Genomic DNA, 54225 nt, shown 5'->3' with positions numbered 1-54225 from the left:
GCCAAGCTCGTCCAAATCCCAGCGCCGGTCGAACACGTTGGCCGCTCACTGTCGCCAGATGAGGCGAAGAAGCTCATAGAGGCCGCGAAATCGGATCGGCTGTACGCCCTCTTCGTTGCGGCCGTCTATCTAGGATTGCGTCGCGGGGAACTGCTCGGCCTGCGATGGGAGCACGTCGACCTAGAGGCCGAGACACTCCAGATTGTGCAGACCCTGCAGCGGGTCGACGGTCGGATCCAGGTCTTGCCGCCCAAGACGCGGTACTCGCGTCGCACCGTCCCGCTGCCACCCCAAGTCGTCGACGCCCTCCGTGCCCACAAGGCTGCCCAGGGCAAGGAGCGGTTGGCGAATGGCGCGGCGTGGCAAGACACCGGCATTGTGTTTGCCTCCAGGATCGGCACACCCATGGAACCCGACAACCTGCGCCGGAACTGGTACCGCGTCCGCCAGGTCCTCGACGAGCCCTTGCCTCGATTCCACGACCTGCGGCACACCTGCGTGACCCTGCTCCTGACCGAGGGGGTACCCCCGCACATCGTTCAGCAGATCGTCGGGCACAGCGCCATCGACGTGACGATGACGATCTACGCACATACCTCGCTGGAGGAGAAGCGGAAGGCGCTCAGGCTGCTCGGGGAGCGGTTGTCATGACGCGCGTCCGGGCGCGTTGCTGTCAATTACTGCTGTCAACGTGCTCAGGAGACCAGAAACCGTAGATCTAGCAACGCTGTGACCTGCGGTTTTGTTGGTGGCCAGGGGCGGGGTCGAACCGCCGACCTTCCGATTTTCAGTCGGACGCTCGTACCAACTGAGCTACCTGGCCGTGGGTGCACGTGCGTGGTGACCATGCACCCAGAACATGCGATCGCGGCGGTCTCGTGCCGAAGCCCGGGGGACCGTCGCGACTGCAGGATCATAGCCGATCCGTGCTGCCCGCTCACAACCGGCTGCAATCGCGGAATAGCCGCGTGTGCAACCAAGTTGCGTCCCCCATGAAGGCAATCACCTTCGCCGAGTACGGCGACCCCGACATCCTCCAGCTCTCCGACCTCCCCGACCCCAAGGTGGGCCCGGGCGAGGTGCTGATCCGCGTGCGCAGCGCGGCCGTGAACCCCGTCGACTGGAAGGTCCTCAAGGGCTACCTCGACGGCCTCATGGTCGTGGAGTTCCCCGCGATCCCCGGCTGGGACGTGGCCGGAGTCGTCGAGGCGGTCGGTCCCGACACCCCCGAGTGGGCCGTCGGCGACGAGGTGATCGCCTACGCCCGCAAGGACTGGGTGCAGGGCGGCACCTTCGCCGAGCTCGTCACCGCGCCGGTGCGCACCGTCGCGCGCAAGCCCAAGTCGCTCGACTGGCACCAGGCGGCCGGCCTCCCGCTCGCCGGCCTCACGGCATACCAGCTGCTGGCTCGGCTGGGGATCAAGGACGGCGAGACCGTCCTCGTGCACGCCGCCGCGGGTGGCGTCGGCATCTTCGCCGTCCAGATCGCCCGCGCCCTCGGCGCGCGCGTGATCGGCACCGCCTCCGAGGGCAACCACGAGTTCCTGCGCGGGCTGGGTGCCGAGCCCGTGACGTATGGCGCCGGGCTGGCCGAGCGCGTCCGTGGGCTCTCGCCCGACGGCGTGGACGTCGTGGCCGACTTCGTGGGCGGCGTCCTGGACGTGACGCAGGCGGTCCTCGCCGACGGTGGCCGACACGGGTCGATCGCCGACGGGACGGTCGCTGACGCCGGTGGCATCGCCGCCTGGGTGCGACCGAACGCGGAGGACCTGACGGCGCTGGGTGAGCTGGCCGACTCCGGCCGGCTGACCGTCCCGGTGGCCGAGGTGTTCGCGCTCGCGGACGCGGCCAAGGCGTTCGAGCTCAGCCAGACCGGACACGTCCGCGGCAAGATCGCCATCGAGGTCAGCGTCTGACGGACCCTGGCAGGATGCGAAGAGGCCCGCACTCGCGTGCGGGCCTCTTGGCTTTTCGAGCGACCCCGACCGGGCTCGAACCGGCGACCTCCGCCGTGACAGGGCGGCGCGCTAACCAACTGCGCTACGGGGCCTAGATGGTGCTTTTACTGCGTATCCCCAACGGGATTCGAACCCGTGCTACCGCCGTGAAAGGGCGGGGTCCTAGGCCGCTAGACGATGGGGACCAGTTCAACGGCCCCCCGCCGTTAGCGCCAGGCGCGGATCCGTCGAGGACTCGCGAAAGCATACGGGCAGACTGCCCGGATATCCAAAACGGCTCCGACGGCCCCAGCCGGACCGGGTCAGGACGGCTCCGACAACCCATCCCCAAGGGGTATGCCGGGCGCCTCTTCAGGCGCGTGCATCCCGCAGCGCCGCGCGCACGAGGTCGATGGCGGCGGCCTCGCTGAGGCCGGCTCGGGCGGCGCGGATGGCGTACTCGGCGGCGATGCGGTGCAGCGCCACGTCCAGGGGCTGGGAGCCCGCCGCGACGACCGTGCCGGCGCGACTTCGAGTGGTGACCAGCCCCTCGGCCTCGAGCTCCTTGTAGGCCCGGGCCACGGTGTTGACTGCAAGGCCCAGGTCGGCGGCCAGCCCGCGCACGGTCGGGAGCCGGTCGCCCTCTGCGAGGGTGCCGCCGGCGATCAGCCCGGCCAGCTGTGCCCTGACCTGCTCGAACGGTGGCTCGTGCGACGACAGGTCGACGTAGACCGGCAGGGGGCTCACCCGCCGCTCGCAGCCCTGGGCGGCGCCGCCCACTCCAGCAGGCGGTCGACGTCCCAGGTCGTGACGATCCGGTCGGGGTCGATCCCGAGCTGTTCGGCGCGCTCGCAGCCGTACGCCTTCATCTCCAGCTGCCCCGGGGCGTGGGCGTCGGAGTCGATCGCGAACAAGCAGCCGACCTCCATCGCCAGCCGGATCAGCTCGTCCGGGGGGTCGCGTCGCTCGGGACGACTGTTGATCTCGACAGCGGTGCCGTGCTCTGCACACGCCTCGAACACGGCGCGCGCGTCGAACTCCGACTGCGCTCGCGTACCCCGTGAACCCTCGACGAGTCGGCCGGTGCAGTGGCCCAGCACGTTGACGCGGGGGTTGGAGACCGCCGCCACCATCCGCGTGGTCATCGGCGCCCTGTTCATCTTGAGCTTGGAGTGGACGCTCGCGGTGACGAGGTCGAGCCTGGCGAGCATCGCCTCGGTCTGGTCCAGCGACCCGTCGTCGAGGATGTCGACCTCGATCCCCTTGAGCAGCCGGAACTGCCCACCCAGCGACGCGTTGATCGCGTCGACGATCGACAGCTGCTTGGTCAGTCGCTCGGCCGTGAGGCCGTTGGCCACGCGCAGCTGGGGGGAGTGGTCGGTGAGGACCAGCCACTCGTGGCCGAGCTCGACAGCGGTCAGCACCATCTCCTCGATGGGGCTGCCCCCGTCGGACCAGTTGGAGTGAGAGTGGCAGTCGCCCCTGAGCTGGGCGAGCAGGTCCGTGCCGCCCTTCGCGAGCGGCTTCGCCTTGCCCTGCAACGACTCCAGGTATGCCGGGAGCTCGCCATCCAGGGCTTCGCTCACCACCGTTGCGGTGGACTTCCCGATCCCGGCGAGATCCTGCAGGGTCCCGGCCTCGTGGCGGCTGTGGAGCTCGTCGTCGGGCGTCTCGCGGACCGTGACGACGGCCTTGCGGAACGCCTCGACCCGGTAGGAGCCTGCACGTTCCCGCTCGAGGAGGAAGGCGATGCGCCGCAGGGCCTCGTCGGGCTCGACGGGGGCGGTGAGCGGTTCGACGGAGGCGACCACGGTGCTACCCCTTGAACTGCTGCCGGATCATGAAGTCCCAGACCCGGTCGCCTCCGAGGGTCCTGGTGGCGATGAGGGCACGGGCGGCGGGCGTCACGACGTAGCGCGACCTGGGGTGGCGCGACTCGATGGCCCTGACGATGACCTTCGCGACGGCCTCAGGGCCGGTGGCGACCATGGGGTTGCCGTAGCCGCCGGTGGTGTTGCTGGCGCTGGAGGCCAGCAACGCGGCATACGGTGAATGTTCTTGTGTCGCAGCGGCATCGGAGGTGAGGGCGGTCTCCTCGAAGCCGGTACGGATGAGCCCGGGTTCGATGAGGCTGACGCCGATGCCGAAGCCGCGTACCTCGTTGCGCAGGGCGTCGGTGATGGCCTCCACGGCGTACTTGGTCGCGTGGTAGTAGCCGCCGACGGGGAAGGTGAAGCGGCCGCCCATCGAGCCGATGTTGACGACGCGGCCGCTGTGGGCCTCACGCATGGCCGGAAGGACGAGCTGGGTGAGCCGGGCGAGGCCGAACACGTTGGTCTCGAACATCGTCCGCACCTTGTCGAGGTCGGTCTCCTCGACGGTGCCGTACTCGCCGTAGCCGGCGTTGTTGACCAGGGCGCCGACGGTGCCGTGCTCGGCCTCGATCGTCTTGACCGCGCTGGACATCGACTCCTCGGAGGTGACGTCGAGGGCGAGGACCCGCGCACCGGCGGCTTCGAGTTCGGTGAGGGTCTCGGTGCGACGGGCGGTGGCATAGACCGTGTGGCCGCGTGCCACGAGCGTCTCGGCTGCGGCCCGGCCGATGCCGGACGAGCAGCCGGTGACGAGGACCGGTCCGGTGGGTGCGGCGCTCACTGCCCCTCGCCCGGGCCCTTGGACCCGGCGGGCCCGGCGGGCCCCGTGGGTCCGGTGGGTCCGTCGCTGTTGCGGCGGGCGAGCCAGCGCTCGACGCCTGCGTAGGCCAGCCACCCCGCTGCCAGCGCGGTGCCGAACACGACCCACGTGTTGAGGTCGGGGAACACGGCCTCGAGGCCCTCGCGGACCACGACGATCGCACAGACGGCGACGACGATGGGGGCGAAGGCCGCGACGCCGCCGGGTCGCTGCCCGGGGCGCTGCCCGGTGGTGGGACTCATGCGGCCAGTCTGCCCCATGACCTGCTGGGAAAGGGTCACACGTCCCGGGCGCTGCGAGATGCGTTGCCGCGCGGGCGGATCCGCACCGCAGGGATGGCGGGGGCTGGCAGATGCTTGACCTCACCGGCATACCCGTCCACCTCGCCGAACCGCGCCGAGTGGGCCATCCACTCCTCGCGGGCGGTGACGATCTCCTCGTGGCTGCGGCCCACGAAGTTCCACCACATGACGATCTCCTCCTCGAACGGCGGCCCGCCGAGGAGGAGCGCGCGAGCGGGGTCGTCCGTGGTGTTGGTGAGGATGAGTGCCGTGGTCGTCGTGGGGAGGTAGGCCATGGCGCTGCGGGGGGTGCCGGTGCCGTTGACGGTGAGTCCGGCGCTGTCGGCCAGCACCCCGTGCTCGTATGCCGCGTCGAGAGCGAGCTCGACACTCGCCCCCGCGTCGACGGTGACCTCGGCGCCCAGCAGGGGGGTGAACGTGTCGACCGGTGAGGTCTGGCCGGCGAGGGTGCCGAGGAAGACGCTCAGGGTGGCGCCGTCGAGCCGGACGGGGGTTGGCTCGTGGTGCTGGAAAGCCTTGGGGGCGTTGCGATGTGCCTCGGGTAGGGCGACCCACAGCTGGGCTCCGTGGAGGACGGTGGTGCCGGGGGTGGACACCTCGGAGTGGGCGATGCCGAGCCCGCCGGTCATCAGGTTGACCGCGCCGGGACGGATGACGGCGTGCGAGCCGAGGCTGTCGCGGTGCTCGATCTCGCCGGTGAACAGCCAGCTGACGGTCTGCAGCCCGCAGTGGGGGTGGGGCGGGACGTCCATGCCACCCGAGCCGGCGACGTCGTCCGGGCCGTAGTGGTCGGCGAAGCACCAGGCGCCGACGAGGGAGCGCTGACGCTGGGGGAGGGTGCGCCGCACGGTCATGGCTCGAGGCCCACCGAGCGGTACGTCGCGGGGTTCGAGGATCTCCACGCMGTCCGCTCGTGGAGTCGTGGAGCAGACCGTCTCCTGTGGCTGCGTCTCGACATTGCTCACGAACCCAGTCTGCACCGAACGCAGGAAGGGAGGGTGTGTGGTCCGGAGTCAGGAGCTCTCGGAGTTGGGGCGTTGCCCGTTGACGGTGGCGAACAGGCTGGTCATGGCTGTCATCGCTTCGGGCTTGGCCTTGTAGTACACCCACACGCCACGCTTCTCCCGGTCGAGCAGACCCGCCTCGTGCAGCACCTTGAGGTGGTGACTGATCGTCGGCTGCGACAGGTCGAACGAGTCGTTGAGGTCACAGACGCAGGCTTCACCGCCCTCGTGGGACAGCACCATGGACATCAGGCGCAGCCGCACCGGGTCGGCGATGGCCTTGAGCAGCCCGGAGACCTGTTCGGCCTGGGCGGTCGTCATGGGCTCGCGGGCCAGCGGGGCACAGCAGGCCAGCGCGCTGTCGGGCTGGATCAGCGGCAACTCGATCACAGAATTAGACACGCATCTATATTGACAGACGACGATGTTCGATGGCAAGGTGGCGGCACATAGACATTCATCTATCCATTGGAAGGAGAACCGCCATGCACCCTTACCTGTCCGACCTGATGGCCGAAGCGCACCGGCAGGACCTGCTCCGGGAGGCAGACCGGCACCGGCTCGTCAGGCAGGCTCGTGGGGCTCGTCCCCGCGGCAGACTGGCTCAGTGGCAGGCCGCGGTGGCGCAGGTCGGCGAGAAGGTTCGCCTGCTCGCCAACCCCGCGCCCGCCGCGAACGTCGTCTGCGCCCCGCAGCCGGTCTGCTGCCCCGCCTGATACGCAAAGCCGAGAGGCGCTCAGGAGCCAGTTGGCTTTCGCGAGGCCCCCGTCGGACGCGCATCGGCGGGAATATTCGGCCGGCATTCGGGATCGTTGGGGTTGTGTTCGCGGGATCCTCGTCGCACGATGCAAGGGCGACCGCCCATGTGCGCCCCAGCCATGGGCAGGGTCCACGGGGTGGTGGGGTCGAGGGCGCGCCGCGCAGGCTGATTCCACGACCCTAGGAGTGCCATGCGCATCACACGGATCGCCGCGTTGACCGCAGCGATCACCATCGCAGTACTGACGCCGGGGCTGGCACAGGCGGCCCCGATCACGCCCGGTGGATCCACCGAGGTCACCGTCGGCAGCAATGACAACCTGTTCTCCCAGAACAAGCAGAACGAGCCGGGCATTGCCGTCAACCCCGTCAACCCGTCGATCCTGGCGGCCGGCGCGAACGACAACATCGACCTGGAGGCATGCAACGCAGGTGACGACCGCACCTGTCCCTTCACCCCGGGTGTGGGGGTCTCCGGCATCCAGTTCTCCACCGACTCGGGGCGCACCTGGACCCAGCCGACCTACACCGGCTATTCGGCACGGGTCGCGCCGAGCTGTCTCGGGGCACCCGACACCGCTGCAGGCACGCCGCCACCCGGCGACACGGGGTGTGTCCCCTCGGCGAATGGCCCGATCGGGACCTTGCCCGGCTACGTCGAGCTGGGCCTTGTCTCCAATGGCGACCCCGAGCTGGTCTTCGGCCCGAGGCCCTCGTCGAACGGCTCCTTCTCGTGGGCCAACGGTCAGCGCCTCTACTACGCCAACATCGCCACGCCGTTCCCGGGCGCAGCGCCCTTCGGTGGGGACGCCGCCATCGCCGTTTCGCGGACCGACAACATCGCGGGCGCAATCGCCGGTCAGAACTCGGCCTGGATGGCCCCGGTCATCGTGACGAAGCAGAACAACGCCCTCTTCAGCGACAAGGAGCAGATCTGGGCCGACAACGCCGAGTCGAGTCCCCACTTCGGCAACGTGTACGTCTGCAACGTCGGCTTCCGGGGCACCGCAGGCTCGGAGCCCGTTCTCTTCGCCCGGTCGACCGACGGTGGAGCGACGTGGCGTACCCGGCAACTGACAGCGGCGACAAACAACGGACAGACCGGAGGCCGACAGGGCTGCGGCGTCCGGACGGACAGCCACGGGGTGGTGTTCGTGGTGTGGGCCGGTACCGACATCAACACCCGGGGCGACGTCTTCTTCCAGGCACGCTCCTTCGACGGTGGCGTCAACTTCGAACGCCCACGCGTCGTGGCTCGGGTCGCCGGTCTTGGACAGTTCGACCCCGTGCAGGGTCGGTTCACCATCGACGGGATCGCCGGAGCTCGGACCAGCAACTTCCCGAGCGTCGACATCGCGAACGGGTCTCCGTCCGGGCAGGACGCCACGGACCAGATCGTGCTCAACTGGGCTGACAGTCGTGCTGGACTGAACCAGGAGAAGGCGTTCGTGAGCACCTCGACGAATGGTGGCGAGTCCTACAGCACACCGCAGGCAGTCAGCGACGCAGGGGATCGGGCCAACTTCCCGGCCATCGCGATCTCCCCTGACGGCACTGATGTGTGGCTGGTCTACAACGCGTGGCTCGACCCGTGGCGCAGCGACACGACTTCCGCGCGACGTGTGCTCGGGGTGGTCAGGCACGCTGAGGTCAGCGCCAGCACCGGCGTGATCTCCGGCTGGACCACGCTGCTCCGCGGGCCGATCGGCGATGGTCGCGCCTCCAGCGCCAACGGACTGACCTCGGAGTTCCTGGGCGACTACAACTACGTCGTGGCCACGCGGGACTTCGCCGCGGGTGTCTGGAATGACATGCGGGACGGCGCTGTCTGCCCGGCGATGAATGCCTACCGGCAAGCCTTCTTCGAGGACGTGACCGGTGGCGCGACTGCACCGATCGTCGGCGACGAGAAGGAAGACCAGGAACAGGCAGCCGAGCTCCCCGCCAGCCACTCGACCGACTTGCGGCCCGGCCCGAACAACCAGTGCCCGCCGCACTTCGGCAACTCCAGCATCTATGGAGGCAGCTTCAGCGACGACAGCTGACCACCCCGATCCGGTGCCTTGCGTGGTGCCGTTCGCGATTACTTCGGGCGGCACCACGTACGAGGACGGTGGGCCCCGTGGGACTCGAACCCACAACCTACGGATTAAAAGTCCGCAGCTCTAACCATTGAGCTAGAGGCCCTGGCTGCCTGTTGGCGAGCCGCAGGTCAGCGTAGCCAACGCCGAGCGAGTGTCCCCACTCTGTTCAACCCTCTGGGGACGACGATCAACGGCTCTGGCGTTCAACGGCTCTCGGCCAGACAGGTCTCGTGGGAGATGGACCGCGGACAGCCGCGCCAGTCCGAGCCGATCACCCCGCCGAGCGCGACCATCGCCACGAGGCTGATCACGACGGCATACCCGGCGGTGCGCAGGCTCCGCAGGAGCGCTGCACGCACGAGCAGCGCGGCGAGCAGGCAGCCAGCGGCCAGCAGGATCGACAGGCGGGTTCCCGCTGGGTCCGTCGACCGCCCGAAGCCTCCGCCCGAGCACCCGGAGATCCCGCACATCCCGAGCCACGCCATGAACCCGAAGAACGCGAAACCCGCCACCCCTGCGGCAATCACGAGTGCCGACACGACGGTGCCGGCCACACGACCAGCTCGGGGGCTCGGCAGCTCGGGGGGCACCCGCCCACTGTGTCCTATCCGGCCCAGGCATCGGGGGATCCTGACACGAACCCCACCCGTGCATCGTGCGCAGCCCGGAACCCCCTCGCCCCGCGAGCCGTTGGCCCGACATGAGCACCCTCACCTGTCCCAAGTGTGGTTCCGACATGCGCAGCTACGAGCGCAACCGGGTCCACGTCGACCAGTGCACGGGTTGTGGCGGCCTGTTCCTCGACCGCGGGGAGCTCGAGGCCCTCGTCGCCGCGGAGAACGCGTGGCACCAGCCACCCGCGGCCGCAGCACCGACCCCGCAGCCGCCCGTCCCGCAGCCCCCGCAGCAGCAGGGTGCGTGGCAGCAGCAGCCGGCCCAGGGCTACCAGGCGCCCTACCGCTCGACGTCGAAGGCGCCCTACGGCGGGCAGCACGGCTACGGCCAGCACCGCAAGAAGTCGTTCCTCAGCGAGCTCTTCGACTGAGCGCGGCACGCTCCTGCACCCTCGCCGCCGGAACCGCAGTCAGGTGGCACCCGGTCGTTCGCGCGGCCACGGTCAGGCGCACCTGAGACACTGGGCGCGATGAAAAACGAGCCCAGCGGCCGACCCGGTCCGCGCCGCCCCGCCTTCTTCGGCCCCACGGCGATGGAGGCGCAGGGCGGCACGGTCCCCGATCCCGCGCAGGTCACCGAGATCGCCCACGAGACGGCGGCGGTCCTGGTGGGCACCGGTCGCGCCAACGACGACCCCGCCCTCACGGCGCGCCTGGTCGCCCTTGTCGACGAGCTCGGGCTGGTCACCGTCGCCGAGCTCTGGGCTGACCGCCCCGCGCGGAGCCTGCCGGGTGCCCTCTGGCGGCTCTACGCGTTGCGCGAGTGGGTGCAGCGCAGCCCCGGTGAGGCCAGTGCCGACTACGCCGCCGGGATCCGCTTCACCGACGTCAACCATGCCGTGGCCGGCGTCGCCGAGCCGCCCGGCCCCGCCGAGCTCCGCGAGCTCAGCGACGCGATCCTGCGCGGAGTCTTCGCGGGCGACTTCGCCGTTGCGCTGCAACGGGCTGCGGCGTTCTGTCGCGTCGTGGCCGCGGGCCGCGCCGACCGCGCCGACACGACCGACGCCCAGGACCGCGAGGCCGCCGCGCAGCAGACCCGCCGGGCCGCGTCGATGCTCTCGACAGCCGAGGATCTCGAGGCCGGGGCCCGCCTGTGGCGTGCCGGCGAACTCACCTGAACGGCCCCTTGCGTCGCGGTAAACACGCCGCAGGTGGAACAACTCCCGAGGGTCCGGGGTTACAGTCGGACGTGCGTCGGGCCGCGGTAGCCCCGGGTCCCAACTGAAGCCGCTACGAGCGGCCGCGCGCCGTGAGGCGCTCCCGGCCCGACGCACAAATGTTCACCTCCCGGCCACCTCTGCCGGCCGCTCCACAAGCCTTGGTATGCCGCGTGCGCGCCCCGTCGCTCAGCTGTCCTGGGGCCGCGGTCCGGCACCCGGGCAGACGCCCTGGTGGACCCGTGAGTCCTCGCGCGAGACGCGACGCGAACGGCGACCCGGGCCGCTCCAGCCGCACACGCGGCATACGGCATGGCTGAACGAACCCCGGTCCTCGACATCGCGAGGTTCGACCGGAGGGGCACCGCCGACATCGGGGGACATGGCACCCATCATCAGGCATAGCCGGATGGGACTAGTCGTGATGGTGTCCGGTATGGCCCATCTGGGTGGTTCCGGGGCATCGCGGGTCAAGAGATAGCAAACTAGGTGCGCCGTTCGGCCTTGCCTCGGTTAGCGTTTCATCCATGACCAAGGAACCGCGCGCCGGTGCTGACCTGACCGACGACGCGCTTCAGGACGAGATCGAGCTGGTGGGCGACCTGGTCGTCGCCGCGACTGCCAGCGACGAGCCACTCACCGAGGACGAGATCGACAAGGCCCTCGGGATCGAGCGCGGGCACCCGACGTCGTCCGAGGACACGCCGAGCGCCGCGCACCGGGTCTGGAAGCGGCAGAACGCCTGATCGCTGGCGCGGCACCCGCTGCCTGCCCGCGATCGGATGCGCCCAGTTGCGCTTTCTCGTGCCCTTGCCCGTAGCATCGTCCACGGCCATCCCCCCTTGCGTGACCGGAGAGAACCGTGGGCTTTCGCCTCACCCCCCAGGAGAACAGTTTTTACGATCTGTTCGCCAAGTCCGCTTCCTACCTCGTGCTCGGCTCGCGTGAGCTGACGACGCTGCTCGGAGTTCCACACGCCGAGCGCGAAGCCGTCGCGACGAAGATGCGGGAGATCGAGCACGCCGCTGACGAGGCGACCCACGAGATCATCCGCAAGGTGAACAGCTCGTTCATCACGCCGTTCGACCGTGAGGACATCCACGGTCTCGCGTCCACGCTGGACGACTGCATGGACATGATGGACGCTGCCGTAGACCTGATCGTCCTCTACCGCATCGGCGACCTCCYGGCCGGCGTCTCCGACCAGGTCGAGGTCCTCTCCCGGATGTCGGAGCTGACGGCCGACGCGATGCCGCGTTTGCGCTCGATGAAGGACCTCTCCGGCTACTGGATCGAGATCAACCGCCTCGAGAACCAGGCCGACCAGATCTACCGCCGTCTGCTCGCGGGTCTGTTCAACGGCGACTTCGGTGCCGACACCCTCACGATCATGAAGCTCAAGGAGGTCGTCGAGGAGCTCGAGGCCGCCGCTGACGCGTTCGAGAAGGTGGCTCACAAGGTCGAGAGCATCGCGGTCAAGGAGTCCTGAGCCTCCCCATGGACTGGCTTCCGATCGGAATCGTCATCGCCCTGGCGATGGGCTTCAACTACACCAACGGTTTTCACGATGCGGCCAACGCGATCGCGACCTCGGTCTCCACGCGCGCACTGACGCCACGCGTTGCGCTGCTCATGGCCGCGGTGGCCAACCTCTTCGGTGCGTTCTTCGGCAAGAAGATCGCGGACACCGTCGGCAAGGGCATCATCGAGGCGCCCTCGGGCAACCCCGGTCTGGTGATCTGTGCGGCCGCCCTGATCGGGGCCATCGGGTGGAACCTGCTGACCTGGTGGTACGGCCTGCCGTCGTCCTCGTCCCACGCGCTCATCGGCGGCCTGGGTGGCGCCGCGCTGGCTGCCGGCGCCGACGTCAAGTGGACCGGCATCTTCCACAAGGTCATCATCCCGATGATCGCCTCGCCCCTCGTGGGCATCCTGCTCGGCTACGTCGTCATGACCACGATCATGTGGCTGTTCCGCCGAGCCCACCCGGGTCGAGTCTCGCGGGGCTTCCGGTACGCGCAGACCGCATCCGCCGCGGCGATGGCCTTCGGCCACGGCCTGCAGGACGCGTCCAAGACCGCCGGTGTCGTCGTCCTCGCGTTGACCGTGGGTGGCCACTACGACGGCAAGGGCATTCCACTCTGGGTGCTGCTCATGAGCGCCATCGTGATCTCCCTCGGCACGTATGCCGGTGGGTGGCGCATCATGCGTACCCTCGGCCGCCGGATCATCCACCTCGACCCCCCGCAGGGTTTCGCCGCGGAGACGACAGCTGCCTCGATCCTCTACGTCGCGGGCATGGCGTTCGGCGCCCCGATCTCGACGACCCACACGATCACCTCGGCGATCATGGGCGTCGGTGCGACCAAGCGGCTGTCTGCCGTGCGGTGGGGTGTGGCCGGCAACATCGTCGGCGCGTGGGTCCTGACCTTCCCGGGCGCCGGGCTCGTGGCCGCCGTCAGCTGCCTCCTGATCAACCTCTTCGTCTGACCCGCCGCCGCTTTATCGCACTTCTGGCCACTGGCTTTCCCGCACTTCTGGCCACTGGTGCCGGGTGCGAGCCGGGTGTGACGGGTCTGGTGCCGCACAGGTGGCCAGAAGTCGGGGGAGTCCCGCACTTCGGGCCACTGGTGCCGGGTGTGAGCCGGGTGTGACGGGTCTGGTGCCGCACAGGTGGCCAGAAGTCGGGGGCTGGGGGCGGGGTCCAACAGCGGGTAGGCCGTTCGCGGCGGCGGCTGTCCACAGGCTCGGGCACTCGGCATACGCCATCCACAGCCTGAGCCGCGCCCGTCGTCAGGTGCGCCGTGACCGGTCAGCATCTCGACCATGCGAACCACGAATCCCAGATGCTGGGCCGACCTTCCGCAGCCGTTCCTGTGGAAGGAGGCCCAAGCGGCGGGCCTGAGCCACGCGGCCCTGTCGGGTGCCGTGAGAAGGCGTGAGGTGATCAAGATCGCTCCGTCGTTGTATGCCGTGCGCGAACCCTGGCTCCAGCTCGACCCGACCCAGCTGCACGTTGCCCTCGCACGGGCGGCGCAGGCGTCGATCCCCGAGTCCGTCGTGAGCCACGTCAGCGCCGCGCTTGCCCACGGTCTCCCCACACCACAGGGACCCGTGGGCAAGGTGACACTCACGGCGCGGGAGTCGTCGCGGACCAGCTATCCCGACGACTGGCGCCGGGTGCTGCAGGCGAAGCTGCCCGCGGAGCACGTCTCCAAGAACGACGGAGTCGTGATGACCACGCCCGCCAGGACGGTGGTGGACTCGTTCAGGCAGAGTCGCTTTCGTGATGCACTGGCGATCGCCGACGCGGCAGTCCGAGGAGAGCTGGTCGAGGTGGACGAGTTACGGGCGATGCGGGCATTCCAGTCGCGCTGGCCGGGCATCCGCCTCGCGGAGGAAGGGCTCGCGCTCGTGGATGGACGCAGGGAGAGCTGGCTCGAGTCGGCGTCGGTGGCTGTGGCTCATCGACGCGGATACTCGGTCCCGGACAGCCAGATCCGCATCCACGACATGGACGGCGTCTTCGTTGGAAGGGTCGACCACCTGTGGCGACGAGCCGGGGTGATCGGCGAGGCCGACGGTCGCGGCAAGTACCTCGGGGACTTCGACGGGGATGACGCGACGGCGGAGCAGATCGCCGAGATCGTCCTGGCCGAACGTGATCGCGAGCGTGGCCTGGAGTCCCTGGGCTTCGCCGTCGCCCGATGGGGTACCGCTGATCTGCGTGACTACGGAGAGGGCATGTGTCGAGCGCTGGCGGCTGCCCAGCGTCGAGCTCGCCCTGAGTCGATCAGGTGCCTATGGCGCAGCAACGACGACGATCCCCTGCAGCCGTGGATCTGGCCTCCGGCCGAGTCGTCAGCCATGTACCCAGCGGCCTGACGGGCGATCCCGCCCGACTTCTGGCCGCTGGTGTGGCACCGGGGCCCGGGTCTGGCGACTCTGTGAGGCATGAGTGGCCAGAAGTCGGGGAGAGGTGGTGGCCGGACTGGGGGCGGGGCGACGAACTGGGGGTGGGCGAGGAGCTGGGGTCAGCCGAAACGGCCGCTGATGTAGTCCTCGGTGGCCTTGACACCCGGGTTGTTGAAGATCTTCTGGGTGTCGGCGACCTCGACCAGCTTGCCGGGCTTGCCGGTCGCCGCGAGGTTGAAGAAGGCCGTCTGGTCGGAGACCCGCGCCGCCTGCTGCATGTTGTGGGTGACGATCACGATCGTGTACTTGCTCTTGAGCTCCGAGATCAGGTCCTCGATGGCCAGCGTCGAGATGGGATCGAGCGCCGAGCAGGGTTCGTCCATCAGCAGCACCTGGGGCTCGACCGCGATCGCCCGGGCGATGCACAGCCGCTGCTGCTGGCCACCGGACAACCCCGCGCCGGGCTTGGCCAGCCGGTCCTTGACCTCGGTCCAGAGGTTGGCCCCGTTCAGCGACTTCTCGACCACCTCGTCGAGCTTGGCCTTCCCGCGGACGCCGTTGAGCCGCAGCCCGGCCGCGACGTTGTCGTAGATCGACATCGTGGGGAACGGGTTCGGCCGCTGGAACACCATTCCGACCGTCCGACGCACCGCCACCGGGTCCACGCCCGACGCGTACAGGTCCTGGTCGTCGAGCATGACCTTGCCCTCGACCCGACCGCCGGGGATCACCTCGTGCATCCGGTTCAGGGTGCGCAGGAAGGTCGACTTCCCGCAGCCGGACGGCCCGATGAACGCGGTCACCGAGCGTGGTTCCACCGTCATCGTGACGCCTTCGACGGCCTTGAACGCGCCGTAGTAGACGTTCAGGTCACTGACGTCGATTCGCTTGGCCATGGTCTGTTCTTTCGTCCTTCGGATCGAGTATGCCGGGTGGCCGGCACGGTCGCGGAGCGGAGTTTCGGGTGGCTTACTTCTTGACGGAGCCGAGGCGGGCGATGACACGCCCGGCAAGGTTGAGGAGCAGGATCAGCAGGATGAGCGTCAGCGCGGCAGCCCAGACGCGGTCGACCGCGGGCTGCAGGCTCTCGGTCCGGTCCTGGTTGATCATCGTGGGGAGCGTCGGCATCAGGCCGCCGAACAGGTCGGTGGCGATCGACTTCGAGTACGGCCCGAGGATCAGCAGCGGTGCGGTCTCACCCATGACGCGGGCCAGCCCCAGCAGGACGCCAGTGATGATGCCGGAGAACGCGGTCGGCAGGACGACCCGCACGATGGTCTTCCACTTGGGCACCCCCAGGGCGTACGCCGCCTCACGGAGCTCGTTCGGCACCAGCTTGAGCATCTCCTCGGTGGAGCGCACGACCACCGGCACCATCAGCAGCACGAGCGCGAGACACACCGCGAAGCCGACCCGCTGGAAGCCGAACGTCGTCACCCAGAGCGCATAGACGAACAGGCCGGCGACGATCGAGGGCACACCGGTGAGGATGTCGACCATGAAGGACACGGCCTTCGCGAGCCGGCCGCGGCCGTACTCCACGAGGTAGATCGCGGTCATCACCCCGATCGGCACCGAGATGGCGGCGGTCGTCAGGCCCTGGATGAGGGTGCCCTGGATGGCGTGGACCGCGCCGCCACCCTCGCGGCGAGCAGTGATGCCCTTCTGCGAGTTCGTCCACCACTGCGCGTCGAGGAGCAGGTGTGCGCCCTTGCTGACGACGGTCCACAGGATCCACAGCAGGGGTACGAGGGCGAGCAGGAACGCGCCCCACATCACGACCCGCGCCAGCTGGTCCCTGATCTCGCGTCCTCTGGCCGGGTGGCCCAGAGCTGGGATCGTGGAGCCGTTGGAGGCCTGGTCGGGGCGCACGGTGTCGACGGTGCTCATTCGATGAACGCCTTCCTGCGCTCGATCACGATGCGGGCGATCGCGTTGACGATGAAGGTCAGCACGAACAGCACCAGCCCGGCCGCGATGAACGCGCCGGTCTTGGCGGGGGAGTCGAACTCCCCGGCGTTGTTGGCGATGCGCGACGCGAAGGTCTCGCCACCGTTGAACAGGGACCAGGTCCAGCCGGTCCCGGCGGCCAGCGTCGAGAGGATGATCGTGACGGCGATGGTCTCGCCGAGCGCGCGGCCGAGAGCCAGCATGGCGGCCGAGATGACTCCGGCCTTGCCGAACGGCAGCACCGCGACGCGGATCATCTCCCACTTGGTCGCGCCGAGGGCGAGCGCGCCCTCGGTGTGGGTGACGGGCGTCTGCGCGAACACCTCGCGCGACAGCGCCGTGACGATCGGGAGCACCATGATCGCCAGGACGATGCCGACGAACAGGATCGTGCTCCCGCCGCTGATGCCCGCGTCGGAGAAGAGGGGGAACCAGCCCAAGGTGTCCTTGAGGAAGTTCTGGACCGGCTCGAACACCGGGCCGAACGTCTTCAGGCCCCAGATGCCGTAGACGATCGAAGGCACCGCTGCGAGCAGGTCCACGAGGTTGGCCGCCGGGCGCGAGAGCCACGTCGGCGCGTACTGCGTGATGAACAGCGCCACCGCCACCCCGACCGGGACCGCGATGACCATGCCGATGGTGGAGACGGCGATGGTGGTCCACAGCAGCTCGACGATCCCGAACCGCAGGTCCGATCCGTTGTCGACCGACCACTCTCGCGAGGTGAGGAAGTTGACCTTGTCGTCGGCGATCGCCGGGATGGCATGCCAGAGCAGGAAGGCCCCGACCAGCGACACGAGGCCGATGACGAAGATCCCGGCACCCTTGGCCGCGCCGCCGAACAGGCGGTCGCCGAGCCGTCCGGTGCCGGCGCCATCGCCGCTCAGGGTGTGTCGGCCGTCGGGTCCGGGCAGCTCGTCAGCGATCGAAACGCCGGTTACGGAGCTCACGTTGCGCCTCTCGGTGCGTGTGGTCGTGGTGCGTGCGGTCGTGGTGGTGCGTGCTTCGTGCCAGTCATCAGACCAGATGTCGATGCATCCATCAGAACGGGTATGCCGGGGAGCTGGCAACCAGCCAGCCCCCCGGCATACCGGTGGGTCAGGACAGCGCCGCGATAGCGGCGTCGACCTTGGTGCGGACCTCGTCGGGGAGCGGCGCGTAGCCGATCTCCTCGAGGGACTTCTGGGTGTCAGCGGAGGCGAAGTGCGTCAGGAAGGCCTTGGTGAGGGCCGTCTTGGCGGCATCCTTGCCCTTGGAGCAGACGATCTCATAGGTCACCAGCAGGATCGGGTAGGCCCCGGCCTCCTTGGTGGCGTAGTCCAGCTTGAGGCGCAGGTCGTTGCCCTCGCCGTCGGCCTTCGCAGCGGAGACTGCCTTGCCAACGGACGCGCCGCTGAGCTCGACCGGGCCGGCACCGTTGTCGATCTGGGCGATGCCCAGGTTGTTGTCCTTGGCGTAGGACCACTCGGCGTACGTGATGCCACCCTCGGTGGCCTTGACGGCACCGGCGACACCCGCGGACTTCTCCTTGCCCTCACCCTTGCCGAGCCACTTCTTGCCGGGCTCGGTGGTCCAGGCAGCCGGGGCGGCGGCCTTGAGGTACTTGGTGAAGTTCTCGGTCGTGCCCGACTCGTCGGAGCGGAAGAAGACCTTGATCGGCTCGCTCGGCAGGGTCACGCCGGCGTTGAGCTTGGCGATCGACGCGTCGTTCCACGTCGTGACCTTGCCGCTGAAGATGTTGGCCGCGACCTCGGGAGTCAGGACGAGCTTGTCGACGCCCTTGACGTTGTAGGAGACCGCGATGGGACCGGTCACCATCGGCAGGTTCCAGGCGGGGGAGCCACAGAACTTCGCCGCGGCGTCGGCCTCGATGACCCCGTCCTTCTCGACCTTCTTGAGCGCGGAGTCGGAGCCGGCGAAGTCGACCTGGCCGGCGATGAACTGCTTGATGCCCGCACCGGAACCGGTCGGGTTGTAGTTGATGGTGGTGCCGGCGCACTCGTCCTGGAAGGACGAGATGGCCTCTTCGATGGCGTTCTTCTGTGCCGAGGAGCCCTCGCCGTTCAGGGTGCCGCTCTTGGGGCAGGCATCGGCGGCGGAGCTGGAGCTCGTGCTCGACGAACCGCCGGCGCCGCCGGCGTTGTCGTCGGAGCCGCACGCGGTCAGCGCGATCGAGCCGACCAGGGCGACGCTGGCCACGAGGCCAAGACGCTGAATCTTCACGGTGTTCAAACCTTTCCACAGGGGAAAATCAGGGGCGGGCATTCGTACCCGACGCCCCGAAGGTAGGCAGGGCGAGTGACGCAGCGGCCCGTGGAGGGTGAACGGACGGTGAACACCAGTCAGACATTCGAGGTCATCCCACCGACCCCCCGGGATGCAGGGGATGAACGAGAGGTCAGGAGCGCGTCAGGAGCGCCTCGGTGACGGGCCCGGGAGGAGGTCAGGAGTGGGCTCGGGGAGGGGCCAGGAGCGGGCTCGGGAAGGAGTCAGGAGCGGGCGTGGTGTGCCGGGAGATGGCGTTCGACGGCAACCACGCGGGCGCTCGCCCCGGTGCCTACGAGGTGGGCGACGAGGACCTCTCCTTTCGCCATCTTGTCGCGGGCCGCTGCCCGCAGCGCCCCCTCGACCAGGTCGGCCTCCGGCTCGTCGGGAGCCACCTGGGCGAGGAGCAACCCCAGCAGCGCCGGGAGCACCGGTCCGTGGCTGCAGAGCGCGGCCGGGGCGCCTCGCTCCACCAGCCGCTCGAGGTGCCGGACGGCGCGAGCCGGCTCCGCGGCATACCCCTCCTCGCTGAGGCCGTCCTTGGTCCGCATCGATGCTCCGAGCTGCGCCGCGAAGGGGCGCAGGGTGTCGGCGCACCGCACCGAGGGCGAGCTGACCAACCGCTTGACGCCGTATGCCGCGAGCACCGGTGCGATGGCCGCTGCGCGTTCCTGCCCGGCCGCGTCGAGCGGGCGCAGCTGGTCGTCCCTCGCCCACGAGCCGCGGCCCACCGCGTGGGCGTGGCGCACCAGGGCCAGCGGCCACGTCGTCAGGGTCCCCACGTTGTCGGCCCGCACGACCGCACGCAGCTGGTCACGGTCGCGGGCGTAGTCGAGGCGGTCCGAGGCGGTGACGACATCGAGCCAGCGCACCTCGTCGATCTCGTTCTGCAACGGCCCGGCGGGACTGGTGGCCTCGGCGGCCCAGTAGCGGACCTCCTTGGTGGCGGGCTGACCCGTCGCGTCCAGCACGGTGTACTCCGCGCCGGGCAGGGGCCGACCCAGCCCGACGGCCAGGGAGGTCTCCTCGAGCGTCTCGCGGACGGCGGCGACCGGCCACTCCTCGCCCGGGTCGAGCTTGCCCTTGGCCCACGACCAGTCGTCGTACTTCGGTCGGTGCACCAGCGCGACCTCGAGCTGACCGCGTCGGCGGCGCCACGGGATGGTGCCCGCCGCCGGGATCGGGGCCGTCAACGCCGACGGGCCTTGCGGCGGCGCTTGGCGTGCATCTCGATCATGGCGCTCTGCAGGTCGGCCAGTGGCTCGCCGTCCTCGTCGAAGTTGACCCGCGTCCACCGGCCGTCGCCGGTCAGCTTCCAGTGGGCGTAGGTGTCGCTCATGCCGCGAGCCATCAGCGACTGGAGGTCGGCGATGTGCTTGGGGTCGGCCAGGCGCACGAGGGCCTCGACCCTGCGGTCGAGGTTGCGGTGCATCATGTCGGCGCTGCCGATGTAGACCTCGGGCTCACCCCCACCGCCGAACAGGAACACCCGTGAGTGCTCGAGGAAGCGCCCGAGGACGGAGTGCACCGTGATGGTCTCCGAGAGCCCCGGCACGCCGGGGCGCAGCGAGCAGATGCCGCGCACCCAGATGTCGACGTCCACCCCGGCCTGCGAGGCGCGGTAGAGCGCGTCGATGAGCTGCTCGTCGACGATCGAGTTGAGCTTGAGCTGGACCAGCCCGCCTCGCCCGGCCTCGGCGTGGTCGATCTCGGCGTCGATGCGTTCGAGCAGCCCCGACCGGACGGACCTCGGTGCCACCAGCAGCCGCTTGAACTTGCTGCGGGGTGCGAAGCCGGAGAGCTGGTTGAACAGGCGGGCCAGGTCGTCGCCCACCTGCGGGTCGGAGGTCAGCAGGCCGAAGTCCTCGTAGAGGCGGGCGGTCTTGCCGTTGTAGTTGCCGGTGCCGATGTGGCAGTAGCGCCGCAGGCTCCCGTCCTGCTCCTGGCGTACCACCATGCAGAGCTTCGCGTGGGTCTTGAGCCCGACCATGCCGTAGACGACGTGGACGCCGGCGTGCTCGAGCTTGCGGGCCCAGGAGATGTTGTTCTTCTCGTCGAAGCGCGCCTTGATCTCGACGATGGCCAGCACCTGCTTGCCGGACTCGGCGGCGTCGATGAGGGCGTCGATGATGGGGGAGTCGCCGCTGGTGCGATAGAGGGTCTGCTTGATGGCGAGCACGTTCGGGTCGTTCGCCGCCTGCTCGATGAAGGCCTGGACCGAGGTCGAGAACGAGTCATAGGGGTGCTGCAGCAGCACGTCCTTGTCGCGGACGATCGGCAGGATCTCCGACGGCTTGGAGCTCTCGGCGGGGGCGAGGTCGGGGTGCATCTGCCCACGGAACGGCGGGTAGCGAAGGTCGGACCGCTCGAGGTCCGCGACGAGGTTGAGCCCGCGCAGGTCGAGGGGAGCGGGCAGCCGGTAGACCTCGTTGTCGGTGACACTGAGCTCGCGCACCAGCATGTCGAGCACGTGGTCGTCGATGGTCTCGTCCACCTCGAGCCGGACCGGCGGACCGAACCGGCGACGGGTCAGCTCCTTCTCCAGGGCGGTGAGGAGGTTCTCGGCGTCGTCCTCCTCGACCTCGAGGTCCTCGTTGCGCGTGACGCGGAAGGTGAAGTGCTCCCGCACCTCCATGCCGGGGAAGAGCATGTCGAGGTGCGCGGCGATGACGTCCTCGAGCGGCACGAACCGGGTCCTGAACAGGTCAGACGTCGACGGCTCGCCGGCCTCGGGCTCGATGTGGAGCAGCCGCGGCAGCAGTGGCGGCACCTTGACGCGGGCGAAGTGCTCCTTGCCCGTCTTGGGGTTGATGAGCACCACCGCGAGGTTCAGCGACAGTCCCGAGATGTAGGGGAAGGGGTGGGCCGGGTCGACCGCCAACGGGGTCAGCACAGGGAAGACGCGCTCGGTGAACAGGGTCGAGTGCAGCGTCCGCTCGGTCTCGCTCAGCTCGTCCCACCGGACGATCGAGATGCCCTCCTCCTCGAGGGCGGGCTGCACCTTGTCCTTGTAGACGAGGGTCTGCATCGCCTGCAGCTCGTGCGCGACGAGCGAGATCTGCTCGAGGACCTCACGCGGCTCGAGACCGGAGGCGGAGCGCACGGCCAGGCCCGTGGCGATGCGTCGCTTGAGCCCGGCGACCCGGACCATGAAGAACTCGTCGAGGTTCGAGGTGAAGATCGCGAGGAAGCGCGCGCGCTCCAGCAACGGCACCGCCTCGTCGGCGGCCAGCTGCAGGACGCGCTCGTTGAACTGCAGCCACGAGATCTCGCGGTCGAGGAACCGGTCGGCCGGCAGGCCGCTGTCGTCCTGGCCCCCGGCGGCGTGGACGACCCGCATGAAGCGCCCGTTGGACGCCCGCGGCTGCGCACTCGCGATCGACACCTCGTGGCCGGCCTCGTCGCCGTCGAAGATCTCGGGTTCGTCCGTGGGACGGGTCGTCACACTCATGGCGTCATCCTGACAGTGCCGGGTGAACGCGTCGGCTGAACAGCGCGCGAATACATCACGTCGACCATGATGCTGCGAAATCCCAGCCCCGTGTAGGTGCGTATCGCCGCGTGGTTGTCGCCGTCGACGTAGAGGACGACTTCGGGGAGTCCTAGCCCGGCGAGGTGGGCCAGCCCCAGCGCCGTGACCGGCCGCCCCAGCCCTCGTCCCTGGTATGCCGGGTGCACCCCGACCACGTACACCTCACCTGCCGGTCGGGCCGGGTCCACGGACGAGCGCTCGTCCGGATCGACCTTGGTCCAGTGGAAGGCTGCGACCGCCCCTGCGGATGGGTCCCTCGTGGTGTCGTCGGCCTCGACGAGGATGAAGCCGGCCGGGTCGAACCACGGCAGGGCCATCCGCTCGCGGAGGTCGGCCAGCGTCAGGCGTCCCTGTTCCGGGTGGTGGGCGAAGGCCGCCGCGTTGGTCGCCAGCCAGTCCTGCTCGTCGCGGCCGGGCTCGAAGGACCGTGCCGTGAAACCCGGCGGCAGGGCGCTCGCCGCCGGGTCGAGGTCTGCCTCGGTGAGCGGTCGGGCCATCTTGTGCAGCTCGCGGACGGCCGTCAGCCCGGCGCTGGCAGCAAGGGCGCGGGCGGCCGGCAGCTGGCCGTGGGCCCACAGCCGGGCCTCGGGGGCCGCCTCCAGGGCCGCGTCCACCAGGGCCCGGCCGATTCCCTGTCGCCGGAACTCGGGGTCGACCACCAGCTCGCCGGAGGCCTCGGCCGCTGTGGCGCCGCCACCTGTGGCGTCGGCCCCACTGGCGTCGCCCCCTGTGGCGGACTCGAGCTGGGCGTACCCCGCGAGCTGCTGCCCGGCATACCCGAGCAGGTGGCGGACCCGGCCGCCCGGGGAGGCGAGGGACAACAGCGACTGTTCCGACAGCGGAGCGACGCCGTCGGCCGCGGTGGCGCGTATCTGCAGGTCACGCACCTCGTCGGCTTCGCCCGACGTCAAGGTGTCGGTGGGGCGGACAGGAGATATCGGCACGGAAAGCATTGCACCATGCATCTTCCCTAACCGCGGATCCGCGGTTAGCGTGCACAGGTCCGGCTACCGCCGGTTTCTCCTCCCGCACAAGGACGCACAATGACCTCATCCCGCACCCGACGCCTATCCAGCGTCGTGGCCGTGGCCGCCCTCGCGGCCACCGGTGCGGCCTTCACGGGAGGCAGCACGTCCGCTGCTCCCAACGGGCCGACCATCGACATCCAGCTGCTGTCGTTCAACGACTTCCACGGCAACCTCGAGCCCCCGTCGGGTTCGGGTGGCCGGATCATCACGTCGGACACCTACAACGAGACGTCGAGCACCAACCCGAACACGGGGGTGACCACCTACGCGGTGACGCCGACGACGGTGAACGCCGGTGGAGTCGAGTACCTCGCGGGACACCTCAAGGCCCTGCGTCAGGGACACCCCTACACCGCGACCGTGGCAGCGGGCGACATCGTGGGCGCGTCCCCCCTCCTGTCGGCCGCGTTCCACGACGAGCCGAGCATCGAGGCCATGAACAGCCTCGGGCTCGACGTCACGGCCGTGGGCAACCACGAGTTCGACGAGGGCTACAAGGAGCTTCAGCGCCTGGCCAACGGTGGCTGCCTCGATGACGGCGCCGGTGCCGCCAACCAGGACTCCTGCCCCGGCGGCAAGGGCTTCGCGGGGGCGGACTTCCCGATCCTCGCGGCCAACGTCCGCTACAAGGCGACCGGCGAGACGATCCTGCCGGCCACCTGGGTCAAGAACTTCAAGGGAGCCAAGATCGGCTTCATCGGCATGACGCTCAAGGACACGCCGAACATCGTGACCGCGTCCGGCATCGAAGGTCTGGAGTTCACCGACGAGGTGGACACCGCGAACGCGTTGGTGCCCCAGCTCGAGGCGGAGGGGGTCAAGGCGATCGTCGTCCTCATCCACCAGGGCGGCGTCCCGCTGCGGACCGCGACCTACCCCGGCGGGCCCCACACCAACCCGGCCAGCGGCCTGGAGAACAAGTTCGACTCGGCCTGCCCGACGGGCACCAGCACGGGGCTGAACCCCAACACCAGCGCGAGCCCGATCATCCCGATCGCGAAGGCGCTGTCGCCGCAGATCGACATGATCGTCAGCGGCCACACCCACACGCCGTACGTCTGCAGCATCCCCGACCCGGCAGGGCAGCCGCGCCTCGTGACGTCCGCGTCCTCGTTCGGCCGCCTCGTGACCGAGACGACGCTGACCTTCGACCGTCGCACCCAGGACATCGTGCGCAGCTCGGTGGCGGGCAGCAACGTCATCGTCACCCGTGACCCGGCCCTCAAGGACGCGGCCGAGACCAAGATCATCGCCGACTACAAGACCCTCATCGCCCCGATCGCGAGCAAGGTCCTGGGCACCATCAGCACCGACATCACCACGTCTGCCAGCTCCGCTGGCGAGTCGAAGCTCGGAGACCTCATCGCCGACGCCCAGCTGGCCGACCCGTCGACCATCACCGGCGGCCAGCCTCCGGTCATCGCCTTCATGAACCCGGGCGGCATCCGCACCAACCTCACCTACGCCAACAAGTCGTGGAACGAGGCGCCCGGTGAGGTGACGTACGACGAGGCCTTCCAGGTGCAGCCGTTCAACAACTACCTCGTGTCGTTGTCGCTCACGGGCGCACAGATCAAGGAGATCCTGCGCGAGCAGTGGGGTGGCGGTGCGACGACCTCGCCCAACACGGTCGCCAGGCCGGTCATCCTGCAGGTGTCGGCGGGCTTCGCCTACAGCTACAGCGACACCCCCGCCGGGCGAGTTCTCGGACCCGTGACCGTCGGTGGTGTCGCGCTCAGTGACACGGCCACCTACCGCGTCGTGACGAACAACTTCGTCGCAGACGGTGGCGACGGCCTCCCCGGCTTCCGGGTCGGCACCGGCAGGTTCTTCGGAGGCCTCGACATCGACGCCTTCGCGAACTACCTGCAGGCGCACTCGCCCTACAGCCCGGTCGCGGACGCCCGGATCACGAAGAACTGAGCACCGGGCACTGACGCGGCAACGCGGCATACCGCACGACGAAGGCGCCCCTCCCGGGAACGGGAGGGGCGCCCTCGTTGGTGGACCTGGAGTGCGGAGCTGGGCTGGTCGCGCGAAGCGTTGCAGCGCAACGGATTTCAGGCGTCGGCGTGCGCGTCTTCGCGGGGGACGTCCTCGGCCGGGACGAAGCGGTAACCGACGTTGCGCACCGTGCCGATGAGCACCTCGTGCTCGGAGCCCAGCTTGGCCCGCAGGCGGCGGATGTGGACGTCCACGGTGCGGGTGCCCCCGTAGTAGTCGTAGCCCCAGACCTCCTGGAGCAGCTGGGCCCGGCTGAAGACACGCCCCGGGTGCTGGGCGAGGTACTTGAGGAGCTCGAACTCCTTGTAGGTCAGGTCGAGCAACCGTCCGCGGACGCGTGCGGAGTAGGTCGCCTCGTCGATCGTGACCTCGCCCGAGGTGATCTGGACGTCCTCGGGTTCCTGCGTGTCCACGAGGCGGCCTGCCGCGAGCCGGAGCCGCGCCTCGACCTCGGCCGGGCCGGCGGACTCCAGCAGGACCTCGTCGACGCCCCACTCGGCCGTGATGCCCGCCAGACCGCCCTCGGTGAGGATGGCGATGAGAGGCACTGACATCCCGGTGGCGCGCAGGACGCGGCACAGTGAGCGCGCCACCGCCAGGTCGCGGCGGGCGTCCAGCAGGACGGCATCGCACGGCGGGGCGTCGACCAGCGCGGTCGGCTCGGCGGGGATGATGCGCACGTGGTGGGTGAGCAGGCCCAGTGCCGGAAGCACCTCGGCGCTGGGGGCCAAGGCGTTCGTCAGCAGCAACAGACGGGCCATGCCTTGAAAGGATACGGGCGAAGGCCCCCCGGCGGGCCTCTGCACACATGGTGAGACCCTTGTCTCACGAGAGAGCTCGCGAGAAGAGTCGCAGGAGAGGAGCGTGGGTATGCCGCGTGACGACGATGCCGGGACGGTCACCGTCGGCTCGGCCGAGGGTGGCACCGCCACGGTCCGCGCTGCCACGGTCCGCGCTGCCACGGTCCGCTACTGGGCCGGCGCCCGGGCTGCGGCCGGCGCCGAGACCGACCTCGTGCGTGACTGCGCCACCGTCGCCGAGGCCGTGGCGGCGGTCGATGCGCTCCACCCGGGACTGGCGGCTGTGACGGCAGTCAGCACGCTGCTCCTCGACGGCCGGGCGGCGCACCGCGACGACCCACTCCCGGACGGCTCGGTGCTGGAGGTACTACCTCCCTTCGCCGGGGGGTGATGCGAGGATGCCCCTTGTGTCCGACGTCCCCGAGCAGGCGCCCAACAACCCTGCCGTCCCGCTGACCCGGCGCGAGCGTCGAGCGCATGCCCAGACCGCCCCGCCCGCCCTACCGCGACGAGCCCTGCTCCCACGACCGCTGTCGATCGCCGCGACCGTGGCCTTTGCCGCGCTGGTGGCACTGACCGGCTACGCGAGCCCGTCGTTCGTCGCGCTCGCGGTGGCGCTGGCCGGGTTGGTGCTGGCCTGGGGCTGGCCGCTGCTGCTCAGCCTGCCGAGCCCGCGAGGCACGAGCGCCGTGTTGGCCATCGGCACGCTGCTCATGACGGGGACCGCCCTGCTGACGCGCCACGACCCGTACCTCGAGTGGATGCCGGCCGCGCTCGCCGTCGCGGTCATCGTCGCCTTCCTGCACCAGCTGATGCGCCGTGACGGCCGCCCGCGCCTGACCGAGTCGGTGGCCGCCACGATCTCGGGACTGGCGATCATCTCGGCGGGCACCGCGCTCGCCCCGATCCCTCACGCCATGGCGGGTGAGTCGGCCCTCGCGGCAGCGATGGCCGGGCTGGGGGTGGGCGCGCTCGCCGATCCCTGCGTCTCGATCGCCCGACTGCGCCAGTGGGCGCTGTTCATCGCCATGCTGCTCGGGGGCGGGGCAGCGGTCATCGTCTCCCTGGTTGCGGGTGACCCGATGCCGGGTCCGGCAGCCCTGCTCGGCCTGCTCGCCGCCGCCATCTCGCACGCGGCGCGCCGGGTGCTCGCCCCGCTGCCGGCGACGGCCATGCCACGGGCCCAGCTCGCCGTGGCTGCCGCGTCCTCCCTGCTCGTCGGCGTGGTCGCCTACGTGGTGGTCCGCTACTTCGTCTCCTGACCCCGCCCGCCAACCCGGCACTTCTGGCCACGGGTGCCGCTTGCCGGGCGCGGATCCGGGGGTTCGTGCCGCACAGGTGGCCAGAAGTCGGGGAGGGGGCACGCGGCATACCGACGCGGTGGCTCGGGGGCCGCACGCCCGGCTGCGGTCAGTAGACGAGGGCCTGGGCTCCCGGCGCGGTGACCTCCTCGACGAACGCCGCCGCGCCCCGGATCACCACACCGGGCACGAGATCGGCCTCGCTGAGGTCACGCCGCGCCGCGCACTGGCCGCACACGGTGACCGTCCCGGCGGCCACCACGGCGTCGCGCAGGTCCGCCAGCGCGGCCGCGTGGGCCAGCTCGACCGTCTCCGCCCGCCCCGGCACGCCCATCCACGAGGCCTCCCCCGTGAGCCACAGGCTGACCCCCACGCCGCTCGCCACCGCGGTGGCGGCGACCGTGAAGGCCTGGTTGAGGCGTTCGAGCGACTCGGTGCCACAGGTGACCTTGATGACGAGCGTGCGCGGGTCTGTCATGGTCCACAGGCTACGATCTGGCGCGTGCACACGTTCTACATCTCCCTGCTCGTCCTCACGGCCGTGGTGATCACCTGGTTCGCGGGGTTCGTCGTCTACCGCCTGGTCAAGACTCCGCGCTGATGCAGTTCACCCTCGACCCCGACCTCCCTCGCGAGCTCGCGCCCCTGGCCTGGCTGATCGGCCGCTGGGAGGGCGCCGGCGTCGTCGGCTACCCCACCATCGAGTCGGCCAACTTCGGGCAGGAGATCGAGGTGACCCACGACGGTCGCCCGTTCCTCGAGTGGCACAGCCGCACCTGGCTGCTCAACGAGGCGGGTGACAAGGTGCGGCCGCTGGCGACCGAGCTGGGCTTCTGGAGGCCCTTCGCCGACGGTGAGGTCGAGTTCCTCCTCACCCACCCGACGGGGATCGTGGAGCTCTACTACGGCAAGGCCGAGCCGGCCAAGATCGAGCTGCGCACCGACGGTGTCCTGCGAAGCCCCCAGGCCAAGGAGTACAACGCCGCCACCCGCCTCTACGGCCTGGTCAACTCCAACCTGATGTGGGCGATGGACATGGCCGCCGTCGGCCAGCCGCTGCAGAGCCATCTGTCCGCCGAGCTCAAGCGCGTCGGCTAGGACTCACCGATGTCATCGACACCAGCGCGGATCCTCACGGTCTGCACCGGCAACATCTGCCGGTCGCCGTTCCTCGAGCGCGCCCTCCAGGCGGAGCTGGACCGATCGTGGGGCCCCGGCGCCGTCGAGGTCTCCAGCGGTGGCACCGGCGCGCTGCCCGGTCACGCGATGGAGAACCAGGCGCGTGCGCTCCTGGAGACCAAGGGGTATGCCGCGGACGGCTTCCTCGCTCGTGACCTCACGCAGTCGATGATCGCCGATGCCGACATCGTGCTCACTGCCACCCGCGCGCACCGCGGCAAGGTGGCCATGCTGCACCCGAAGGCGCTGCGCTACGTCTTCGCCTTCCGGGAGTTCGCCGACCTGGTCTCCGGCCTGGACGAGTCGGCCGTGCGGGTCCCCTCCGACTCGGCCCGCGAGCACATCGCGCGCGTCGTCGCCCTGGCTGCCGGCCAACGCGGGATGCGGGCGCCGCTGAGTGACGCCGCGGCCGACATCGTCGACCCCTATCGACGGCCCGCGCAGGTGTTCGAGGACATGACCGAGCAGATCATGGGTGCGCTGCCCGCGGTGGCCCGAGCGCTGGGGAGGCCGTGATGCCCCGACTGGGTGAACGCGCCGGCATGGTCGGGTTGGCGGCCTTCCTGGTCGTGGACGTGATGCTCGTGGCCTTCGCGATCAGCAGCACGCGTCAGCCGGTGGCCCAAGGTGGCTCGACCATCAACACCGGCGTGGTCACGTCGCCCTCCGTGCCCAAGACCACCACGACCACGAGCGGCACGACCACGACGGGCCCGGCCACGCCCAGTGTCAAGGTCGCCCCACTCACTCAGGGGCTCGTGGCGTTCGACAAGAGGAGCGCCTTCCGCTTCACGACGGGTAGCTGCAAGTCCGGCGGCTCCAAGCTCGAGCTCACCCGCAACGCTGGAGCGAGCTGGGGTCCCCGATCGGTCACCTACGACACCATCGTCCGCGTCCGGGTGCGGCCCGACGGCTCGGCCTTCGTCGTGGGCGCCGACTCCGAGACCGACTGCACGCCGGCCATTCGGCAGGCAGGTGCCCTCGACGCGGACTTCGGGGACTCGGTGGTCGTGAACGACGCGTGGTTCCGCGACCCGAGGGCCGGCGCGTCCATCGGTCTACCCACGGGTGGCTCCGGCAAGCCGTGTGGCTCCACCGCGGTGGTCGACCTTGCGGTCGTCGACAGTGGCGCTGCTGCCCTGTGCTCCGACGGACGGATCAGGGTGAGCGCCTCGGGGGAGCGATGGGACACCTCGGCCACGGTCGAGGGCGCCCTCGCCCTCGCGCTCAACACCAAGGCCCGTGCGTTCGTCGTGGTTCCCGGTGCCGACTCCTGCAACGGGCTCGCGATCGTCGACGCGGCCAAGCCCACCCAGGCTCTCGGCTGCGCAGCCGTGAACCTCACCAAGGTCGAGCCCGGGACGGTCGCGCTGTCGGTGACGTCCGGCTCTGGCTGGCTCAGCGTGGGAGACGCCGTCTACCTCGCGGGTGGCAACCTCGCGACCTGGAAGCAGGGCTGATCCCCCGCGTGCGTCGCGTGCCCCGACAGCGCCCTGTGCTTCACGAGCGCCCCTGACGCGGTTACGGCGTGTGGGTGACGTCCTGATAGGTGCCCATCGCGTCGTTCTGCAGCGCTTCGCCGAGAGCCCGCATTCCCGGCTCGTCGACGAGGTCGATGGACGCGCCTGCCGGTGAGGTGCCGAAACCGGTGAACGGCGCGGTCACGAACGCGATGTCGCGACCTCGCAGGTTGCGCAGGGACAAGGCCTCGCTGCGCATCTTGCCCACCGTGAACGCGTCGTCGACCGTCAGGTTGGCCGTGCCGGCATCCACGAACTGCGCCAACCTGACGGGGTTGGTCAGGACGCTCTTGCTCAGGGACTTCAGCATCAGTGCCTTGATGAAGGCCTGCTGGCGACGGCCGCGCGAGATGTCACCCTCGCTGAGGTCATGGCGTTCGCGCACGAACGTGAGCGCCTCTTCGCCACCCATCTGCTGGTAGCCCTTGGTGAACGTGTAGCCGCCGTCGCTGCTCGACTCCTCGACATACACGTTGACCCCGCCCACGGCATCCGTCATGTTCTTGAAGCCCTCGAAGTCGACCATGGCGACGTGGTCGATCGGCACGCCGACGAGGTTCTGGATCGTCTGGACCAGCAGCGGCGACCGCCCGTAGGCGAAGGCCGCGTTGATCTTGTCCTTGCCGTGGCCGGGGACGCTGACGTAGAGGTCGCGCGGGAAGTGGACCAGCGTGACGGTCTTGCGGTCGCCCGCGATGTGCATGAGCACGATGACGTCGGAGCGGGCACCGGCCAGTCCGGCGCGGGCATCGGACCCGATGAACAGGATGTTCTGCGCCTGCTTGGCAACGGGCTTCTTCGTCGGCGCGGGCGCCGCGCCGCTGACTCCCGGAGTCGGCAGCAAGGATTCGGTGCGGACGTTCGAGCTCACCGTGTGGTTGAGGAAGAGCAGGTATGCCGCGATGCCTCCGACCACCACCAGGACGACGAGCGCCAGGATGACAGCCAGGGTCCGCCGAACGCGCGAACGCCTCTTGGGCGCCTTCGCGGGCGGGGACTGGGTCTCTTCGAATTGGTCGAGCACCCGGACAGTGTAGGTATCGACCGAGGCTGATCGGGAACGAACCACCGAGGGGCCCGGGCCGAACCGTAGAGTGGGATCGTGCAAGACGTCGGCGAGCGGTTGCGTGCCCAGGGGCGGCGGATGACGCCGCAGCGCCAGCGGGTGCTCGACGCAGTGGCTCGGCTGGGTCACGCCACGCCGGAGGACGTCGTGGCCCAGGTGGCGCGCGACGGCGGTCCGGCCCTGGCGCCGTCGACCGTCTACCGGGCCCTGGATGCCCTGGAGTCCCTGCAGGTCGTGGGACACACGCACCTCGACCACCGGGCGCCGAGCTATCACCTCGCCGACCACGCCGACCACATCCACCTCGTCTGCCGCACCTGCGGTCGCGTGCAGGAGTGCCCCAAGGAGTACGCCGAGGGCTTCGCGGGGAATGTTCTGACCGGTTCGGGCTTTGTTGCTGACGTGACACACATGGCGATCCACGGAGAATGCGGCACATGCGCGACGCGCTAGGGACGACCACCGAGTCCACCACCGAGCCCGGTATGCCGGCCGTGCCGCGCTCGGTGCTGCTCGGCCACGCCGGGGCCGTGGAGGGGGACGGCCCCGATGCGGCGGTCGCCGCCCACTACGGCGACCCGCTCCGCGAGCAGCGACTCCTCTCCGAGGGGCTGGCCGTCGTGGACCTGTCCCACCGCGGTGTCGTCACCGTCTCCGGACCCGACCGACTGTCCTGGCTCCACTCGATCACCAGCCAGCAGCTCACGGGTCTCGGCCCGCGGCAGTCCCGTGAGGCGCTCGTGCTGACCCCCAAGGGCCACGTCGAGCACGACCTCCACCTCGTCGACGACGGCGAGACGACCTGGATCACCACCGAGCCCGGACGGTCGGCCGCACTGGTCGGCTGGCTGGACTCCATGCGGTTCATGCTCAGGGTCGAGGTGGCCGACGTGACGTCCGAGTGGGCCGTCCTCGGCGAGCCGTCCGGGCTGGAGTCCCAACCGGGGGAGCGCCTGGCCTGGCGCGATCCGTGGCCCGACCTCGTGGGTGACACCGCGGCATACGGACCGGTCGAGGGGCACCCGGCGCTGGGGCGCGCCTGGCGTGAGGTCCTGGTCGAGCGCCCGGCGTTGGCCGAGGCGGTCGCAGACCGCGACCTCGCAGGCACGTGGGCGAGCGAGGCATTGCGCGTCACCGCCTGGCGTCCGCGGCTGGGCTTCGAGACCGACCACCGCACCATCGCCCACGAGGTGGACTGGCTCCGGACGGCGGTGCACCTGCACAAGGGCTGCTACCGCGGCCAGGAGACGGTGGCCCGCGTCCACAACCTCGGTCGTCCGCCCCGCCGCCTCGTCTTCCTGCACCTRGACGGGTCTGGGCACACGCTGCCCGAGCGCGGCGCACCCGTGATGGCCGGTGACCGACAGGTGGGTCAGCTGACCTCGGTGGCCAGGCACTTCGAGGACGGCCCCGTCGGCCTGGCGCTGGTCAAGCGCAACACCCCGGTCGACGAGGTCCTCGACATCGCCGGCGTGAGCGCCAGCCAGGTCGTGGTCGTCGCCCCGTAGGGACGGCGCAGGCGGGCCCAGCTGGCCCAGCCCGGGCGACGGTGCGCGGGCTCGGCTGGCCCCGCCCGGGCAGCGATGCGGCGCGGGCTCAGACCTTGGCGGTCTGGGCGCTGCGGTCGCGGGCGCGTTCCTTGCGGCTGCGGGCCGGCGTGATCGGTGCGTAGCCCTCGCCGTAGTAGTAGCTCTCCGCGTTCGCGCCACGGGTCGGGATCCGGTTGACCACCAGGCCCAGGACGTTCCCGTTGACCGCGTTGACGGACATGAGCGCGCGGCTGAGCTGCTCGCTGTTCACGACTCCACAGCCGACCACGAGCACGACTCCGCCGGTGATCGTGCTGAGGACCGTGGCGTCGGTCACGGGCAGCACGGGGGGAGCATCGATGATGACGTAGTCGAACATCTCCTCGAGCTGACGGATGGTCCGCGACATCGTCTCCGAACCGAGCAGCTCACTCGGGTTCGGCGGGATCTGGCCGGCGCCGAGCACCTGGATGCCGGTGTCACCGAAAGGCTGGAGCACGTCCACGAGCTCGGCCTGACCGATGAGGACGTTGGTCAGGCCGACCGAGCCCTCCATCCCCATGTAGCGCAGCAGCCGAGGGCGACGCAGGTCGCCCTCGATGACGCAGACCCGGGCGCCCGCGGCAGCCATGCTGATCGCGAGGTTGGCCGTCGTCGTCGTCTTCCCCTCGCCGGGCAGGGAGGACGTGAACACGATGGAGCGCGGGTGGTTGGCCGCATCGACGAACTGCAGGTTCGTGCGCAGGGCCCGGAACGCCTCGGCGCGCGGGCCGTGCGGGTCGGACTGGACGATGAGGGGGTTCTTCGGACCCTCGGGGTCGAAGGTGATCCCGCCGATGATCGTCGCGTCGACCGCCTCCTTGACGTCGCGCTCGCTCTTGATTGAGGTGTCGAACGTGTCGCGGAGCAGGGCGACACCGAGACCGACGAGGAGGCCGAGGACCACGCCGAGGCCGATGTTGCGCACCGGGTTCGGGCTGATCGGGCCCTCGGGGACCGAGGGCGGCCGGACGACCGAGACCTTGACCGGGCTGACCGAGTCCTCGGAGACGCGCTCGAGGTCCAGGATGCTCGTCGAGAACTGCTTGCCCACGGCGCTGGCGATGCGGGCGGCCTGCTCGGGGTCACGGTCAGAGACGAGGACGTCGATGAGGACGGTGTCGAGCGGCACGCTGGCGGTGATGCGGGAGCCCAGCTCGTCGGCGGTGCCCGGCAGCCCGAGGTCCTTGATGACCGGGTCGAGCACGGTCGGCGTGGTGATCAGGTCGGAGTACGACTTGACGCGCTGCTGGGTGAAGGTGTTTCCCTGCAGCAGCTGGGTCGAGTCCTGACCGCCCGAGGTCGACACGAACAACTGGGTGCGCGCCTGGTAGGTCTTGGGGCTCCACAGGGTGAGGAGTGCCGCCAGGGCCACCATCAGGAGGGTCACGGCAGCGATGGCACGCCAGCGCTTGCGCACGACCCGGTAGTAGTCGTGAAGGTCCACGGTCCTGCTTTCACTGTCTGGGCGCGGTCGATGAGCCCCGGTTGGGTTCGGTTGGCTTTGGGCGCCGACAGTCTCCCACACAACGTCGCGGGAACCGGGTTCCCCGTGCTGGAGCGGCCCTGCTGATGGCGGTGGGAGCGGCTGCCATGATGGCGCCCATGGCTCCCACGACCGGCACCCTGATCACCGTCGCGCCCACCGGCGCGGAACTGGCCAAGGCGGACTTCCCCCAGCTGCCCACGACGCTCGACGAGCTCGWCGAGACGGCCGTGGCCTGTGAGCGGGCCGGCGCCTCGATGATCCACCTGCACATCCGCGACGGTGAGCACCGACCGACGCTGGACGCCGGTCACCTCAAGGCTGCGGTGGACGCGCTCCGTGAGAGCACCTCCCTGGTCATCCAGCTGTCGACCGGGGGCAGCGTGCACGACCCGCTCGACCAGCGGCTCACGGTCCTGGACGCCGAACCCGACTCGTGCTCGCTCACCTGCGGCACCACGAACTTCGGCGACGACGTCTTCCTCAACCCCTACGGCTTCATGTCCGACCTCTACGTGCAGGCCCAGGAGCGCGAGGTGGTCCCCGAGTTCGAGCTGTTCGACCTGGGCCACGTCGCGTCGCTGGCCCGCCTCATCGACAGCCACGGCCTCCCGTTCGGGGGCAAGGTGCACGTCGACTTCGTGACCGGCGTGCCGGGAGGTATGCCGGGCACCCCCGCCGCGCTGCTGGCCGGCGTGGCGATGCTCCCGCCCGAGGTCACCTCGTGGTCCGCGACGGGCATCGGGCGCAGCCACCTGCCCGTCGCGGCCGCGGCCCTGGCCGCCGGCGGCCACCTGCGGGTGGGGATGGAGGACAACGTGGTCTTCGCCCGCGGCATACCCGTCGAGCACAACTCCCAGCTCGTGGAGCGGGTCGCCCACCTCGCAGAGGTGATGCAGCGCCCGGCGCTGTCGACCGAGGACGCCCGCCTGATGCTCGGGGTCAAGGACCGCCGCCGCTGACCCGCCCCGCGCCGCCGCTGACCAGCCCCACGCCACCGCTGACCCGCCCCGCCCCGCCCCTGATGTATGCCGTGTGATGGGGAACACGCTGCCTCCAGTTTGCATTCTGCTAACTAGAGCAAGCAGACTGGGGGCATGAGCCGAATTCCGTTGGGGCCGCTGGGCGGCAACAACCTGGGTGACTACCTGCGCGAGCAGCGTCAGTCCGCCCGGCTCTCGCTGCGCCAGCTCTCCGAGCTCGCCGGTGTCTCCAACCCCTACCTGTCGCAGATCGAGCGGGGCCTGAAGAAGCCCAGCGCCGAGATCCTCCAGCAGCTCGCCAAGGGCCTCGAGGTCTCAGCGGAGTCGCTCTACGTGCGGGCCGGGATCCTCGACGAGCGCCACGGCGACGCCCACACGACGCACGGCGCTGCGCTCGACACCAGGGCCGTCATCGGCGCCGACCCGCAGCTCACCGACCGTCAGAAGGCCGCGCTGCTCGACATCTACGACTCGTTCGTGGGCGTCGACGCGAGTGCGGGCCGCAGGCGCTCGTCCACCAGCACGACCGGCACCACCAAGCCCGGTACCACCACCCGTACCAAGACCCCTCGTAACAAAGGAGCATGACATGGCATTCGTTGCCGACATCCGCAAGACCGTCACCGACACCACCCCCGTGTTCGCCGCCGTCGGCCTGGCCGACCTCGCCGTCGAGAAGGTGCGCGACGCTCGCGTCAAGGCCACCGGCGTCCGGATCGACCTCGACCCCGCCACGCTGCAGACCAAGGCCCAGGTCCGCGTGACCGAGGTCGCCGAGCAGGCCCAGGAGCTCCCGGCCCTCGCCCTCAACCGCAGCCTCGAGCTGGCCGGCAAGGCGCAGGAGACCTACGAGACCGCGGCTGCCCGTGGCGAGAAGCTCGTCAAGCGCGTCCGCACCCAGAAGTCGACCAAGGACCTGCTCGCGCAGGCCGAGGCCACCTTCGCCCTGGGCAAGGGTGCGGTGACGACCGTGCGCAAGTCCGCCACGGAGATCCAGCGCTCGGCCAAGGCCACGCTGACCACCGGTCGCAAGGAGGCCGCTGTCGCCGCCGACGCCATCGCCGACTCGATCGTCGTCGAGGCCACGGAGGCCGGCACCGCGGTGAAGCAGTCCGCCACCCGGACCCGCACCGCTGCCAAGCGCACCGCGACCACCACGAAGAAGGCTGCCGCCAAGAGCACGTCCGCCACCAAGGGCGCGACGACCAGCGCGAAGAAGACGGCCACCGCCACCCAGAAGGCCGCCACCACGGCCGCCACGAAGGTCGGCGACTGACCAACCCCCAGCCAATCGGCCCTCTCCCGTGATCCGGGAGGGGGCCGTTTGCCTTGCCCCCACGTTTGCCCCCACGTTTGCCCTCACGGTCGCCCTCACGGTTGCCCGCGCGGTTGCCCGCGCACGGGTGGCTAGGCTCGCCGCGTGAGCACGCCGCAGACAGCCACCCCGCCCGCCCTCGACGACGCACCGGTCCTTGCGCACTACGTGCGCGGAGGCTTCGTCGAGTCCGCGCACCGAGCCTCCGTGGTCGCCACCGCCCCCGACGGCAGCCACCTGTTGGCGCTCGGGGCGGTCGACGACCCGATCTTCCCGAGGTCGTCGAACAAGCCGATCCAGACGCTGGCGATGGTGCGGGCAGGGCTGCGTATGCCGCCCGCGCACCTCGCGCTCGCGTCCGCCAGCCACTCCGGTGAGGAGTTCCACGTCGCGGCCGTGCGCGAGATGCTCGCCTCGGCGGGACTGACCGAGGCCGCCCTCCAGAACACGCCTGACTACCCAGTCAACGAGGCCGCGCGCGAGGCGGTGATCCGATCGGGTGGCAGCAAGACGCCCGTCATGCAGAACTGCTCGGGCAAGCACGCGGCGATGCTGGCCACGTGTGTGGTCAACGGCTGGGACATCGAGACCTACCGCGAGCCGAACCACCCCCTGCAGCAGGCGATCTCGAAGACACTCGCCGAACTCACCGGCGACGAGATCACCGCTGTCGCCGTCGACGGCTGCGGCGCCCCGGTGATGGCCGTGACGCTCGCGGGACTGGCCCGGGCCTTCGGCCGGATGGCCGCTGCCGCCCCCGGCACGCCCGAGGGCGAGGTGGCGGACGCCATCCGTGCCCACCCGGCATACCTCGGGGGCAGTGACCGCGACGTGACCGCCCTCATCGAGGCCACGCCCGGCCTCATCGCCAAGGACGGCGCCGAGTCCGTGTATGCCGTGGGGCTGGCCGACGGGCGCGGAGTCGCCGTCAAGGTCGCCGACGGGTACCCGCGCGCCAAGCCGGTCATCCTGGCCGCGGCGCTGCGGCGGCTCGGTGTCGACTCCCCGGCCCTTGCCCAGCTCGAGAACTCTCCCGTGCTCGGGCACGGCGAGGTCGTCGGCGGCATCGTCGCCGTCAACATCTGAGGCGACGTGCGAGCCGTCCTGCAGCGGGTCACGAGCGCCTCCGTCTCCGTGGAGGGCGAGGTCGTCGGGGCAATCGACCGACCCGGCCTCGTGGCCCTGGTCGGGGTGACCCACGACGACGGCCCGGCACAGGTCGACGCCCTGGCCCGCAAGATCAGCGAGCTGCGGATCCTGCGGGACGAGCGTTCGGTGCTCGACGACGCGGCTCCGGTGCTGGTCGTCAGCCAGTTCACGCTGTACGCCGACACTCGCAAGGGTCGGCGTCCGTCGTGGAACACCGCGGCGCCGGGCCCGGTCGCGGAGCCTGTCGTGGACGCGGTCGTCGCGGCACTGCGTGCTCGCGGCGTGGAGGTTGCCACGGGCCGGTTTGGCGCGATGATGGAGGTCACCCTCGTCAACGACGGTCCGGTCACCCTGATCGTGGACGTCTGACCCTTAGGCTGTGGCCATGTTCTCCGCGCTCGGTTCCGCACAGGGCATCGTGATCCTGCTGCTCAGTCTCTCGGCCTTCGCCGCCGAAGTGTTCGCGCTCGTCGACGCCCTGCGTCACCGGCCGGACGCGTTCATCGCGGCAGGCAAGCGCACCAAGAAGTTCTGGACGATCGTCACGGGCGTCGCGGTGCTGCTCGGTTTCATCTCGGTGGCGAACTCGTTCACCCTGTTCTCGGTGGGGATCATCGCCATCGTCGGGGCCGGTATCTACCTGGCCGATGTGCGTCCTGCTCTGCAGCAGGTCAGTGGCAGCGGCCGCGGGGGGCAGCACATGGGCCCCTACGGACCGTGGTGATGGGGGACGAGACCATGACCGGGAGGGCCGTGACCGGCAACGACACCGTGACCGGCAACGACACCGTGACCAGCAACGACACCGTGACCGGGGAACGAGCCGCCGAGGCATCGGAGCTGCCCGATCCGCGCGACGGCATCTTCACGGTGCACCGGCCCTGGGGGAACTTCCAGCAGTTCGTCTCCAACGAGCGCGTGACCGTCAAGATCATCACCGTCGAACCTGGCCACCGGCTGTCGCTGCAGACCCACGACCACCGGGGAGAGTTCTGGCAGGTCCTCGACGTGCCGATCGAGGTCACCGTGGGGGACCGCACCTGGACCGCAGCACCGGGCGAGCCGGTCTGGGTGCCCTGCAACGCGGTGCACCGGATGGCCAACAAGGGCGACCAGCCCGGCCGACTGCTCGAGATCGCCTTCGGCGACTTCGACGAGGCCGACATCGTCCGCCTCCAGGACGACTACGCCCGCGACGCCTGACCCCGCGTCGTCGCAAGGAACCTTTGCTAGCAAAGGTTCCTTGATGGTGGACAGGTTGCAACCTGTCCGCGTTCGAGTTTCCTTTGCTAGCAAAGGTTGCTGACGCCCCGAGGCTGGGTGCGTTTGGCGGGGGCGGGGGTGCGCGGGCTCAGGGGCGGGGCGCGACGGCTGACCAGTCCACGGTGACCTCGCCCAGACGCCACCTCGCCGGCCCGTCCTGGACCGGCCAGCCGTCCTCGCGCACGGCGTCCACGGCCGCCAGGAAGCGTTGCCGTACGCCGAAGCTCGCGTGGTGGGCTGCGTGCAGCCAGGCCGTGTCCAGGGCCTGGAGCCAGGCGTGGACCGGCTCACCGTCGATGTTGCGGTGGATGAGCGACTTCGGGAGGCGCTCGGCGATGTCGGAGGGGCGGTCGAGTCCCCGGAGCCGCCACGACAGGCTCAACGACACCGGGCCGGTGGGTGCGACGGCGATCCACGCGCTGCGCCGACCGAGCTCGTCGCAGGTGCCGTCGACGAGCAGGCCGTCGGGGGACAGCCGGTGCTGGACGGTCGCCCACGCGGCGGCCACGTCTGACTCGTCGTACTGCCTCAGCACGTTGAAGGCGCGCACGATGGTCGCCTGACGCCCGTCGATCGGCACCTCGAAACCACCGAGCCGGAACGAAAGCCCTTCGCGCTCAAGGGGTCTGCCCAGCGACACCCGTTCCGGCTCGATCTCGATCCCCACGACCTGGACGTCCTGTCGCACCCGCCGCAGGCGGTCATGCAGCTCGACGGCCGTCACCGGGGAGGCGCCGTACCCGAGGTCCACCACGACCGGCATACCGACGGCCCGCCTCAGGCGCCAGGCCTGGGGACCGGCCAACCAGCGGTCGACCCGGCGCAACCGGTTGGGGTTGGTGGTGCCGCGAGTGATGGTGCCCACGGGTCGCTGCACAGCCACGCGGGCAGCCTACGCGGCGAGGCGCCTAGGCTGGGCGGGTGCGAGCCCGGGACCGTGACATCAGCCGCAGCATGGTCGCGCTGGTGGCCTCACTGGGCGCCCTCGCGCTGCTCGGCCTCGTCACGAACCTGCCCGGGTGGCTGGGGCACGGCGAAGGTTTCGTCGACGTCGCGCCCGGGCTGCTGACGGTGAACCCCGAGGCCAAAGGGGTGGCGACCCTCGGTGGCGGCGTGACCGTGTCGCTCTACTCGGACGGCCTCCGGATCAACCGGGAGAGAGACCTGCTGCTGCAGACGGTGATCGGAGGGTCGATCCTGTCCGCCGTCGACGGCACTGCCACGACCAGCGGCGACGGTCGGACGCAGGAGCGGGTCACCCGCAGCTACGACAACCTGACCATCTCCGAGCTGGTCTTCCTGCCCGGCCGGGCGACGTACTTCGGCACGCTCAGCGACGGGTCGCGTTCGCTGCCGGTGACCTTGCGGATCGAGTCGGCCGGCAGCCTGATCAGGGTGGGGGCCTCGGTCAACGGTGCCGACGGAGTCGTCTGGCACCTCGATCGCGAACCCCTGACGGTCGGCATCCGTCCCGGCCTGCCGGCTGTCAACCTTCGCGACTCGGCGGCCTGGGTGGACCCGGGAGCGGTCGAGGGCCGGGCTGTCTTCACCACGCTCCTGCGTACCGACATCGGGGTGGGCCCGCAACGGGTGGCGCGGGGCGTCGACATCCGCGCGGCAGGGCGCACCGACATCCACATCTGGTCCGACGCCTGCTCCTTGACCGTGTCGTCCCAGGCCCGCCCGGCTCCGCAGCCGACTCGCGCCCCGGGCTGACCACCGCCCGGGGCGAGTTCGCGCGAGGCCGAGCACGGCGCTGGGCTGCGCACCGGCGTCGTGGGCCTCGGTGCCTGCGTGGCAGACTCGCAGCATGGGCTGCTGCGAACGCATCGACCGCGTCGCGATGCTGAGCGTCCACACCTCTCCGCTGGAGCAACCGGGCACGGGTGACGCGGGCGGGATGAACGTCTATGTCGTCGAGGTGGCGCACCAGCTGGCCAGGCGCGGCGTCGAGGTCGAGATCTTCACCCGGACCACGACGGCTGACCTGCCCCCCACGGTCGAGATGGAGCCCGGCGTCACCGTCCGCCACGTCACGGCAGGTCCCTACGAAGGGCTCGGCAAGGACGACCTCCCCGGGCAGCTGTGTGCCTTCGCCGCCGGGGTGATGCGCACCGGAGCCCACGAGGCGGAGGGCCACTACAGCCTGGTCCACTCGCACTACTGGCTGTCCGGCCAGGTGGGGTGGCTGGCCGCCGACCGCTGGCAGGTGCCGCTCGTGCACACCATGCACACCATGGCGCGGGTCAAGAACCTCCACCTCGCCGAGGGAGACACACCCGAACCCCCTGGTCGCGAGATCGGTGAGGTCCAGGTCGTGGAGGCGGCGGACCGCCTCATCGCCAACACCTTGGGCGAGCGCCACGAGCTGATCGACCTGTATGCCGCGGAGCCGGACAAGGTGGTCGTCGTGCCTCCCGGGGTGGACCTGTCGCTGTTCTCGCCGGGTGACCCGCGCGCGGCGCGTGCCGCCGTGGGCCTGCCACAGGACGCCAGGGTGCTGCTGTTCGTCGGACGGATCCAGCCGCTCAAGGCGCCCGAGGTGCTCATCAAGGCGGCGGCCGAGCTCCTGGCTCGGCACCCTCACTGGTCCGGGGAGCTGGTGGTCGCGGTACTCGGTGGTCCGTCCGGGTCCGGTCTGGCGCACCCGCGAGGGCTGCAGGAGCTGGCCGAGGGACTGGGCATCGCTGCGCAGGTGCGGTTCGTGCCGCCGGTCCCCAGGACCGAGCTGGCCGACTGGTACCGCGCCGCCGACCTCGTGGCGGTGCCCTCGCACTCGGAGTCGTTCGGGCTGGTCGCCGTCGAGGCGCAGGCGTGCGGGACCCCGGTCGTCGCTGCCGACGTCGGGGGTCTCCCCACCGCGGTCGGCGACGCGGGGATCCTGGTCGACGGCCACGACCCCCACACCTGGTCCCTGGCCCTCGAGTCCCTGCTGCTGGACCCGCAGCGGCGCGAAGCCCTGAGCCGCAGGGCGATCGAGCACGCCGCGCTGTTCGGCTGGGATCGCACGACCGAGCGGCTCTACGAGGTGTACGTCGAAGCCTGTCGGGCCAAGAGCTACTCCAACGACACTCCCTCTCCCAACGGCTCGCTCGCCGGCGTGCCTGCGGCGGTGGTCCCGTGAGCGAGCTGATCTCGACCGTCGAGGGGTTCCTCGCGGAGGCCGGGATCGAGTGGGAGCAGGGAGCCCGCGAGGATGAGTTCGTCCTGACCCTGCCGGGCGAGAAGAAGCTCAAGACCGTCGTCTCACTGGTGGCCGGCGGCGACGCCCTCTCGGTGTCGGCCTTCGTCATCCGCAACCCGGACGAGAACCACGAGACCTTCTACCGCTACCTGCTCCGCAAGAACCTGCGACTGCCGGGCCTGGCCTACGCGGTCGACAAGGCGGGCGATGTCTACGTGACCGGACGCGTACCCGCGGCCGGCGTCGACGCGGCATACCTGGACCAGGTGCTCGGTGTGGTCCTGGAAGCCGCGGACGCGCACTTCAACGAGCTGCTCGCGATCGGCTTCCTCACCAGCATGCAGAAGGAGTGGGACTGGCGCGTGTCGCGGGGGGAGTCGTTGCGCAACCTCGAGGCTTTCCGCCACCTGCTGGAGCACGACTGAGCGGCGGCGGGCTGTCTCGCTAGGCTGGCCCGCATGGCATACACCCTCATCCTGCTGCGCCACGGGCACTCCGACTGGAACGCCAAGAACCTCTTCACGGGCTGGGTCGACGTCGACCTGAACGACCAGGGTCGCGAGGAAGCCGTCAACGGTGGAAACCTGTTGAAGGACAAGGGAGTTCTGCCCACCGTCGTGCACACGTCGGTGCTCCGGCGCGCGATCAACACGGCCAACCTCGCGCTCGACGCGGCGGACCGGCACTGGATCCCGGTGCGGCGCGACTGGCGCCTCAACGAGCGGCACTACGGCGCGCTCCAGGGCCTCGACAAGGCGGCGACGCGCGACAAGTACGGCGACGAGCAGTTCATGCTCTGGCGCCGGTCGTTCGACACACCACCGCCGCCCATCGATGCCGGGTCCGAGTTCGACCAGGGCGGCGACCCGCGCTACGCCGGCATCGAGGTGCCGCGGACCGAGTGCCTCAAGGACGTCATCGAGCGGTTCATGCCCTACTGGGAGGGGCCGATCCAGGACGACCTGCGGGCCGGTGAGACGGTGCTCGTCACGGCCCACGGCAACAGCCTGCGCGGGCTCGTCAAGCACCTTGACGGCATCAGCGACGAGGACATCGCCGCCCTGAACATCCCGACCGGTCAGCCGCTGGTCTACACCCTCGGCGAGGATTTCATGCCGACCAAGCCGGGCGAGTACCTCGACCCCGAGGCCGCTGCCGAGGCCGCCGCAGCCGTCGCCAACCAGGGCCGCTAGGGCTCGACGGGTCAGTCGGGTCGGACGTCGAAGGGGTCGTTGTCGTTGGGGACTCTCAGCGGCCAGGTGCAGGTCAGGGCACCTGACTCGTCGTAGGTCTCGACCAGCCATCGAGTCGTTTCGCTGTCTGGTCCCGGCGGCCCCCCGCCGCCGAGTCCGGCGCTACTGAGGACCGGTGGCGCGGTCTTCCTGCTCCTCGTGGTCCTCGGCGACATCCCATTCACCGGTGACCAGGTAGACCACGCGGTGGGCTACCGAGACCGCGTGGTCGGCGAAGCGCTCGTAGTAGCGACCGACGAGGGTCATGTCGACGGCCGCCTCGGTGCCGTGCTTCCACGTGCCATCGATGAGGTGGCTGAACAGCGTGCGGTGCAGCTCGTCCATCGCGTCGTCGTCGCGCTCGAGGGTCTTGGCGTCCTCGACGTCCTTGGCCGCGATGACCTGCCCGCACTTGGCGACGATGCGCTCGGCCACCTGCCCCATCTGCAGGATCGTGGCGCGGATGTCGGCGGGCACGGCGGAGTCGGGGTAGCGCAGCCGGGCGACCTTGGCCACGTGCCGGGCGAGGTCGCCCATGCGCTCGAGGTCGGCGCTCATGCGCATGCTGGTGACGACCATGCGCAGGTCGGTGGCGACCGGCTGCTGTCTGGCCAGGAGGTCGATGGAGAGCGCGTCGAGGTCCTCGCGCATGCGGTCCAGCTCCTTGTCGGCCTTGATGACCGACTCAGCCAGCTGGATGTCGGCGTCGAGCAGGGCCGTGGTGGCCCGGGCCATGGCGGACCCGGCCAGACGTGTCATCTCGACGAGCTGGTCGGAGATGGTGTCCAGGTCCTCGTGAAAGGCGTTGCGCATTGCTTCCCTAGGGGTGTTGGGCACGGGTGGGCGTGGTGCGGTGTGCGAGCCGAGGCTCCCACGGGGCAGTGAACGATCGGGTGACCTCAGGTGAACATCTGGGTACACCCGTGCGTTGGGGTGTCGTTTCGTGCTCGGAAGGGGATGTGCCGCACCGTACATTGATGCTGTGGATGCGACCAGCGCTGCCGTCTTGGCCGGGTTCGCCGGACTGTTGACCGGCGCCCTGGCCGTCATTGCCGTGCGCTACTCGGAACGCCAGCAGACCAGTGTGCCGCCCACCCAGCCCGTGACACCGCTGCCGTCGGGGGTGGCTGACGTCCTCGCGGTGCTGCGGTCCAGCGCGATCGTCGTCGACTCGGCCGACGAGGTCATCAACAACTCACCGTCGGCCGCTGCCTACGGCCTGGTCAGGGGCAAGGAGCTGGTCCACAGCGAGCTGCGCCACCTGGCCAGACAGGTCCGCCGCGACGGGGTCATCCGCGAGTCCCAGCTCGAGCTGGCCCGCGGCCCGCTCGGCCAGGCCCGCTCGATCATGCACGCCAGGGTGGCGCCGCTGGGCAGCAGCCACGTGCTGCTGCTGGTGGAGGACCACACCCAGGCCAGGCGCGTGGAGGAGGTCAGGCGTGACTTCGTGGCCAACGTCAGCCACGAGCTCAAGACCCCCGTGGGTGGACTGGGCCTGCTGGCCGAGGCGATCCAGGACGCCAAGGACGACCCTGAGGCGGTCGAGCGGTTCGCCTCGCGGATGCAGGTCGAGAGCCATCGGCTGGCCCAGCTCGTCAAGGAGATCGTCGACCTGTCGCGGCTGCAGGTGGCCGACACCCTCCACGAACCCCGCCTCGTCGACGTGACGGCGGCCGTCCACGAGGCCATCGACTACTCCCGGGTCGGCGCCGACGCCAAGCGGATCGACATCGCGGAGGCCTGCGCGCCCGACCTCAAGGTCTTCGGCGACGAGGCGCTGCTCGTCACCGCCGTGCGCAACCTGATCGGCAACGCCGTCGCCTACTCCGAACCGGGGACCCGGGTCGCCGTCGGCGGTCGCCTCGCGGGCGAGATGGTCGAGATCACCGTGACCGACCAGGGCCAGGGCATCCCCACGACCGAGCAGGCGCGCATCTTCGAGCGCTTCTACCGCGTGGACGGCGCGCGCTCGCGGGCGACCGGCGGGACCGGACTGGGCCTGGCCATCGTCAAGCACATCTGCGCCAACCACGGCGGCGACGTCGGCGTCTGGAGCGAGGAGGGGCGCGGGTCGACCTTCACGATCCGCCTTCCCGCCGCGGTCGACCGCAGCGGGTCCTCGCCTCCGTCGCCGGGCCAGTCACCAGAGCAACCCCACCCGACCCGAGGAGACACCCCGGCATGACCCTTCTCAACTGGCCCCGCTCCTCGTTCCTCCGGGCCTCACTCCTCCGTCGCTCGTGTCCTCGAAAGGTCGTCGCGTGACCCGCATCCTGGTCGTCGAGGACGAGATCTCGTTCTCGGACCCCCTGTCCTACCTGCTCCGCAAGGAGGGCTACGAGGTCGCCGTCGCCGAGACCGGACCCGAGGCGCTCGCCGACTTCGACCGGGCGGGTGCCGACCTGGTGCTCCTCGACCTGATGCTCCCGGGCCTGTCAGGCACCGAGGTATGCCGTGCGATCCGGTCGCGCTCGAACGTCCCCGTCATCATGCTCACCGCCAAGGACAGCGAGATCGACAAGGTCGTGGGCCTCGAGATCGGCGCGGACGACTACGTGACCAAGCCCTACTCCTCCCGCGAGCTGCTGGCCCGGATCAAGGCGGTGCTGCGCAGGCTGGCCGAGCCCGAGGACCTGCTGCCCGCCACGATCGAGGCCGGTCCGGTGCGGATGGACGTCGAGCGGCACATCGTCACGGTCTCGGGCGAGCCGACCCAGCTGCCGCTCAAGGAGTTCGAGCTGCTCGAGATGCTGCTGCGCAACACCGGCCGGGTGCTCACGCGCATGCAGCTCATCGACCGCGTCTGGGGCAGCGACTACGTCGGCGACACCAAGACGCTGGACGTCCACGTGAAGCGCCTGCGCGCCAAGATCGAACCCGACCCTGCCGACCCCCGGCACATCGTGACCGTGCGCGGACTGGGCTACAAGTTCGAGTCCGACTGAGCCAACCCCCGGGGTTCTCGCCCTGTTGGAAGTGAAACTGCCGGATATTCGGCAGTTTCACTTCCAACAGAAGGGGAGACGCGGGGTCAGGGAGTCGCGGTCGCCGTGGGGGTGTCCGTGGCGGGCGGGTTGGTCGGGGCGAGCGAGGCGTAGTACCCGCTGGCCGACAGCACCGGCACCACCACGACGACGGCGGGTGCGCTCGGGGACTGCACGCTCAGCGTGACGACGTCGCCGGCGCTGACCGGCACGCCCGGGAGCTGCACCTGGGTCGCGTCGGAGAGGCGACGTTGGGAGTGGGCCGGCGCCTCGGCATACACGGGCTGTCCCTGGGGCAGGGCGAAGGCGATGCGCTGCGCCTCGCCGCCGGTGTTGCTGACCGCCGCCGACAGCACGCCGGGCTTGTCCTTCCCGCCACTGATGACGACGAGGTCGCGCAGCTGAACGGCACCGAGGTCCACGGGGACACCGTCGGCCGCGACGTAGGGGACGTCCGTCTGCATCGGCGACTGCGTCTGGCAGGCCGAGAGCGCAAGGGCGGCACCGGCCACCGCGACCGGCAGCAGGCGTCGCAGGGAGGGACGCGGACTGGTGGAACGGCCTCCGGAACGGCGGGCCAGCGAGGTTCGGCGGGTCACGGGGGACAGCCTACCGGCCGACTGCCGGGCGTGTGCCCGGGACCGTGCACCCGTGCGCGTTGCACGGAAGTGGCCATTCTGTCAAGACCGAATTCGTTGCCCCGCAAGGCCTTTGCGCGCCCCTGACCTGCGCAAACGCATTCTGGCTGGCTTTCCTGACGTCGGCGTGGCGTGATATTCTGAGGGTCGCGAAAGGGGAAAACAGCACATGGTTTTCAAGGTCGGCGAGACGGTCGTGTACCCCCACCACGGGGCTGCACTCATCGAAGAAATCAATACCCGCACGATCAAGGGCGAGGAGAAGATCTACCTCAAGCTCAAGGTGGCCCAGGGCGACCTGACGATCGAGGTCCCTGCAGACAACTGCGAGGACATCGGCGTTCGGGACGTTGTCGGACAGGAGGGCCTGGACAAGGTCTTCGCCGTCCTTCGCGCCCCCCACACCGAAGAGCCGACCAACTGGTCGCGCCGCTACAAGGCCAACCTCGAGAAGCTCGCCTCCGGCGATGTCATCAAGGTGGCCGAGGTCGTCCGCGACCTGTGGCGTCGTGACAAGGACCGTGGCCTGTCGGCCGGCGAGAAGCGCATGCTCGCCAAGGCCCGCCAGATCCTCGTCTCCGAGCTCGCGCTCGCCGAGAAGACGAACGAGGACAAGGCCGAGGCAATCCTCGACGAGGTGCTCGCCTCCTGAGCGTTGCCGTCGTCCTCGTCGCTGGAGGGCAAGGCACTCGGCTCGGCGCCACCCAGCCCAAGGCCTTTGTGGTCGTGGCGGGTATGCCGTTGCTCGAGCACGCCGTCCAGCGCGCCCTGACGGCGCCGGAGGTTTCACACGTAGTCGTGGTCGCGCCCGCTTCCCACCTGAGGGAGGCGGGCGCGATCGCGTCCCGGAGCAGCCGGCCCGACGACGTGGACGTGGTCGCCGGTGGTGCCGAGCGCACCGACTCCGTGGCCGCCGGCCTCGCGGCGCTGCGCGCCGACGACGGCATCGTGCTGGTCCACGACGCGGCCCGGGCCCTCGCCCCGCCCAGCCTGTTCTCCCGGCTGGTGCACGAGGTGCGGTCGGGGCACCCGGCCGTGGTCCCCGGCATACCGGTCACGGACACCGTCAAGGTGGTTGACGCCGCCGGGCGCGTGACCGCGACGCCTGACCGCACCCGCCTGCGGGCGATCCAGACACCGCAGGCGTTCCTGCGGGAGGTGCTGGTGCACGCCCACGCCTCGGGTGAGCAGGCCACCGACGACGCGGCGCTGGTCGAGCGGATGGGCGGGCACGTGCGGGTGGTCGACGGTGACCTGCTCGCGTTCAAGATCACGACGCCGGACGACCTTGCCATGGCCGAGCGCCACCTCGCCGACTAGCGACCCAGGGCTACGGCGACAGTGCTGAGACGACCTCGTCCCACGGGGTGACGGGTCCGGCGGGGGCCGGCGCGTGGAGCGTGCTGATCCACCCGTCGACGAGCCGGCCGCGCTCGACGAGCAGGTCGGGCACGAACGCCGGCACCGGGAACCCGGCTCGCCAGACCGCCTTCGCGCTGCCCCAGTTGCCGGCGTGCGCCTCCCAGCGGATGGCCTGCCACCCGAGGGTGTCGAAGGCGTGGGCGACCACGAGCCGCACCGCCTCGGACATCACACCCCGCCCGCGGAACGCCGGGTGCGTGACGTAGCCCAGGTCCCCGGCGCCGTCATCGACGGGCATGGCGCGCAGGTCGATCGTCCCGGCATAGCGGCCCTCCACCTCGATGGCCCACGAGATGAGGCGGTCCGACGGTTCGAGCAGCCCCGAGAGGTACTCCTGCGCCATCTCGCGGGTGTACTCCAGCGGGATCGTCGTGAACTGCCGGGTCGAGGGGTCGATGCAGCGTACGTAGATCGCGTCGAGGTCGTCCGACGAGTGGGGCCGAAGGGTCACCAGGTCGCCGGCGAGCACGGGGATGGCCAGTGGCTGCGTCGGTTCGCTCATGCCGGGCAACGCTAACGGCCCCGGCGCACCCGGCTCACCTCGTTATCCGGGCCCCGGGTGGTTGGATGGACGACATGGGGACCACCGGTATGCCGCGCACGGGCGTGGGCGTGGACGTGCACGCCTTCGCACCGCAGGGTTCGGACCGGGAGCTGTGGCTGGGCGGCCTTCTGTGGCCGGGCGAGACCGGGCTGGAGGGCCACTCCGATGCGGACGTCGCCTGTCACGCGGCCTGCGACGCGCTGTTCTCGGCTGCCGGTCTCGGTGACCTCGGCGTCCACTTCGGCACCGACCGGCCTGAGCTCGCGGGAGCGTCGGGGCTGGTGCTGCTCGGCGAGGCCGTCCGGCTCGTGCGCGAGGCAGGCTTCGAGATCGGCAACGTCGCCGTCCAGGTCATCGGCAACCGTCCAAAGATCGGGACGCGCCGTGCGGAGGCGCAGGACGCCATGACAACCTGCGTGGGGGCTCCGGTGTCGTTGAGCGGGACGACGACGGACGGGCTGGGGCTCACCGGTCGCGACGAGGGAATCGCCGCGATCGCGACCGCTCTCGTCCGCCCCACCACCTGAGGAGCCCCGCATGCCGCAGACCGTCAAGGGAGTCATCGCCCGCAGCAAGGGAGCCGACGTCGAGCTCGTCGACATCGTCGTGCCCGACCCCGGACCCGGTGAAGCCGTCGTCCAGGTCCACTCCTGCGGGGTCTGCCACACCGACCTGCACTACCGCGAGGGCGGCATCAACGACGAGTTCCCCTTCCTGCTCGGCCACGAGGCCGCGGGCGTCGTCGAGTCCGTCGGCGAGGGCGTCACCGAGGTCGCGCCGGGTGACTTCGTCATCCTCAACTGGCGCGCCGTCTGCGGGCAGTGCCGGGCGTGCGCCAAGGGCAAGCCCTGGTACTGCTTCAACACCCACAACGCCACGCAGAAGATGACCCTCGAGGACGGCACGGAGCTCAGCCCGGCGCTCGGCATCGGCGCCTTCATCGAGAAGACCCTGGTCGCCGCGGGGCAGTGCACCAAGGTCGACGCCGAGGCCGACGCCGCGGCGGTGGGCCTGCTCGGGTGCGGGGTGATGGCCGGGTTCGGCGCCGCGGTCAACACCGGTGGTGTGGGTCGTGGCGACTCGGTCGCGGTCATCGGGTGTGGTGGAGTCGGCAACGCCGCCATCGCCGGGGCCTCGGTCGTGGGGGCGACGACGATCATCGCCGTGGACGTCGACGACCGGAAGCTCGAGACCGCCAGGTCCTTCGGCGCCACCCACACCGTCAACGGCAAGGACGAGGACGTCGTCGAGCGGATCCGTGAGCTGACGGGCGGGTTCGGCGCCGACGTGGTCGTCGAGGCGGTCGGCCGGCCGGAGACCTACGAGCAGGCGTTCTATGCCCGCGACCTGGCCGGCACGCTGGTCCTCGTCGGCGTCCCCACCCCCGACAAGCAGGTCACCCTGCCGATGATCGAGATCTTCGGCCGCGGTGGCGCGCTCAAGTCCAGCTGGTACGGCGACTGCCTGCCGAGCCGTGACTTCCCGATGCTGGTCGACCTCTACCGGCAGGGCCGGTTCGACCTCGACGCGTTCGTGTCGGAGCGGATCGGGCTCGGTGACGTCGAGGGCGCGTTCGCCAAGATGGAACGCGGCGAGGTCCTCCGCTCGGTGGTCGTGCTGTGAGCGACGACAGCCGGAGCCGCGAGACCGACGACACCGGGATGCCGTCCATCTCGCCGTCCGCGGGTGGCGTGCGTGTGGACCGGATCGTCACGTCCGGGACCTTCGAGCTCGACGGCGGCAGCTGGGAGGTCGACAACAACGTCTGGGTGGTGGGTGACGACAGCGAGTGCGTCATCATCGACGCCGCCCACGACGGCAGGAAGATCGTGAAGTCGATCGACCTCCAGCGCAGGGTCACCGCCGTCATCTCCACCCACGCCCACAACGACCACATCAACGCGGTCGCCGAGGTGTGCGACGGCACGCGCGCCCCGGCATACCTGCACCCTGCGGACCGGATGCTCTGGGACGAGATCTATCCCGTCACCCCCGACCGCGACCTGGCCGACGGCCAGGTGATCACGGTCGGCGACGTCGAGCTGCACGTGATCCACACACCCGGCCACACGCCGGGGTCGTGCTCGCTCTACGTCCCGGCGCTCGACGTGGTCTTCACCGGGGACACGCTGTTCAACGGTGGCCCGGGTGCGACCGGGCGGTCCTACAGCGACTTCCCGACGATCATCGAGTCGATCCGCGACCGGCTGCTGACCCTGCCCGACGAGACGGTGGTGCTGACCGGTCACGGCGACGCGACGGTGATCGCGGCCGAGGCGCCGCATCTGCAGGAGTGGCTCGACCGGGGCCACTAGACCCCGCGGGCGGGTGGGCGCGGCGCACTCGGCGGTTCGGGCTGACCGCCCCTCGCAGGTAGCCTTGCGCCGTGAGTCTTCGCCTGTACGACACCGCCGCGCGCGAGCTGCGCGACTTCACCCCTCTGGTCGCCGGTCGGGTGGGCATCTACATCTGCGGGCTCACGACCCAGGGAGCACCCCACATCGGTCACGTGCGGTTCGCCGTGGCGTTCGACGTGCTGCGCCGGTGGCTCGAGGGTCGCCATGGCTACGACGTCACCCTGGTCCGCAACGTCACCGACATCGACGACAAGATCCTCGCCAAGTCCGCCGACGCGGGGGAGCAGTGGTTCGCGCTGTCCTACCGCAACGAGGTCGCCACGGCCGCTGCGCTCGACTCGCTGGGCGTGCTGGCCCCGACCTACGAGCCGCGGGCCACCGGCCACATCCCCGAGATGGTCGCCCTGATGGAGACCCTCGTCGACAAGGGCCACGCCTACGCCGCGACCGACGAGAGCGGAGACGTCTACTTCGACGTCAAGAGCTTCCCGGACTACGGCTCGCTGACCCACCAGAAGATCGACGACATGGAAGCCGCCGAGGACGCCGACCCGCGGGGCAAGCGCGACCCGCGTGACTTCGCCCTCTGGAAGGGGCGCAAGGAGTCGGAGCCGGCCACCGCGTCCTGGGCGACGCCGTTCGGCACGGGGCGCCCGGGCTGGCACCTGGAGTGCTCCGCCATGGCGCGCAAGTACCTCGGCGACACCTTCGACATCCACGGTGGCGGCGTCGACCTGCGCTTCCCCCACCACGAGAACGAGCAGGCCCAGTCGCACGCGGCCGGCCTCGGCTTCGCGACCTACTGGCTGCACAACGCCTGGGTCACCGTGGGCGGCGAGAAGATGAGCAAGTCGCTCGGCAACAGCCTGATCGTCTCCGAGGTCACCAAGGTCGCCCGCCCGCTGGCGCTGCGCTACTACCTCACGGCGGCCCACTACCGCTCCACGATCGAGTACCACGAGGGCTCGCTGCGCGAGGCCGAGGCGGCCGTCGAGCGCATCGAGGGCTTCCTCGCCCGTGCGTTGCGGGCCCTGCCCGAGGGAACGTCCACCACGCCGGACCATGCCACCGTGCCTGAGGCGTATGCCGCGGCGATGGACGACGACCTGAACGTCTCGGGCGCGCTCGCCGTGGTCCACGACACTGTCCGGGCGGGCAACACCGCCATCGACGACGGTGACGACGACGCGCTGGCGACGGCGTTCGGCGCCGTCCTGGCCATGACCGACCTGCTCGGCATCAACCCGCTCGACCCGCACTGGGACGGCGGCAGCGACACCGGTGCCGGCGATGCCCAGGACGCGCTCGATGCGCTGGTGCGAGTTCAGCTGGACGCCCGAGCCACGGCTCGGGCAGCGCGCGACTTCGCCACAGCGGACGCGATCCGCGACCAGCTGGGCGCGGCCGGCATCGTCATCGAAGACACGGCGTCGGGAGCGAACTGGTCGCTCGCCCGCCGCGAGAGCTGAGAGGAACACCCATGGCTGGCAACTCACAGCGACGCGGCGCCGTTCGCAAGGGCGCGTCGAAGAAGGGGCCGCAGGTCGGTTCCGGGGGTCAGCGCCGTCGCGGCCTCGAGGGCCGCGGTCCGACGCCGAAGGCCGAGGAGCGGCCCAAGCACAAGGCCAACCGGATGGCCAYCGCCGCCGAGAAGCGAGCGGGCGGCGGGTCCAAGCCGGGTGCCCGCCCCAGTGCGAGCCGTGGCGGCTCCCGACGGGGCAAGGCCTCCAGCGAGATCGTCGCCGGTCGCAACTCGGTCGTCGAGGCGCTGCGTGCCGATGTGCCGGTGACGACGATGTACGTCGCCGGGCGGATCGACTCCGACGACCGCGTCCGGGAAGCCCTCAAGACCGCCACCGCCAAGGGCATCGCGATCCTGGAGACCCCGCGCGGTGAGCTGGACCGGCTCACCGACGGTGCGGTCCACCAGGGACTGGCCCTGCAGGTCCCGCCGTACGAGTACGCGCACCCGAGCGACTTCATCGATCCGGAAGCACCCGGCATACCCCTCGTGGTGGCCCTCGACGGAATCACCGACCCCCGCAACCTGGGCGCCATCATCCGCTCGGTGGCGGCGTTCGGCGGCCACGGCGTGGTCGTGCCCGAGCGTCGGTCCGTCGGCATGACCGCCAGCGCCTGGAAGACGTCGGCCGGTGCCGCGGCCCGCGTCCCGGTGGCCCTGGCCGCCAACCTGACCCGCGCCCTGGAGGAGTACCGCAAGGCGGGCTTCTTCATCCTGGGGCTCGACATGGAGGGCGACGTCCAGCTGCCCGACCTCGAGCTCGCCACCGAGCCGATCGTCATCGTGACCGGGTCGGAGGGCAAGGGACTGTCCCGCCTGGTGCGGGAGAACTGCGACCAGATCGTGTCGATCCCCATGTCGTCGGCAGTCGAGTCGCTGAACGCAGGCATCGCGACGGGAGTTGCGCTGTACGAAGTTGCGCGGCGTAGGGCGATCTGACCACACGAAACGGGACGTATCCGCTAGCGTTTCGCCCTGTCGCGCCCATGGGGGAGCGGCGCCCGCAAACTCGAAGGGAACAACCGCATGTCTGACTACGGCACCCCGCCGCCTCCTCCGCCCCTCGCCGCTGGTGGCATGGGTGGCGGCGCAGTGGACCACCCCAAGGGGATCACCATCCTGGTCCTCGGCATCCTGTCCGTCCTCTGCTGCTCGCCGCTCGGCATCGCAGCGTTCCTGATGGGCAACAACGCCCTGCGCGAGATCGACGCGGCGCCGGGTCGCTACGGCAACCGCCAGATCGTCCAGATCGGCCGCATCCTCGGCATCGTCGGCATGGTGTTCCTCGTGCTGTCGCTGCTCTGGGTCATCTTCTTCGGTGGCCTCGCGGCGCTCTCGGGCAGCAGCAGCACCTGACGATGCTCACCGTGGAGCGCGAGGCGGCTTCGACCAGGGACGTCACTTCCC

The 54225-nt window shown here is 70.1% G+C and carries 62 protein-coding genes and 4 tRNA genes (1 of these 66 cut by a window edge); 39 read left to right on the top strand and 27 right to left on the bottom strand.

Annotation, left to right across the window (positions count from 1 at the left end):
- Window positions 1-651: the 3' portion of a site-specific integrase gene (locus AC1DVZ_RS12020; protein WP_477618426.1), read on the top strand. 420 nt of this gene lie to the left of the window's left edge; 651 of the gene's 1071 nt are visible here — the last part of the coding sequence; its start codon lies off the left edge, out of view; its stop codon occupies window positions 649-651.
- A gap of 95 nt (window positions 652-746) precedes the next feature.
- Here the strand turns inward: AC1DVZ_RS12020 and AC1DVZ_RS12015 are convergent.
- Window positions 747-823, bottom strand: a tRNA-Phe gene (locus AC1DVZ_RS12015).
- A gap of 169 nt (window positions 824-992) precedes the next feature.
- Here AC1DVZ_RS12015 and AC1DVZ_RS12010 point away from each other — a divergent pair.
- Complete coding sequence (locus tag AC1DVZ_RS12010) at window positions 993-1916, top strand: NADP-dependent oxidoreductase (protein ID WP_477618425.1); 924 nt, start codon at window positions 993-995, stop codon at window positions 1914-1916.
- 60 nt (window positions 1917-1976) lie between these two features.
- Here the strand turns inward: AC1DVZ_RS12010 and AC1DVZ_RS12005 are convergent.
- From AC1DVZ_RS12005 to AC1DVZ_RS11970, 8 genes are all read right to left on the bottom strand, one after another.
- Window positions 1977-2050, bottom strand: a tRNA-Asp gene (locus AC1DVZ_RS12005).
- 20 nt (window positions 2051-2070) lie between these two features.
- Window positions 2071-2143: transfer RNA gene (locus AC1DVZ_RS12000), tRNA-Glu, on the bottom strand.
- 166 nt (window positions 2144-2309) lie between these two features.
- Entirely contained in the window at window positions 2310-2684 is a 375-nt protein-coding gene (locus AC1DVZ_RS11995) for a GntR family transcriptional regulator (protein WP_477618424.1), read from the bottom strand.
- Entirely contained in the window at window positions 2681-3748 is a 1068-nt protein-coding gene (locus AC1DVZ_RS11990) for a PHP domain-containing protein (RefSeq protein ID WP_477618423.1), read from the bottom strand. Before AC1DVZ_RS11990 ends, AC1DVZ_RS11995 begins: the two co-directional genes overlap by 4 nt.
- A 4-nt stretch (window positions 3749-3752) precedes the next feature.
- Window positions 3753-4592 carry an oxidoreductase gene (locus AC1DVZ_RS11985; protein WP_477618422.1) on the bottom strand — a complete coding sequence of 280 codons (840 nt, stop codon included), beginning with the start codon at window positions 4590-4592 and terminating at the stop codon, window positions 3753-3755.
- Complete coding sequence (locus AC1DVZ_RS11980; protein WP_477618421.1) at window positions 4589-4873, bottom strand: hypothetical protein; 285 nt, start codon at window positions 4871-4873, stop codon at window positions 4589-4591. The genes AC1DVZ_RS11985 and AC1DVZ_RS11980 overlap by 4 nt, the downstream gene beginning before the upstream one ends.
- A 35-nt stretch (window positions 4874-4908) precedes the next feature.
- Window positions 4909-5898, bottom strand: a complete 990-nt coding sequence (locus AC1DVZ_RS11975) for a pirin family protein (protein ID WP_477618420.1) — start codon at window positions 5896-5898, stop codon at window positions 4909-4911.
- Window positions 5899-5946: 48 nt separating this feature from the next.
- Complete coding sequence (locus AC1DVZ_RS11970; RefSeq protein WP_477618432.1) at window positions 5947-6258, bottom strand: ArsR/SmtB family transcription factor; 312 nt, start codon at window positions 6256-6258, stop codon at window positions 5947-5949.
- Between the two features lie 164 nt (window positions 6259-6422).
- Between AC1DVZ_RS11970 and AC1DVZ_RS11965 the strand changes: the two genes are divergently transcribed.
- Both AC1DVZ_RS11965 and AC1DVZ_RS11960 read left to right on the top strand, forming a co-directional pair.
- Window positions 6423-6653 (top strand): hypothetical protein, encoded by a 231-nt coding sequence (locus AC1DVZ_RS11965; protein WP_477618419.1) that lies wholly within the window; start codon window positions 6423-6425, stop codon window positions 6651-6653.
- A gap of 234 nt (window positions 6654-6887) precedes the next feature.
- Window positions 6888-8741, top strand: a complete 1854-nt coding sequence (locus tag AC1DVZ_RS11960; protein WP_477618418.1) for a hypothetical protein — start codon at window positions 6888-6890, stop codon at window positions 8739-8741.
- Window positions 8742-8810: 69 nt separating this feature from the next.
- On the opposite strand, the gene AC1DVZ_RS11955 is transcribed toward AC1DVZ_RS11960, so the two are convergent.
- Window positions 8811-8883, bottom strand: a tRNA-Lys gene (locus AC1DVZ_RS11955).
- A gap of 100 nt (window positions 8884-8983) precedes the next feature.
- The gene (locus tag AC1DVZ_RS11950; RefSeq protein WP_477618417.1) at window positions 8984-9370 is read right to left on the bottom strand and encodes a hypothetical protein; all 387 of its coding nucleotides are present in this window, start codon (window positions 9368-9370) and stop codon (window positions 8984-8986) included.
- A gap of 110 nt (window positions 9371-9480) precedes the next feature.
- Here AC1DVZ_RS11950 and AC1DVZ_RS11945 point away from each other — a divergent pair, with 110 nt between their 5' ends.
- Window positions 9481-9825 (top strand): TFIIB-type zinc ribbon-containing protein, encoded by a 345-nt coding sequence (locus AC1DVZ_RS11945; protein ID WP_477618416.1) that lies wholly within the window; start codon window positions 9481-9483, stop codon window positions 9823-9825.
- A 99-nt stretch (window positions 9826-9924) separates the two neighbouring features.
- Window positions 9925-10572, top strand: a complete 648-nt coding sequence (locus AC1DVZ_RS11940; RefSeq protein WP_477618415.1) for a hypothetical protein — start codon at window positions 9925-9927, stop codon at window positions 10570-10572.
- A gap of 228 nt (window positions 10573-10800) precedes the next feature.
- Here the strand turns inward: AC1DVZ_RS11940 and AC1DVZ_RS11935 are convergent, their stop codons facing one another.
- The gene (locus AC1DVZ_RS11935; RefSeq protein ID WP_477618414.1) at window positions 10801-10995 is read right to left on the bottom strand and encodes a hypothetical protein; all 195 of its coding nucleotides are present in this window, start codon (window positions 10993-10995) and stop codon (window positions 10801-10803) included.
- A gap of 143 nt (window positions 10996-11138) precedes the next feature.
- Here AC1DVZ_RS11935 and AC1DVZ_RS11930 point away from each other — a divergent pair, with 143 nt between their 5' ends.
- From AC1DVZ_RS11930 to AC1DVZ_RS11915, 4 genes are all read left to right on the top strand, one after another.
- Entirely contained in the window at window positions 11139-11357 is a 219-nt protein-coding gene (locus AC1DVZ_RS11930) for a hypothetical protein (RefSeq protein WP_477618413.1), read from the top strand.
- 116 nt (window positions 11358-11473) lie between these two features.
- Window positions 11474-12100 (top strand): DUF47 domain-containing protein, encoded by a 627-nt coding sequence (locus AC1DVZ_RS11925; RefSeq protein WP_477618412.1) that lies wholly within the window; start codon window positions 11474-11476, stop codon window positions 12098-12100.
- An 8-nt stretch (window positions 12101-12108) separates the two neighbouring features.
- Complete coding sequence (locus AC1DVZ_RS11920) at window positions 12109-13101, top strand: inorganic phosphate transporter (protein WP_477618411.1); 993 nt, start codon at window positions 12109-12111, stop codon at window positions 13099-13101.
- 453 nt (window positions 13102-13554) lie between these two features.
- Complete coding sequence (locus AC1DVZ_RS11915; RefSeq protein ID WP_477618410.1) at window positions 13555-14496, top strand: hypothetical protein; 942 nt, start codon at window positions 13555-13557, stop codon at window positions 14494-14496.
- Between the two features lie 149 nt (window positions 14497-14645).
- Here the strand turns inward: AC1DVZ_RS11915 and pstB are convergent, their stop codons facing one another.
- The 7 genes from pstB to mshD form a co-directional block, all read right to left on the bottom strand.
- Window positions 14646-15422 carry a phosphate ABC transporter ATP-binding protein PstB gene (pstB, locus tag AC1DVZ_RS11910; protein WP_477618409.1) on the bottom strand — a complete coding sequence of 259 codons (777 nt, stop codon included), beginning with the start codon at window positions 15420-15422 and terminating at the stop codon, window positions 14646-14648.
- Window positions 15423-15495: 73 nt separating this feature from the next.
- Complete coding sequence (gene pstA, locus AC1DVZ_RS11905) at window positions 15496-16416, bottom strand: phosphate ABC transporter permease PstA (protein WP_477618408.1); 921 nt, start codon at window positions 16414-16416, stop codon at window positions 15496-15498.
- Window positions 16413-17426, bottom strand: coding sequence for a phosphate ABC transporter permease subunit PstC (gene pstC / locus AC1DVZ_RS11900; RefSeq protein WP_477618407.1), 1014 nt, complete (start codon window positions 17424-17426; stop codon window positions 16413-16415). Before pstC ends, pstA begins: the two co-directional genes overlap by 4 nt.
- A gap of 148 nt (window positions 17427-17574) precedes the next feature.
- A complete protein-coding gene (pstS, locus tag AC1DVZ_RS11895; RefSeq protein ID WP_477618406.1) occupies window positions 17575-18699 on the bottom strand; it encodes a phosphate ABC transporter substrate-binding protein PstS in 1125 nt (374 codons plus the stop codon).
- 266 nt (window positions 18700-18965) lie between these two features.
- A complete protein-coding gene (locus tag AC1DVZ_RS11890) occupies window positions 18966-19934 on the bottom strand; it encodes an NUDIX hydrolase (RefSeq protein ID WP_477618405.1) in 969 nt (322 codons plus the stop codon).
- Window positions 19931-22192, bottom strand: coding sequence for an RNA degradosome polyphosphate kinase (locus tag AC1DVZ_RS11885; protein WP_477618404.1), 2262 nt, complete (start codon window positions 22190-22192; stop codon window positions 19931-19933). Before AC1DVZ_RS11885 ends, AC1DVZ_RS11890 begins: the two co-directional genes overlap by 4 nt.
- Entirely contained in the window at window positions 22189-23226 is a 1038-nt protein-coding gene (mshD, locus tag AC1DVZ_RS11880) for a mycothiol synthase (RefSeq protein ID WP_477618402.1), read from the bottom strand. The genes AC1DVZ_RS11885 and mshD overlap by 4 nt, the downstream gene beginning before the upstream one ends.
- A gap of 90 nt (window positions 23227-23316) precedes the next feature.
- Between mshD and AC1DVZ_RS11875 the strand changes: the two genes are divergently transcribed.
- The gene (locus AC1DVZ_RS11875; RefSeq protein WP_477618401.1) at window positions 23317-25224 is read left to right on the top strand and encodes a bifunctional metallophosphatase/5'-nucleotidase; all 1908 of its coding nucleotides are present in this window, start codon (window positions 23317-23319) and stop codon (window positions 25222-25224) included.
- A 137-nt stretch (window positions 25225-25361) separates the two neighbouring features.
- Here the strand turns inward: AC1DVZ_RS11875 and AC1DVZ_RS11870 are convergent, their stop codons facing one another.
- A complete protein-coding gene (locus AC1DVZ_RS11870) occupies window positions 25362-26066 on the bottom strand; it encodes a winged helix-turn-helix transcriptional regulator (RefSeq protein WP_477618400.1) in 705 nt (234 codons plus the stop codon).
- Between the two features lie 109 nt (window positions 26067-26175).
- Here AC1DVZ_RS11870 and AC1DVZ_RS11865 point away from each other — a divergent pair, with 109 nt between their 5' ends.
- Window positions 26176-26496 (top strand): MoaD/ThiS family protein, encoded by a 321-nt coding sequence (locus AC1DVZ_RS11865; protein WP_477618399.1) that lies wholly within the window; start codon window positions 26176-26178, stop codon window positions 26494-26496.
- A gap of 16 nt (window positions 26497-26512) precedes the next feature.
- On the top strand, window positions 26513-27367 hold the full coding sequence (locus AC1DVZ_RS11860) for a hypothetical protein (RefSeq protein WP_477618398.1): 855 nt from the start codon (window positions 26513-26515) through the stop codon (window positions 27365-27367).
- A gap of 148 nt (window positions 27368-27515) precedes the next feature.
- Here the strand turns inward: AC1DVZ_RS11860 and AC1DVZ_RS11855 are convergent, their stop codons facing one another.
- Window positions 27516-27884: a DsrE family protein gene (locus AC1DVZ_RS11855; RefSeq protein WP_477618397.1), complete on the bottom strand. Its 369-nt coding sequence runs from the start codon at window positions 27882-27884 to the stop codon at window positions 27516-27518.
- Window positions 27885-28006: 122 nt separating this feature from the next.
- On the opposite strand from AC1DVZ_RS11855, the gene AC1DVZ_RS11850 reads away from it, so the two are divergent.
- The 3 genes from AC1DVZ_RS11850 to AC1DVZ_RS11840 are packed head-to-tail and all read left to right on the top strand — an operon-like array spanning window position 28007 to window position 30045.
- Complete coding sequence (locus tag AC1DVZ_RS11850; protein WP_477618396.1) at window positions 28007-28504, top strand: heme-binding beta-barrel domain-containing protein; 498 nt, start codon at window positions 28007-28009, stop codon at window positions 28502-28504.
- A 9-nt stretch (window positions 28505-28513) separates the two neighbouring features.
- Window positions 28514-29101 carry an arsenate reductase/protein-tyrosine-phosphatase family protein gene (locus AC1DVZ_RS11845; protein WP_477618395.1) on the top strand — a complete coding sequence of 196 codons (588 nt, stop codon included), beginning with the start codon at window positions 28514-28516 and terminating at the stop codon, window positions 29099-29101.
- Window positions 29101-30045 (top strand): hypothetical protein, encoded by a 945-nt coding sequence (locus tag AC1DVZ_RS11840; protein ID WP_477618394.1) that lies wholly within the window; start codon window positions 29101-29103, stop codon window positions 30043-30045. The genes AC1DVZ_RS11845 and AC1DVZ_RS11840 overlap by 1 nt, the downstream gene beginning before the upstream one ends.
- 61 nt (window positions 30046-30106) lie before the next feature.
- Here AC1DVZ_RS11840 and AC1DVZ_RS11835 read toward each other — a convergent pair whose 3' ends face one another.
- Entirely contained in the window at window positions 30107-31129 is a 1023-nt protein-coding gene (locus AC1DVZ_RS11835; RefSeq protein WP_477618393.1) for an LCP family protein, read from the bottom strand.
- Window positions 31130-31207: 78 nt separating this feature from the next.
- Between AC1DVZ_RS11835 and AC1DVZ_RS11830 the strand changes: the two genes are divergently transcribed.
- Complete coding sequence (locus tag AC1DVZ_RS11830) at window positions 31208-31624, top strand: Fur family transcriptional regulator (RefSeq protein WP_477618392.1); 417 nt, start codon at window positions 31208-31210, stop codon at window positions 31622-31624.
- A complete protein-coding gene (ygfZ, locus tag AC1DVZ_RS11825) occupies window positions 31609-32679 on the top strand; it encodes a CAF17-like 4Fe-4S cluster assembly/insertion protein YgfZ (RefSeq protein WP_477618391.1) in 1071 nt (356 codons plus the stop codon). Before AC1DVZ_RS11830 ends, ygfZ begins: the two co-directional genes overlap by 16 nt.
- 88 nt (window positions 32680-32767) lie before the next feature.
- Here the strand turns inward: ygfZ and AC1DVZ_RS11820 are convergent, their stop codons facing one another.
- Window positions 32768-34186, bottom strand: a complete 1419-nt coding sequence (locus AC1DVZ_RS11820; RefSeq protein WP_477618390.1) for a tyrosine-protein kinase domain-containing protein — start codon at window positions 34184-34186, stop codon at window positions 32768-32770.
- A 158-nt stretch (window positions 34187-34344) separates the two neighbouring features.
- Between AC1DVZ_RS11820 and AC1DVZ_RS11815 the strand changes: the two genes are divergently transcribed.
- From AC1DVZ_RS11815 to AC1DVZ_RS11785, 7 genes are all read left to right on the top strand, one after another.
- A complete protein-coding gene (locus AC1DVZ_RS11815; protein ID WP_477618389.1) occupies window positions 34345-35187 on the top strand; it encodes a beta-keto acid cleavage family enzyme in 843 nt (280 codons plus the stop codon).
- 135 nt (window positions 35188-35322) lie between these two features.
- A complete protein-coding gene (locus tag AC1DVZ_RS11810; protein WP_477618388.1) occupies window positions 35323-35796 on the top strand; it encodes a helix-turn-helix domain-containing protein in 474 nt (157 codons plus the stop codon).
- A gap of 1 nt (window position 35797) precedes the next feature.
- On the top strand, window positions 35798-36484 hold the full coding sequence (locus AC1DVZ_RS11805; RefSeq protein ID WP_477618387.1) for a hypothetical protein: 687 nt from the start codon (window positions 35798-35800) through the stop codon (window positions 36482-36484).
- Window positions 36485-36628: 144 nt separating this feature from the next.
- Window positions 36629-37609, top strand: a complete 981-nt coding sequence (locus tag AC1DVZ_RS11800; protein ID WP_477618386.1) for an asparaginase — start codon at window positions 36629-36631, stop codon at window positions 37607-37609.
- 6 nt (window positions 37610-37615) lie between these two features.
- Window positions 37616-38041 (top strand): D-aminoacyl-tRNA deacylase, encoded by a 426-nt coding sequence (gene dtd, locus AC1DVZ_RS11795; RefSeq protein ID WP_477618385.1) that lies wholly within the window; start codon window positions 37616-37618, stop codon window positions 38039-38041.
- Window positions 38042-38057: 16 nt separating this feature from the next.
- The gene (locus tag AC1DVZ_RS11790; RefSeq protein WP_477618384.1) at window positions 38058-38396 is read left to right on the top strand and encodes a DUF2516 family protein; all 339 of its coding nucleotides are present in this window, start codon (window positions 38058-38060) and stop codon (window positions 38394-38396) included.
- Window positions 38397-38410: 14 nt separating this feature from the next.
- The gene (locus tag AC1DVZ_RS11785; RefSeq protein ID WP_477618383.1) at window positions 38411-38875 is read left to right on the top strand and encodes a phosphomannose isomerase type II C-terminal cupin domain; all 465 of its coding nucleotides are present in this window, start codon (window positions 38411-38413) and stop codon (window positions 38873-38875) included.
- A 148-nt stretch (window positions 38876-39023) separates the two neighbouring features.
- On the opposite strand, the gene AC1DVZ_RS11780 is transcribed toward AC1DVZ_RS11785, so the two are convergent.
- The gene (locus AC1DVZ_RS11780; RefSeq protein ID WP_477618431.1) at window positions 39024-39812 is read right to left on the bottom strand and encodes a class I SAM-dependent methyltransferase; all 789 of its coding nucleotides are present in this window, start codon (window positions 39810-39812) and stop codon (window positions 39024-39026) included.
- Between the two features lie 44 nt (window positions 39813-39856).
- Between AC1DVZ_RS11780 and AC1DVZ_RS11775 the strand changes: the two genes are divergently transcribed.
- From AC1DVZ_RS11775 to AC1DVZ_RS11760, 4 genes are all read left to right on the top strand, one after another.
- Window positions 39857-40651 carry a hypothetical protein gene (locus AC1DVZ_RS11775; RefSeq protein ID WP_477618382.1) on the top strand — a complete coding sequence of 265 codons (795 nt, stop codon included), beginning with the start codon at window positions 39857-39859 and terminating at the stop codon, window positions 40649-40651.
- Between the two features lie 94 nt (window positions 40652-40745).
- A complete protein-coding gene (gene mshA, locus AC1DVZ_RS11770) occupies window positions 40746-42059 on the top strand; it encodes a D-inositol-3-phosphate glycosyltransferase (RefSeq protein WP_477618381.1) in 1314 nt (437 codons plus the stop codon).
- Window positions 42056-42544 carry a YbjN domain-containing protein gene (locus AC1DVZ_RS11765; RefSeq protein WP_477618380.1) on the top strand — a complete coding sequence of 163 codons (489 nt, stop codon included), beginning with the start codon at window positions 42056-42058 and terminating at the stop codon, window positions 42542-42544. The genes mshA and AC1DVZ_RS11765 overlap by 4 nt, the downstream gene beginning before the upstream one ends.
- Window positions 42545-42577: 33 nt before the next feature.
- The gene (locus AC1DVZ_RS11760) at window positions 42578-43312 is read left to right on the top strand and encodes a phosphoglyceromutase (protein WP_477618379.1); all 735 of its coding nucleotides are present in this window, start codon (window positions 42578-42580) and stop codon (window positions 43310-43312) included.
- Between the two features lie 162 nt (window positions 43313-43474).
- On the opposite strand, the gene phoU is transcribed toward AC1DVZ_RS11760, so the two are convergent.
- Complete coding sequence (gene phoU / locus AC1DVZ_RS11755; protein WP_477618378.1) at window positions 43475-44164, bottom strand: phosphate signaling complex protein PhoU; 690 nt, start codon at window positions 44162-44164, stop codon at window positions 43475-43477.
- A gap of 169 nt (window positions 44165-44333) precedes the next feature.
- Between phoU and AC1DVZ_RS11750 the strand changes: the two genes are divergently transcribed.
- Window positions 44334-45536: a sensor histidine kinase gene (locus tag AC1DVZ_RS11750; RefSeq protein WP_477618377.1), complete on the top strand. Its 1203-nt coding sequence runs from the start codon at window positions 44334-44336 to the stop codon at window positions 45534-45536.
- Between the two features lie 76 nt (window positions 45537-45612).
- The gene (locus tag AC1DVZ_RS11745) at window positions 45613-46296 is read left to right on the top strand and encodes a winged helix-turn-helix domain-containing protein (RefSeq protein WP_477618376.1); all 684 of its coding nucleotides are present in this window, start codon (window positions 45613-45615) and stop codon (window positions 46294-46296) included.
- Window positions 46297-46382: 86 nt separating this feature from the next.
- On the opposite strand, the gene AC1DVZ_RS11740 is transcribed toward AC1DVZ_RS11745, so the two are convergent.
- On the bottom strand, window positions 46383-46934 hold the full coding sequence (locus tag AC1DVZ_RS11740) for a hypothetical protein (protein ID WP_477618375.1): 552 nt from the start codon (window positions 46932-46934) through the stop codon (window positions 46383-46385).
- 208 nt (window positions 46935-47142) lie between these two features.
- Here AC1DVZ_RS11740 and AC1DVZ_RS11735 point away from each other — a divergent pair, with 208 nt between their 5' ends.
- Window positions 47143-47625 (top strand): CarD family transcriptional regulator, encoded by a 483-nt coding sequence (locus AC1DVZ_RS11735; protein ID WP_056922091.1) that lies wholly within the window; start codon window positions 47143-47145, stop codon window positions 47623-47625.
- Entirely contained in the window at window positions 47622-48293 is a 672-nt protein-coding gene (gene ispD, locus AC1DVZ_RS11730; RefSeq protein WP_477618430.1) for a 2-C-methyl-D-erythritol 4-phosphate cytidylyltransferase, read from the top strand. The genes AC1DVZ_RS11735 and ispD overlap by 4 nt, the downstream gene beginning before the upstream one ends.
- A 10-nt stretch (window positions 48294-48303) precedes the next feature.
- Here the strand turns inward: ispD and AC1DVZ_RS11725 are convergent, their stop codons facing one another.
- Window positions 48304-48897: a GNAT family N-acetyltransferase gene (locus AC1DVZ_RS11725; protein WP_477618374.1), complete on the bottom strand. Its 594-nt coding sequence runs from the start codon at window positions 48895-48897 to the stop codon at window positions 48304-48306.
- 74 nt (window positions 48898-48971) lie between these two features.
- Between AC1DVZ_RS11725 and ispF the strand changes: the two genes are divergently transcribed.
- From ispF to AC1DVZ_RS11695, 6 genes are all read left to right on the top strand, one after another.
- Window positions 48972-49466, top strand: a complete 495-nt coding sequence (gene ispF / locus AC1DVZ_RS11720) for a 2-C-methyl-D-erythritol 2,4-cyclodiphosphate synthase (RefSeq protein ID WP_477618373.1) — start codon at window positions 48972-48974, stop codon at window positions 49464-49466.
- 10 nt (window positions 49467-49476) lie between these two features.
- Complete coding sequence (locus AC1DVZ_RS11715; protein ID WP_477618372.1) at window positions 49477-50562, top strand: S-(hydroxymethyl)mycothiol dehydrogenase; 1086 nt, start codon at window positions 49477-49479, stop codon at window positions 50560-50562.
- A gap of 38 nt (window positions 50563-50600) precedes the next feature.
- Window positions 50601-51254 carry an MBL fold metallo-hydrolase gene (locus AC1DVZ_RS11710; RefSeq protein ID WP_477618429.1) on the top strand — a complete coding sequence of 218 codons (654 nt, stop codon included), beginning with the start codon at window positions 50601-50603 and terminating at the stop codon, window positions 51252-51254.
- Window positions 51255-51325: 71 nt separating this feature from the next.
- Window positions 51326-52765 (top strand): cysteine--tRNA ligase, encoded by a 1440-nt coding sequence (gene cysS / locus AC1DVZ_RS11705; RefSeq protein WP_477618371.1) that lies wholly within the window; start codon window positions 51326-51328, stop codon window positions 52763-52765.
- Window positions 52766-52776: 11 nt separating this feature from the next.
- Window positions 52777-53757, top strand: coding sequence for a 23S rRNA (guanosine(2251)-2'-O)-methyltransferase RlmB (rlmB, locus tag AC1DVZ_RS11700; protein ID WP_477618370.1), 981 nt, complete (start codon window positions 52777-52779; stop codon window positions 53755-53757).
- A gap of 87 nt (window positions 53758-53844) precedes the next feature.
- Window positions 53845-54174: a hypothetical protein gene (locus AC1DVZ_RS11695; protein WP_477618369.1), complete on the top strand. Its 330-nt coding sequence runs from the start codon at window positions 53845-53847 to the stop codon at window positions 54172-54174.
- Window positions 54175-54225: the final 51 nt, after the last annotated feature.

The sequence above is a fragment of the Pedococcus sp. P2_E5 genome, from assembly GCF_056403895.1.
Note: the sequence above shows the minus strand (reverse complement) of the source record. Positions and strands in the feature narration are given on the sequence as shown.

Bases quoted from the DNA above. Each gene is read 5' to 3' on its own strand.
- AC1DVZ_RS11965 (WP_477618419.1), top strand. From the start codon at position 6,423: ATGCACCCTTACCTGTCCGACCTGATGGCCGAAGCGCACCGGCAGGAC.
- AC1DVZ_RS11865 (WP_477618399.1), top strand. From the start codon at position 26,176: ATGCCGCGTGACGACGATGCCGGGACGGTCACCGTCGGCTCGGCCGAG.
- AC1DVZ_RS11875 (WP_477618401.1), top strand. From the start codon at position 23,317: ATGACCTCATCCCGCACCCGACGCCTATCCAGCGTCGTGGCCGTGGCC.
- AC1DVZ_RS11805 (WP_477618387.1), top strand. From the start codon at position 35,798: ATGGCATTCGTTGCCGACATCCGCAAGACCGTCACCGACACCACCCCC.
- AC1DVZ_RS11760 (WP_477618379.1), top strand. From the start codon at position 42,578: ATGGCATACACCCTCATCCTGCTGCGCCACGGGCACTCCGACTGGAAC.
- AC1DVZ_RS11725 (WP_477618374.1), bottom strand. From the start codon at position 48,897: ATGAGCGAACCGACGCAGCCACTGGCCATCCCCGTGCTCGCCGGCGAC.
- AC1DVZ_RS11840 (WP_477618394.1), top strand. From the start codon at position 29,101: ATGCCCCGACTGGGTGAACGCGCCGGCATGGTCGGGTTGGCGGCCTTC.
- AC1DVZ_RS11940 (WP_477618415.1), top strand. From the start codon at position 9,925: ATGAAAAACGAGCCCAGCGGCCGACCCGGTCCGCGCCGCCCCGCCTTC.
- AC1DVZ_RS11945 (WP_477618416.1), top strand. From the start codon at position 9,481: ATGAGCACCCTCACCTGTCCCAAGTGTGGTTCCGACATGCGCAGCTAC.
- pstA (WP_477618408.1), bottom strand. From the start codon at position 16,416: ATGAGCACCGTCGACACCGTGCGCCCCGACCAGGCCTCCAACGGCTCC.
- pstB (WP_477618409.1), bottom strand. From the start codon at position 15,422: ATGGCCAAGCGAATCGACGTCAGTGACCTGAACGTCTACTACGGCGCG.
- AC1DVZ_RS11935 (WP_477618414.1), bottom strand. From the start codon at position 10,995: ATGTCCCCCGATGTCGGCGGTGCCCCTCCGGTCGAACCTCGCGATGTC.
- AC1DVZ_RS11845 (WP_477618395.1), top strand. From the start codon at position 28,514: ATGTCATCGACACCAGCGCGGATCCTCACGGTCTGCACCGGCAACATC.
- phoU (WP_477618378.1), bottom strand. From the start codon at position 44,164: ATGCGCAACGCCTTTCACGAGGACCTGGACACCATCTCCGACCAGCTC.
- ispF (WP_477618373.1), top strand. From the start codon at position 48,972: ATGGGGACCACCGGTATGCCGCGCACGGGCGTGGGCGTGGACGTGCAC.
- AC1DVZ_RS11695 (WP_477618369.1), top strand. From the start codon at position 53,845: ATGTCTGACTACGGCACCCCGCCGCCTCCTCCGCCCCTCGCCGCTGGT.
- mshA (WP_477618381.1), top strand. From the start codon at position 40,746: ATGGGCTGCTGCGAACGCATCGACCGCGTCGCGATGCTGAGCGTCCAC.
- AC1DVZ_RS11970 (WP_477618432.1), bottom strand. From the start codon at position 6,258: ATGACGACCGCCCAGGCCGAACAGGTCTCCGGGCTGCTCAAGGCCATC.
- AC1DVZ_RS11850 (WP_477618396.1), top strand. From the start codon at position 28,007: ATGCAGTTCACCCTCGACCCCGACCTCCCTCGCGAGCTCGCGCCCCTG.
- AC1DVZ_RS11885 (WP_477618404.1), bottom strand. From the start codon at position 22,192: ATGAGTGTGACGACCCGTCCCACGGACGAACCCGAGATCTTCGACGGC.
- AC1DVZ_RS11855 (WP_477618397.1), bottom strand. From the start codon at position 27,884: ATGACAGACCCGCGCACGCTCGTCATCAAGGTCACCTGTGGCACCGAG.
- AC1DVZ_RS11710 (WP_477618429.1), top strand. From the start codon at position 50,601: ATGCCGTCCATCTCGCCGTCCGCGGGTGGCGTGCGTGTGGACCGGATC.
- AC1DVZ_RS12010 (WP_477618425.1), top strand. From the start codon at position 993: ATGAAGGCAATCACCTTCGCCGAGTACGGCGACCCCGACATCCTCCAG.
- AC1DVZ_RS11735 (WP_056922091.1), top strand. From the start codon at position 47,143: ATGGTTTTCAAGGTCGGCGAGACGGTCGTGTACCCCCACCACGGGGCT.
- AC1DVZ_RS11960 (WP_477618418.1), top strand. From the start codon at position 6,888: ATGCGCATCACACGGATCGCCGCGTTGACCGCAGCGATCACCATCGCA.
- AC1DVZ_RS11870 (WP_477618400.1), bottom strand. From the start codon at position 26,066: ATGGCCCGTCTGTTGCTGCTGACGAACGCCTTGGCCCCCAGCGCCGAG.
- AC1DVZ_RS11920 (WP_477618411.1), top strand. From the start codon at position 12,109: ATGGACTGGCTTCCGATCGGAATCGTCATCGCCCTGGCGATGGGCTTC.
- mshD (WP_477618402.1), bottom strand. From the start codon at position 23,226: ATGCTTTCCGTGCCGATATCTCCTGTCCGCCCCACCGACACCTTGACG.
- AC1DVZ_RS11790 (WP_477618384.1), top strand. From the start codon at position 38,058: ATGTTCTCCGCGCTCGGTTCCGCACAGGGCATCGTGATCCTGCTGCTC.
- AC1DVZ_RS11930 (WP_477618413.1), top strand. From the start codon at position 11,139: ATGACCAAGGAACCGCGCGCCGGTGCTGACCTGACCGACGACGCGCTT.
- AC1DVZ_RS11980 (WP_477618421.1), bottom strand. From the start codon at position 4,873: ATGAGTCCCACCACCGGGCAGCGCCCCGGGCAGCGACCCGGCGGCGTC.
- AC1DVZ_RS11785 (WP_477618383.1), top strand. From the start codon at position 38,411: ATGACCGGGAGGGCCGTGACCGGCAACGACACCGTGACCGGCAACGAC.
- AC1DVZ_RS11715 (WP_477618372.1), top strand. From the start codon at position 49,477: ATGCCGCAGACCGTCAAGGGAGTCATCGCCCGCAGCAAGGGAGCCGAC.
- AC1DVZ_RS11810 (WP_477618388.1), top strand. From the start codon at position 35,323: ATGAGCCGAATTCCGTTGGGGCCGCTGGGCGGCAACAACCTGGGTGAC.